Source organism: Gemmiger formicilis, assembly GCF_016900095.1.
Taxonomy (GTDB): domain Bacteria; phylum Bacillota; class Clostridia; order Oscillospirales; family Ruminococcaceae; genus Gemmiger; species Gemmiger formicilis_A.
In genome coordinates this window covers 114,426-170,894 of sequence record NZ_JACJJP010000003.1, presented here as the reverse complement: position 1 = coordinate 170,894, position 56,469 = coordinate 114,426, and the positions used below count along the sequence as shown (strand labels likewise).

General features: G+C 61.4%; 55 protein-coding genes, 1 tRNA gene, 1 other RNA gene and 1 riboswitch (2 of these 58 running past the window's edge). Of the genes, 50 read left to right on the top strand and 7 right to left on the bottom strand.

What is annotated here, in order from left to right; genetic code table 11:
- The 17 genes from H6B15_RS02690 to H6B15_RS02610 form a co-directional block, all read left to right on the top strand.
- Positions 1-1,122, top strand: partial view of an oxaloacetate decarboxylase subunit alpha gene (locus H6B15_RS02690; protein WP_204645787.1) — the 3' portion only. It extends 282 nt beyond the left edge of the window; only the last 1,122 of its 1,404 coding nucleotides appear in the window; its start codon lies off the left edge, out of view; the stop codon is at positions 1,120-1,122.
- 167 nt (positions 1,123-1,289) lie between these two features.
- The gene (locus tag H6B15_RS02685; protein ID WP_204645786.1) at positions 1,290-2,168 is read left to right on the top strand and encodes a YicC/YloC family endoribonuclease; all 879 of its coding nucleotides are present in this window, start codon (positions 1,290-1,292) and stop codon (positions 2,166-2,168) included.
- A gap of 9 nt (positions 2,169-2,177) precedes the next feature.
- The gene (locus H6B15_RS02680; protein ID WP_204645785.1) at positions 2,178-2,423 is read left to right on the top strand and encodes a DUF370 domain-containing protein; all 246 of its coding nucleotides are present in this window, start codon (positions 2,178-2,180) and stop codon (positions 2,421-2,423) included.
- Positions 2,424-2,483: 60 nt separating this feature from the next.
- Positions 2,484-3,056, top strand: a complete 573-nt coding sequence (gene gmk / locus H6B15_RS02675; RefSeq protein WP_204645783.1) for a guanylate kinase — start codon at positions 2,484-2,486, stop codon at positions 3,054-3,056.
- A gap of 27 nt (positions 3,057-3,083) precedes the next feature.
- Positions 3,084-5,342, top strand: coding sequence for a replication restart helicase PriA (priA, locus tag H6B15_RS02670; protein WP_204645781.1), 2,259 nt, complete (start codon positions 3,084-3,086; stop codon positions 5,340-5,342).
- 51 nt (positions 5,343-5,393) lie between these two features.
- A complete protein-coding gene (gene def, locus H6B15_RS02665; RefSeq protein ID WP_204645779.1) occupies positions 5,394-5,912 on the top strand; it encodes a peptide deformylase in 519 nt (172 codons plus the stop codon).
- Entirely contained in the window at positions 5,912-6,832 is a 921-nt protein-coding gene (gene fmt, locus H6B15_RS02660) for a methionyl-tRNA formyltransferase (RefSeq protein ID WP_204645778.1), read from the top strand. The genes def and fmt overlap by 1 nt, the downstream gene beginning before the upstream one ends.
- Positions 6,829-8,145 carry a 16S rRNA (cytosine(967)-C(5))-methyltransferase RsmB gene (gene rsmB, locus H6B15_RS02655; RefSeq protein WP_204645777.1) on the top strand — a complete coding sequence of 439 codons (1,317 nt, stop codon included), beginning with the start codon at positions 6,829-6,831 and terminating at the stop codon, positions 8,143-8,145. Before fmt ends, rsmB begins: the two co-directional genes overlap by 4 nt.
- Positions 8,146-8,221: 76 nt before the next feature.
- The gene (gene rlmN / locus H6B15_RS02650) at positions 8,222-9,283 is read left to right on the top strand and encodes a 23S rRNA (adenine(2503)-C(2))-methyltransferase RlmN (protein ID WP_275950953.1); all 1,062 of its coding nucleotides are present in this window, start codon (positions 8,222-8,224) and stop codon (positions 9,281-9,283) included.
- 29 nt (positions 9,284-9,312) lie between these two features.
- Complete coding sequence (locus H6B15_RS02645) at positions 9,313-10,074, top strand: Stp1/IreP family PP2C-type Ser/Thr phosphatase (RefSeq protein ID WP_204645776.1); 762 nt, start codon at positions 9,313-9,315, stop codon at positions 10,072-10,074.
- The gene (gene pknB / locus H6B15_RS02640; RefSeq protein WP_204645775.1) at positions 10,067-11,974 is read left to right on the top strand and encodes a Stk1 family PASTA domain-containing Ser/Thr kinase; all 1,908 of its coding nucleotides are present in this window, start codon (positions 10,067-10,069) and stop codon (positions 11,972-11,974) included. The genes H6B15_RS02645 and pknB overlap by 8 nt, the downstream gene beginning before the upstream one ends.
- Complete coding sequence (gene rsgA / locus H6B15_RS02635) at positions 11,975-12,835, top strand: ribosome small subunit-dependent GTPase A (protein WP_204645774.1); 861 nt, start codon at positions 11,975-11,977, stop codon at positions 12,833-12,835.
- Positions 12,832-13,515, top strand: coding sequence for a thiamine diphosphokinase (locus H6B15_RS02630; RefSeq protein ID WP_345941912.1), 684 nt, complete (start codon positions 12,832-12,834; stop codon positions 13,513-13,515). Before rsgA ends, H6B15_RS02630 begins: the two co-directional genes overlap by 4 nt.
- 304 nt (positions 13,516-13,819) lie before the next feature.
- Positions 13,820-15,373 (top strand): DUF3794 and LysM peptidoglycan-binding domain-containing protein, encoded by a 1,554-nt coding sequence (locus tag H6B15_RS02625; protein WP_204645768.1) that lies wholly within the window; start codon positions 13,820-13,822, stop codon positions 15,371-15,373.
- A 21-nt stretch (positions 15,374-15,394) separates the two neighbouring features.
- A complete protein-coding gene (gene spoIVA / locus H6B15_RS02620) occupies positions 15,395-16,870 on the top strand; it encodes a stage IV sporulation protein A (protein WP_204645765.1) in 1,476 nt (491 codons plus the stop codon).
- A 19-nt stretch (positions 16,871-16,889) separates the two neighbouring features.
- Entirely contained in the window at positions 16,890-17,126 is a 237-nt protein-coding gene (locus tag H6B15_RS02615; RefSeq protein WP_204645763.1) for a hypothetical protein, read from the top strand.
- Positions 17,114-17,362, top strand: a complete 249-nt coding sequence (locus H6B15_RS02610) for a pro-sigmaK processing inhibitor BofA family protein (RefSeq protein ID WP_204645762.1) — start codon at positions 17,114-17,116, stop codon at positions 17,360-17,362. The genes H6B15_RS02615 and H6B15_RS02610 overlap by 13 nt, the downstream gene beginning before the upstream one ends.
- Before the next feature lie 55 nt (positions 17,363-17,417).
- Here the strand turns inward: H6B15_RS02610 and rnpB are convergent.
- An RNA gene (gene rnpB / locus H6B15_RS02605) (RNase P RNA component class A) lies at positions 17,418-17,794 on the bottom strand.
- A 111-nt stretch (positions 17,795-17,905) separates the two neighbouring features.
- Here rnpB and H6B15_RS02600 point away from each other — a divergent pair.
- The 5 genes from H6B15_RS02600 to H6B15_RS02580 all read left to right on the top strand — a co-directional run bounded on the left by H6B15_RS02600 (position 17,906) and on the right by H6B15_RS02580 (position 23,561).
- Positions 17,906-18,850, top strand: coding sequence for an RluA family pseudouridine synthase (locus tag H6B15_RS02600; protein WP_243424237.1), 945 nt, complete (start codon positions 17,906-17,908; stop codon positions 18,848-18,850).
- A gap of 57 nt (positions 18,851-18,907) precedes the next feature.
- Positions 18,908-20,785, top strand: a complete 1,878-nt coding sequence (locus tag H6B15_RS02595; protein ID WP_204645759.1) for a M23 family metallopeptidase — start codon at positions 18,908-18,910, stop codon at positions 20,783-20,785.
- Positions 20,786-20,979: 194 nt separating this feature from the next.
- Positions 20,980-22,263: a UDP-N-acetylglucosamine 1-carboxyvinyltransferase gene (locus H6B15_RS02590; protein WP_204645757.1), complete on the top strand. Its 1,284-nt coding sequence runs from the start codon at positions 20,980-20,982 to the stop codon at positions 22,261-22,263.
- Between the two features lie 14 nt (positions 22,264-22,277).
- Positions 22,278-23,066 (top strand): MBL fold metallo-hydrolase, encoded by a 789-nt coding sequence (locus H6B15_RS02585; RefSeq protein WP_204645751.1) that lies wholly within the window; start codon positions 22,278-22,280, stop codon positions 23,064-23,066.
- Between the two features lie 9 nt (positions 23,067-23,075).
- Positions 23,076-23,561: a 23S rRNA (pseudouridine(1915)-N(3))-methyltransferase RlmH gene (locus H6B15_RS02580; protein WP_204645750.1), complete on the top strand. Its 486-nt coding sequence runs from the start codon at positions 23,076-23,078 to the stop codon at positions 23,559-23,561.
- Positions 23,562-23,623: 62 nt separating this feature from the next.
- Here H6B15_RS02580 and H6B15_RS02575 read toward each other — a convergent pair whose 3' ends face one another.
- Positions 23,624-25,147, bottom strand: coding sequence for a 4Fe-4S dicluster domain-containing protein (locus H6B15_RS02575; protein WP_204645749.1), 1,524 nt, complete (start codon positions 25,145-25,147; stop codon positions 23,624-23,626).
- A 246-nt stretch (positions 25,148-25,393) separates the two neighbouring features.
- Entirely contained in the window at positions 25,394-26,704 is a 1,311-nt protein-coding gene (gene mtaB / locus H6B15_RS02570) for a tRNA (N(6)-L-threonylcarbamoyladenosine(37)-C(2))-methylthiotransferase MtaB (RefSeq protein WP_204645748.1), read from the bottom strand.
- A 140-nt stretch (positions 26,705-26,844) separates the two neighbouring features.
- On the opposite strand from mtaB, the gene H6B15_RS02565 reads away from it, so the two are divergent.
- From H6B15_RS02565 to plsY, 8 genes are all read left to right on the top strand, one after another.
- Complete coding sequence (locus H6B15_RS02565) at positions 26,845-28,032, top strand: D-alanyl-D-alanine carboxypeptidase family protein (protein WP_204645741.1); 1,188 nt, start codon at positions 26,845-26,847, stop codon at positions 28,030-28,032.
- Between the two features lie 80 nt (positions 28,033-28,112).
- Positions 28,113-29,447 (top strand): glucose-6-phosphate isomerase, encoded by a 1,335-nt coding sequence (locus H6B15_RS02560; RefSeq protein ID WP_204645739.1) that lies wholly within the window; start codon positions 28,113-28,115, stop codon positions 29,445-29,447.
- A gap of 39 nt (positions 29,448-29,486) precedes the next feature.
- Complete coding sequence (locus tag H6B15_RS02555) at positions 29,487-29,891, top strand: hypothetical protein (RefSeq protein WP_204645737.1); 405 nt, start codon at positions 29,487-29,489, stop codon at positions 29,889-29,891.
- Between the two features lie 155 nt (positions 29,892-30,046).
- The gene (locus H6B15_RS02550) at positions 30,047-30,547 is read left to right on the top strand and encodes a YceD family protein (protein WP_204645735.1); all 501 of its coding nucleotides are present in this window, start codon (positions 30,047-30,049) and stop codon (positions 30,545-30,547) included.
- A 24-nt stretch (positions 30,548-30,571) separates the two neighbouring features.
- Entirely contained in the window at positions 30,572-30,760 is a 189-nt protein-coding gene (rpmF, locus tag H6B15_RS02545) for a 50S ribosomal protein L32 (RefSeq protein WP_204645733.1), read from the top strand.
- A 104-nt stretch (positions 30,761-30,864) separates the two neighbouring features.
- Positions 30,865-32,205, top strand: coding sequence for a DUF512 domain-containing protein (locus H6B15_RS02540; RefSeq protein ID WP_204645731.1), 1,341 nt, complete (start codon positions 30,865-30,867; stop codon positions 32,203-32,205).
- A 4-nt stretch (positions 32,206-32,209) separates the two neighbouring features.
- Positions 32,210-33,541, top strand: coding sequence for a ribosome biogenesis GTPase Der (der, locus tag H6B15_RS02535; RefSeq protein WP_204645729.1), 1,332 nt, complete (start codon positions 32,210-32,212; stop codon positions 33,539-33,541).
- An 18-nt stretch (positions 33,542-33,559) separates the two neighbouring features.
- Positions 33,560-34,231, top strand: a complete 672-nt coding sequence (plsY, locus tag H6B15_RS02530; protein ID WP_204645728.1) for a glycerol-3-phosphate 1-O-acyltransferase PlsY — start codon at positions 33,560-33,562, stop codon at positions 34,229-34,231.
- 108 nt (positions 34,232-34,339) lie between these two features.
- On the opposite strand, the gene H6B15_RS02525 is transcribed toward plsY, so the two are convergent.
- Entirely contained in the window at positions 34,340-35,353 is a 1,014-nt protein-coding gene (locus tag H6B15_RS02525; RefSeq protein WP_204645725.1) for an alpha-hydroxy-acid oxidizing protein, read from the bottom strand.
- 150 nt (positions 35,354-35,503) lie between these two features.
- Between H6B15_RS02525 and H6B15_RS02520 the strand changes: the two genes are divergently transcribed.
- Positions 35,504-37,192 (top strand): M3 family oligoendopeptidase, encoded by a 1,689-nt coding sequence (locus H6B15_RS02520; RefSeq protein WP_204645723.1) that lies wholly within the window; start codon positions 35,504-35,506, stop codon positions 37,190-37,192.
- Between the two features lie 49 nt (positions 37,193-37,241).
- Here the strand turns inward: H6B15_RS02520 and H6B15_RS02515 are convergent, their stop codons facing one another.
- Positions 37,242-38,360, bottom strand: coding sequence for a GGDEF domain-containing protein (locus H6B15_RS02515; protein ID WP_204645721.1), 1,119 nt, complete (start codon positions 38,358-38,360; stop codon positions 37,242-37,244).
- A 302-nt stretch (positions 38,361-38,662) separates the two neighbouring features.
- Here H6B15_RS02515 and H6B15_RS02510 point away from each other — a divergent pair, with 302 nt between their 5' ends.
- Positions 38,663-39,229, top strand: a complete 567-nt coding sequence (locus H6B15_RS02510) for a DUF3793 family protein (protein ID WP_204645713.1) — start codon at positions 38,663-38,665, stop codon at positions 39,227-39,229.
- A 134-nt stretch (positions 39,230-39,363) separates the two neighbouring features.
- On the opposite strand, the gene H6B15_RS02505 is transcribed toward H6B15_RS02510, so the two are convergent.
- Positions 39,364-39,741 (bottom strand): metal-dependent transcriptional regulator, encoded by a 378-nt coding sequence (locus tag H6B15_RS02505; RefSeq protein WP_204645711.1) that lies wholly within the window; start codon positions 39,739-39,741, stop codon positions 39,364-39,366.
- Between the two features lie 185 nt (positions 39,742-39,926).
- Here H6B15_RS02505 and H6B15_RS02500 point away from each other — a divergent pair, with 185 nt between their 5' ends.
- From H6B15_RS02500 to H6B15_RS02475, 6 genes are all read left to right on the top strand, one after another.
- Positions 39,927-40,142 (top strand): FeoA family protein, encoded by a 216-nt coding sequence (locus H6B15_RS02500; RefSeq protein ID WP_204645709.1) that lies wholly within the window; start codon positions 39,927-39,929, stop codon positions 40,140-40,142.
- 46 nt (positions 40,143-40,188) lie between these two features.
- The gene (locus H6B15_RS02495; protein WP_204645708.1) at positions 40,189-40,410 is read left to right on the top strand and encodes a FeoA family protein; all 222 of its coding nucleotides are present in this window, start codon (positions 40,189-40,191) and stop codon (positions 40,408-40,410) included.
- Between the two features lie 90 nt (positions 40,411-40,500).
- Entirely contained in the window at positions 40,501-42,711 is a 2,211-nt protein-coding gene (gene feoB / locus H6B15_RS02490; protein ID WP_204645706.1) for a ferrous iron transport protein B, read from the top strand.
- Positions 42,712-42,744: 33 nt separating this feature from the next.
- Complete coding sequence (locus H6B15_RS02485; protein WP_204645704.1) at positions 42,745-42,936, top strand: FeoB-associated Cys-rich membrane protein; 192 nt, start codon at positions 42,745-42,747, stop codon at positions 42,934-42,936.
- A 150-nt stretch (positions 42,937-43,086) separates the two neighbouring features.
- Positions 43,087-43,857 (top strand): tRNA threonylcarbamoyladenosine dehydratase, encoded by a 771-nt coding sequence (locus H6B15_RS02480; RefSeq protein WP_204645702.1) that lies wholly within the window; start codon positions 43,087-43,089, stop codon positions 43,855-43,857.
- Positions 43,847-44,695, top strand: coding sequence for a tRNA lysidine(34) synthetase (locus H6B15_RS02475; protein ID WP_204645700.1), 849 nt, complete (start codon positions 43,847-43,849; stop codon positions 44,693-44,695). The genes H6B15_RS02480 and H6B15_RS02475 overlap by 11 nt, the downstream gene beginning before the upstream one ends.
- Before the next feature lie 46 nt (positions 44,696-44,741).
- Here the strand turns inward: H6B15_RS02475 and H6B15_RS02470 are convergent, their stop codons facing one another.
- Positions 44,742-46,352, bottom strand: coding sequence for a MutS-related protein (locus H6B15_RS02470; RefSeq protein WP_204645698.1), 1,611 nt, complete (start codon positions 46,350-46,352; stop codon positions 44,742-44,744).
- 188 nt (positions 46,353-46,540) lie between these two features.
- Here H6B15_RS02470 and glmM point away from each other — a divergent pair, with 188 nt between their 5' ends.
- The 12 genes from glmM to cobI all read left to right on the top strand — a co-directional run.
- Positions 46,541-47,947, top strand: a complete 1,407-nt coding sequence (gene glmM / locus H6B15_RS02465) for a phosphoglucosamine mutase (protein ID WP_204645696.1) — start codon at positions 46,541-46,543, stop codon at positions 47,945-47,947.
- 105 nt (positions 47,948-48,052) lie between these two features.
- A tRNA-Pro gene (locus H6B15_RS02460) sits at positions 48,053-48,129 on the top strand.
- Positions 48,130-48,400: 271 nt separating this feature from the next.
- Complete coding sequence (locus H6B15_RS02455) at positions 48,401-49,021, top strand: DUF308 domain-containing protein (protein WP_204645694.1); 621 nt, start codon at positions 48,401-48,403, stop codon at positions 49,019-49,021.
- Between the two features lie 20 nt (positions 49,022-49,041).
- Positions 49,042-49,647, top strand: a complete 606-nt coding sequence (locus H6B15_RS02450) for an SOS response-associated peptidase (RefSeq protein WP_204645692.1) — start codon at positions 49,042-49,044, stop codon at positions 49,645-49,647.
- Positions 49,648-49,868: 221 nt separating this feature from the next.
- The gene (bcp, locus tag H6B15_RS02445; protein WP_204645690.1) at positions 49,869-50,333 is read left to right on the top strand and encodes a thioredoxin-dependent thiol peroxidase; all 465 of its coding nucleotides are present in this window, start codon (positions 49,869-49,871) and stop codon (positions 50,331-50,333) included.
- A 10-nt stretch (positions 50,334-50,343) separates the two neighbouring features.
- Positions 50,344-51,105: a peroxide stress protein YaaA gene (yaaA, locus tag H6B15_RS02440; protein ID WP_204645682.1), complete on the top strand. Its 762-nt coding sequence runs from the start codon at positions 50,344-50,346 to the stop codon at positions 51,103-51,105.
- A 16-nt stretch (positions 51,106-51,121) separates the two neighbouring features.
- Positions 51,122-51,317, top strand: a riboswitch (cobalamin riboswitch).
- Between the two features lie 202 nt (positions 51,318-51,519).
- Positions 51,520-52,557: an ABC transporter substrate-binding protein gene (locus H6B15_RS02435; RefSeq protein ID WP_204645680.1), complete on the top strand. Its 1,038-nt coding sequence runs from the start codon at positions 51,520-51,522 to the stop codon at positions 52,555-52,557.
- A 28-nt stretch (positions 52,558-52,585) separates the two neighbouring features.
- A complete protein-coding gene (locus tag H6B15_RS02430) occupies positions 52,586-53,671 on the top strand; it encodes a FecCD family ABC transporter permease (RefSeq protein ID WP_243424236.1) in 1,086 nt (361 codons plus the stop codon).
- Positions 53,668-54,447 carry a heme ABC transporter ATP-binding protein gene (locus H6B15_RS02425; protein ID WP_204645676.1) on the top strand — a complete coding sequence of 260 codons (780 nt, stop codon included), beginning with the start codon at positions 53,668-53,670 and terminating at the stop codon, positions 54,445-54,447. Before H6B15_RS02430 ends, H6B15_RS02425 begins: the two co-directional genes overlap by 4 nt.
- A 43-nt stretch (positions 54,448-54,490) precedes the next feature.
- On the top strand, positions 54,491-55,258 hold the full coding sequence (locus tag H6B15_RS02420; RefSeq protein ID WP_204645674.1) for a sirohydrochlorin cobaltochelatase: 768 nt from the start codon (positions 54,491-54,493) through the stop codon (positions 55,256-55,258).
- On the top strand, positions 55,255-56,388 hold the full coding sequence (gene cbiD, locus H6B15_RS02415) for a cobalt-precorrin-5B (C(1))-methyltransferase CbiD (protein WP_204645672.1): 1,134 nt from the start codon (positions 55,255-55,257) through the stop codon (positions 56,386-56,388). Before H6B15_RS02420 ends, cbiD begins: the two co-directional genes overlap by 4 nt.
- Positions 56,376-56,469, top strand: partial view of a precorrin-2 C(20)-methyltransferase gene (cobI, locus tag H6B15_RS02410; RefSeq protein WP_204645670.1) — the start only. The gene runs 608 nt beyond the window's last position; the window shows 94 of its 702 coding nt (coding positions 1-94); it begins with the start codon at positions 56,376-56,378; its stop codon lies beyond the right edge, outside the window. The genes cbiD and cobI overlap by 13 nt, the downstream gene beginning before the upstream one ends.

The following is a 56,469-nucleotide window of genomic DNA, read 5'->3' as shown; positions in this document are numbered from 1 at the left end:
TATGCCGACGACGCCGTGGAATACTTCGTGCAGAAGTCCGTGGCCAACGGCATCGACATCCTGCGCATCTTTGACGCCCTGAACGACCCGCGCAACCTGCAGACCGCCATCAAGGCAGCCCGCAAGGAAAAGGCCCACGTCCAGGCCTGCATCAGCTACACCCTGAGCCCGGTGCACACCAACGAATATTTCGTGGAGTACGCCAAGCAGCTGGAAGAGATGGGCGCCGACTCCATCTGCATCAAGGATATGGCCGGCCTGCTCAAGCCCTACACCTGCTATGATCTGGTCAAGGCGCTGAAGGAAGCCGTCAGCATTCCCATCGACATTCACAGCCACTACACCGCCGGTCTGGCTTCCATGTCCATCCTGAAGGGCATTGAGGCGGGCGCCGACATCATTGACACCGCCATGAGCCCGCTGGCTCTGGGCACCTCCCATATGCCCACCGAAAGCCTGGTCGCCGCCCTGCAGGGCACCGACTACGACACCGGCCTGGATCTTGCCAAGCTGAACATCGTGCGTGAGCACTTTGCCAAGCTGCGCGAGAAGTACATCGCCAACGGTCAGATCAGCCCGAAGGTGCTGGGCGTGGACGCCAACACCCTGCTGTATCAGGTCCCGGGCGGCATGCTGTCCAACATGATCAAGCAGCTGAAGGACGCTGGCAAGGAAGACCAGCTGGATGAAGTGCTCAAGGAAATCCCGCGTGTGCGTGAGGACGCCGGCTATCCGCCGCTGGTCACCCCCACCAGCCAGATCGTGGGCACCCAGGCCGTGTTCAACGTGATCATGGGCGAACGCTACAAGATGGTCACCAAGGAATTCAAGGGCCTGGTCCACGGCGATTACGGCAAGACCCCCGCGCCCATCAAGCCGGAATTCACCAAGATGATCCTCAAGGGCGAAGAACCCATCACCTGCCGTCCGGCAGACCTGCTGGAGCCCGAAATGGAAAAGATGAAGGCCGAGGCCGCCAAGTACGTCATCCAGGAAGAGGACGTGCTGACCTACGCCATGTTCCCGCAGGTGGCGCCCAAGTTCTTCGAAAAGCGCAACGCCCGCCTGCACGGCGTGGACGCCCAGCATGCGGATTACGCCAACAAGGCGCATCCGGTCTGATCCCGGCAATATTGTTTCACCCAAAGCCCCTGTGCCGAAAGGCACGGGGGCTTTCTGGCGTCTGGGGAGAGGGCACCTGCCGTCTTGCCAAACAGCGGTGTGGGTAGTATAATAAATCGAATACCTATCAGGAAAAATTTGCTGTGTGAGATGTGAGGAGTTCAGGTATGGTTCTCAGCATGACTGGCTATGGCCGGGCCGAGCAGACGCTCAACGGCCGCAATATTACGGTGGAGATCCGCAGCGTCAATGCGCGTTTTTTTGAGTATTCTTCCCGCATGCCGCGCACCTGCGCTTTTTTGGACGATAAGCTCAAGGCACTGGTGGGGGAGCGGGTACACCGTGGCAAGGTGGAACTGAACCTGACCATCCAGAGCGTGGCCGCCGCCGATACGGTGGTGCAGGTCAACTGGCCTCTGGCCGAAAGCTATCGCCAGGCCCTGAGCGCCATGGCCGAACGCCTGGACATCAAAAACGATGTGACCGTCATGGGCCTGGCCCGGTTCCCGGACGTGCTGTCCCAGACCGCGGCCCCCGCCGACCCGGATGCCTTGTGGGCGGACGTGGCCGGGGTGGCTGCCCAGGCAGTGGAGGCCTTCCTGGCCATGCGTGCCACCGAAGGCGCCAAGCTGAAGGACGATGTGGAAAACCGCCTGCAGGTGGTGGAAGACCTGGTGGGCCAGATCGAGCAGGGCAGTGCCGGTCGCGTGCAGGCGTATACCGAGCGCCTGTATGCCCGGCTGCAGGAACTGCTGGCCGACCGCAACATCGACGAAAGCCGCATCCTTACCGAAGCCGCCCTCTTTGCAGACAAGACCGCTATTGACGAGGAGACCGTGCGCCTGCACAGCCATGTGGCCCAGTACCGGGAAATTCTGACTCTGAACGAGCCCATCGGCCGCAAACTGGATTTCCTGACCCAGGAGCTGAACCGGGAAGCCAACACCATCGGTTCCAAGTGCCAGGACGCCGCCCTGACCCGGCTGGTGGTGGCTCTCAAGTCGGAGATCGAGAAAATCCGCGAACAGATCCAGAATATTGAATAAGAGGCCCGCATGAAACTGATCAATATCGGGTTCGGCAACCTGGTCAACGCCGACCGGCTCATCGCCGCGGTCAGTCCGGAATCCGCACCCATCAAGCGTATCGTACAGGACGCCCGGGACAAGGGTGCGGTCATCGATGCCACCTACGGCCGCCGCACCCAGTCGGTGCTGATCATGGATTCCGACCACGTGGTTCTTTCGGCCTTTCCGCCGGAAACCATCCTGGGCCGAGCACAGGAAGAAACCGCGCCCTGACCCGGTGCGTTTCGATACAATAGGGTATAGGATTGTGAACATATGGGGGATGCTAAAAGTATGAAAGGTGAAAAATATCTGTTTGTGGTGTCCGGGCCTTCCGGCACCGGCAAAGACACCGTGGTGTCCAAACTGCTCAGCGAACACCCGGACGTGAAAAAGACGGTGTCCGCCACCACCCGACCCATGCGGGAAGGGGAAGTGGACGGCGTCAGCTACCATTTCCTGAGCAAGGAACATTTCAAAGAAGCCCTGGACTCCGACGGCATTGTGGAGTATACCTGCTACTGCGACAACTATTACGGCACCCTGCGTTCGGAGATCGAGCGCCACATGAAAGCCGAAGAACCAGTTATCCTGGTCATTGAGGTGGAAGGCGCCGGCAACATCAAGCGCTTGTATCCCGGTGCCACCACCATCTTTGTGCTGCCGCCCAACATGCAGGAGCTGGAACATCGCCTGCGTTTCCGCGGCACCGAGAGCGAGGAAGTCATCCAGAAGCGGCTCAAGCGCGCCGAAACCGAGATTGCCCGCTCCGCCGACTACGACGAACATGTGATCAACGATGTGGTGCAGGACTGTGCCGACCGCATCTACGGCATCATCCGCAACCGGTTGTCCCAGCAGGACTGATTTACCCGAAAAGAGGGGAGGGCGCGTTTGCCAACGATTGCCAAGGTGGCGGTGAACGACGCCACCATTCATTTTGACAAGCTGTATTCCTACCTGGTTCCGGCGGAACTGTGCGGGCGGCTGTGGCCCGGTGGTATTGTGCTGGTGCCCTTCGGCCGGTCGGACAAGCCCCGCATGGCGGTGGTGCTGCAGCTGGCTGAGGAATCCGACCCGGACCCCAGGCTGAAAACCTTGCTGGCCGCCGCGCCGGAGGATGCCCGCCTGACCCCGGACCTGCTGGAACTGGTCCGGTTCCTAAAAGACCGGTATTTCTGCACCTGGTACGAGGCCGTCAAGGCCATCATTCCCTACGGGGCCCAGTATTGCCCCGGGGTGGAAGACGGCAAACCGGTGGTACGCGGCCGCCTGACCCGCCCGCTGGAAACGGTGTACACCCTGGTGGGGGAACTGCCCGCCAAACCCAAGCCCGGCCCGCGGCAGCAGGCTGCGGTGGAACTGCTGCAAAACGGTCCCATGACCCGCCGTGCGCTGGAGGACCAGGGGGTCGGCCGCACCACCCTGGATGCCCTGTGTAAAAAAGGTGTTCTGCGGGCGGAGGAACGGCTCAAGTCTCTGGATTTGTTTGCCGATATTCCCTTTGACCCGCAGCCCATCGAGCTTTCCCCCGAACAGCAGACGGCCTTTGCCCAGCTCAGCGAGGACCTGGATGCCCATCAGCCCCGGGCGGCCCTTTTGTACGGCGTCACCGGCAGCGGCAAGACGGCGGTGTTCCTCAAACTCATTGAGCGTACCCTGGCCCAGGGACGGCGGGCGCTGGTGCTGGTGCCGGAAATCGGCCTGACCCCCCAGATGATCCGCCGCCTCAAAGCCACCTTCGGCAGTCGGCTGGCAGTGCAGCACAGCGCACTGAACAACACCGAGCGCCTGCTGCAATGGCGGATGATTCAGCAGGGCAACGCCGATATTGTGGTGGGCACCCGCAGTGCCATCTTTGCCCCGCTGAAGGATATCGGCCTGATCATTCTGGATGAGGAGCAGGAACACACCTACCAGAGCGAATCCTCGCCCCGTTACTCCGCCCATGAGGTGGCCAAAAAGCGGGCGGCTGCGGAGAACGCCCTGCTGGTCTTTGCTTCCGCCACCCCCCGCATCGAGACCACCTATGCCGCCCGGGCCGGGCGGATGCGGCTGGTCACCCTGCGGGAACGGTACGGCGGCCGGCCGCTGCCCACGGTGGAATTTGCCGATATGCGGGCGGAGATGACCGCCGGCAACCCCCGGGAGGTCAGTGCCCGCCTGGCCGGGGAACTGGCCGAAAACCTGCGCCGGGGGGAACAGAGCATTCTTCTGCTCAACCGCCGCGGCTACAACACGGTGGCCATGTGCGCCGACTGCGGCCAGGTGGTCAAGTGCCCCAACTGCAGCGTGCCGCTGGTCTACCACAAGAACCGGCAGGCGCTGATGTGCCACCACTGCGGGCATATGGTGCACCCGGCTCCCACCCGCTGTCCGGAATGCGGCGGCAAGCTGCTGTACAGCGGATTCGGCACCCAGCGGGTGGAGGAGGAACTTCACCAGCTGCTACCCACCGCCCGCATCCTGCGCATGGATCAGGATTCCACCGGCCAGAAGAACGCTCACGAAACCATGCTGACCAAGTTCGGCCGGCAGGAATACGATATCCTGCTGGGCACCCAGATGGTGGCCAAGGGCCTGGATTTCGAGAAGGTCACCCTGGTGGGGGTGCTGGGCATCGACTCGCTGCTCTTCGGTCAAGGCTTCCGCGCCTACGAAAGCGTGTTCAGCCTGATCACCCAGGTGGTAGGCCGGGGCGGCCGCGCCGAACTGCCTGGTCGCGCCCTGATCCAGACGGCGGTGCCGGAACACCCGGTGCTGCAGCTGGCGGCCCGGCAGGATTACCCCGCCTTCTATCAGGAGGAAATCTCCTTCCGCCGTCTGAGCCTGTACCCGCCCTTCTGTGCCCTGTGCGTTGTGGGCTTTACCGGCGCACAGGAGGGGGCCGTGTTCACCGCGGCCAGCCGGTTCGGCCGGATACTGGCCGATCTGGCATCCCGACACCCGGACCTGCCGCTGCGGATGCTGGGCCCTGTGCCCATGAACATCCTCATGCTGGGGGGCCGCTACCGCTACAAACTCACCCTCAAATGCCGCAACGATGCGCAATTCCGTGCCTTGCTGCGGGCAGCGCTGGACGCCTACGCCGCGGAAAAACTGCCCGGCAAGGCAAGCGTTGTGATCGATTTCAATTCGGACGGCGACCTGTAAAACGGCGCTGTCACACTCATACAAACCCTTTGATTTTTGGAGGTATATACCATGGCACTTCGCACCATTGTCCAGGACGGCGACCCGATCCTGAAGAAAGTCTGCCGCCCCGTTACCAAGTTTGACGACCGTCTGGCCACCTTGCTGGACGATATGAAGGATACCCTGTACGACGCCGACGGCTGGGGCCTGGCCGGCCCGCAGGTGGGGGTCATGCGCCGGATTTTCATCTCGCTGGATGACCGCAACGCCCCCGAAAACCTGCCCGAAGGGGAGCATCTGCCCATCATGGAGTTCATCAACCCTGAAATCCTGGAACTCAGCGATGAGCAGGTGGAACTGTATGAGGGCTGCCTGTCCTTCCCGGGACATAACGGCGCCATCAAGCGGGCCAAGCACGTGAAGGTGCGGGCCCAGGACCGCCACGGCGAGTGGTTCGAGCTGGAAGCCGACGATATGTTTGCCCGCTGCATCCAGCACGAGAACAACCACCTGGACGGCATCACCATCATGGATCTGGCCACCCATTTCTATGAGGATGACTACCCCGAAGACGAGGGCGAAGAATAATGCGTATCCTGTTCATGGGCACCCCGGACATTGCCGCCGAAAGCCTGGCCGCCCTGATTGCGGCGGGGCATGAGATCGTGGGTGTGTTCACCCGGGCGGATAAGCCGGTGGGCCGCAAACAGATTCTGACGGCGCCGCCTGTCAAGCAGCTGGCGGTGCAGCACAACATTCCGGTGTGGCAGCCCGCCACCCTGCGGGACGGCAAGGCGGAACCGATTTTCCGGGACCTGGCCCCCGATCTGGTGGTGGTGGTGGCCTACGGCCGCATTCTGCCGCCGGAACTGCTGCACATTGCCCCTCTGGGGTGCATCAACCTGCATGTGTCCCTGCTGCCCAAATACCGGGGTTCTGCTCCCATCCAGTGGTCGGTGCTCAACGGCGATCCCGAGACCGGCGTCACCATCATGCAGCTGGACGAAGGCTGCGATACCGGCGATATCCTCATGGTGGAGCGGGTGCCCATCGGTCCCGAAACCACCAGCGGGGAACTGTTTGATCAGGTTTCCGCCATCGGCGCCAGGACGCTGGTCACGGCGGTGGAAAAGCTGGCTGCCGGGGAACTGACCCCGCAGCCCCAGGACGATTCCCAGGCCACCCAGGCCCCGCCGCTGAAAAAGGAGATGGCCCAATTCCACTTTACCCAGTCCGCCGCCCACATCCACAACTGGGTGCGGGGCATGAACCCCTGGCCCGCCGCCTTCTTTGAACTGGACGGCAAGAAGGTCAAGGTGCTGGAAAGCCGCCTGGCTTCCAACGAGAACGCCGCCCCGGCGGGCACGGTACTGGCCCTCAAGCCCCTGACCATCGCCTGTGGGGAAGGCGCCTTGCAGCTGCTCACCGTCACGCCGGAAGGCGGTCGGCCCATGGCCGGCACCGCCTGGGCAGCGGGCCGCCGTCTCAAGGCGGGGAACAGCCTGTGACCGCCCGGTATCTGGCCGTCAAGGCCCTGGTGCGCCAGGAACAGGACGGCTACGCCAACCTGGTTCTGGACGCCGAGCTCAGCCGCTGCCGTCCGCCTCTGGAAAGCCGGGATGCCGCCTTTGCGGCCCGCATCTTTTACACGGTGCTGGAACGGCGCAACCTGCTGGACTGGACGCTGGACCGCTTTCTGAAAAAGCCAGTGCGCAAGCTGGATGCCCCTGTGCGGGCCATTCTGCGGGCCGGGTTGGCCCAGGCTTCCTACATGGAAGTGCCCCTGCCCGCCGCTGTCAATGAATCGGTCAAGCTGGCCCGGGCCTTCGGCAAGACCAGCGCGGCGGGCATGGTCAATGCGGTACTGCGCCGGGCCGCTGCCTGCCATCCCAGGCCGGAAGACTTTCCGGACCTTTCTCAGCGGCTCCAGACCTATTATAGCCTGTCCGCCCCGGTGGCCAAACTGCTGCAAACCCAGTACGGCGCCGAAGCCGAGGCCATGGTCGCGGCTTTTTACCTGCCTGTGCCCACCTGGGTGCGGGTGAACACTTTGAAAACCGATGCCGCCGCCCTCACCGATGCCCTGACAAGGGAAGGCTGTACCGTGGAACCCGGCCCCTGGGCCAACTGCCTGCGGGTACAGTTCCCCGGCAGCCCCGCCGCCACCCAAGCATTCCGCCGGGGGCTTTTCCATGTGCAGGGGCTGGCCAGCCAGTTCGCGGCGGACAGCGTGCAGGCGGCGCCCGGTATGCGGGTGCTGGATCTGTGCGCCGCCCCGGGGGGCAAAAGCCTGACCATGGCCCAGGCCATGGAAAACAAGGGAGAGCTGTACAGCGGTGAGGCGGTGGAATCCCGCGTGCCCCTGCTGCAAAAGGCCTTTGTCCGGTGCGGGGTGAGTTGTGCGCACCCCTTTCATGGGGATGCCTCCCGACCCGACGCCGCGCTGGCCAGGGCGCCTTTTGACCGGGTGCTGTGCGACGTGCCCTGTTCGGGATTGGGGGTCATCGGCAAGAAGCCGGACATCCGCTACAAGGACCTGGACGGGCTGGATGAGCTGTGCGCCCTGCAAAAAAAGATATTACAAAATGGTTCCAAATACCTTGCCGAAACCGGCCGTTTGGTGTATTCTACCTGTACGGTGAACCAAAACGAGAACCAGGAAGTGGTGGCGCAGTTTTTGCGGGATAACCCGGATTTTGCCGTTGTCCCGCCCGAAAATCTGCCCGACCAGGCAAGACAAACGCCTTATGGAACCCTGTTTTTGCCCGGAACCGCCGGGTTCGATGGGTTCTTTGTGGCCGTTCTGGAACGCCGGACATGAAAGTTTTCGTAAATTTTACATCCTTTCGTGACCCAAAGATGACCGGAACATGGTATGATAGAAAGAGGTGGAGAAATTGTCCGACCAGCGCCCCGTGTGCCTGACCGATTTGACCCTGTCCCGCTTGACCGACTATGTCAAGGGGATGGGGCAGCCTGCGTTTCGGGCCAAACAGATCTTCAAGTGGGTGCACCAGAAGCTTGTCACCGATTTTTCCGCCATGACCGACCAGCCCAAATCCCTGATCCAGACCCTGGAACAGAACTGCACCCTGGCCGCCCCCACCATCCGGCGGCGCCAACAGTCCAAGGACGGGACGGTCAAATATCTGCTGCAGCTGGCCGACGGCAACTGCATCGAGACGGTGCTCATGCGGTATCATTACGGCAACACCGTCTGTGTGTCCACCCAGGTGGGCTGTGCCATGGGCTGCCGGTTCTGCGCCTCCACCCAGGCGGGCCGGGTGCGGGACCTGACCCCCGGCGAGATCGCCTCGGAGATCTACACCGCCCAGAAGGACACCGGCGAGCGGGTCTCCCACATCGTGCTCATGGGCATCGGCGAGCCACTGCACAACTTTGACAATGTGATGGACTTCCTGGAGCTCATTTCCTGCCCGGAAGGTCTGAACATTGGCATGCGCAACATCAGCCTGTCCACCTGCGGCCTGGTGCCCAAGATCGATGAGCTGGCCCAGCGAAAGCTGCAGCTGACCTTGTCGGTGTCCCTGCACGCCCCGGACAACGCGGTGCGCAGCAGCATGATGCCGGTGAACGATGCCTATCCGCTGGAAGAGCTGATCCCGGCCTGCCGCCGGTACCAGAAGACCACCGGCCGGCGCATCAGCTTTGAATATTCCATGGTACGGGGTGTCAACGATTCCCCGGCCATGGCCCGCAAACTGGCCGATCTCATCCGGGGGATGGGGGCACACGTGAACCTGATTCCCATCAACCCGGTGGACGGCAGTCCCTATTCCGCCACCGACGAGGAAAACGTCCGCCGTTTCCGCCAGATGCTGGAAAATTTGGGCGTCAATGCCACGGTGCGCCGCCGCCTGGGGGCCGATATCTCGGCCGCCTGCGGGCAGCTGCGCCGGGAGGACGCCAAGCAGGCCGCCCAGAACGGGCAGGCCTGATTACACTGTGAAAGGAAGGACCTGACTGCATGAAGATCGCAGGGCTCACCGATATCGGCAGCTGCCGCCAGGAAAACCAGGACAGTTTCTGTGCCCGGCAGCTGACGGACGGCTCCGGCTGGGGCGTGGTGTGCGACGGCATGGGCGGTGTCAAGGGTGGCCGGGTGGCTTCGTCCATCGCCACGGCCAGCATGCTGCAATACTTTGACCGCCAGCTGCGCTGCCTGCGTCATGGCGAAGAAAAGCAGTTCATCCTGCATGGATTTGATCTGACCAACCGCGCCGTGTACGATAAAGCCACCTCCGACCCCGAGATGCTGGGCATGGGCACCACCGGTGTCTGCGCCTATGTGTTCGGCAACATGGCCCATGTGGTCCACGCGGGGGACTCCCGGGCGTACCTGTGGCATGCCGGGCAGATCCGGCAGATCACCCGGGACCATTCCATGGTGCAGCAGCTGGTGGACAGCGGCCAGATCACCCGGGAACAGGCGGCGCTGCATCCCCAAAAGAACCTGATCACCCGGGCGCTGGGGGTTTCGGCCAGCATTGTGCCGGAATACAACCGCTGTGAAGTGGCAACCGGGGACATTCTGCTTCTGTGCACCGACGGGCTGACCAACATGGTGCCGGATGAGGAGATCGCCCTGATCTTGCAGGAATCTGCATTTTTTGATACGCCCCGGCTGCTCATCGATCGTGCGCTGCGCGGCGGCGGGCAGGACAACATCACCGTTCTGCTGATGGGTGTGGAAAGTACGGATCAATCAAGGGAGGATACAAATGGATAACCTGATTGGTAGAAAGCTGGATGGCCGTTACCTGATCGAAAGCCTGATCGGCGTGGGCGGCATGGCCAACGTGTATAAGGGCCGGGATATCCGCACCGGCAACGAAATTGCGGTCAAGGTGCTGAAGGAGGAATTCCTGGGCAACGAAGAGCTGGTCCGCCGCTTCAAGAACGAAAGCAAGGCCATCTCCATCCTGGATCATCCCAACATCGTCAAGGTATACGATGTGTCGGTCACCGACCAGCTGCAGTATATCGTGATGGAGTATATCGACGGCATCACCCTCAAAGAATATCTCAAGCAGCGCGGCGGGGCCCTGACCTGGAAAGAAGTCGTGCACTTTGCCACCCAGGTGCTGTCGGCGCTGGAACACGCCCACTCCAAGGGTATTGTGCACCGGGACGTCAAGCCCCAGAACATCATGCTCCAGGCGGACGGCTCCATCAAGATGATGGACTTCGGCATTGCCCGGTTCTCCCGTGCCCAGAGCCAGACCATCAGCGACAAGGCCATCGGTTCGGTGCACTATATCAGCCCCGAACAGGCCAAGGGCGACCACACCGACGCCCGCACCGACATCTATTCGGTGGGTGTCATGCTGTACGAGATGCTCTCCGGCAAGCTGCCCTTTGACGGCACCGGCACCGTGTCCATCGCCATCATGCAGATCTCCGAAAAGCCGAAGCCTCTGGCCGAGGTGGCCCCCAATGTGCCCGAAGGTCTGCGTCAGATCACCGAGAAGGCCATGGAAAAGGACCCCTCCGCCCGCTATCAGAGCGCGGCCGAAATGCTGGCCGCCATCAAGGCCTTCAAGCAGAACCCCAGCATTCGCTTTGAATACGAATACAATACGCAGGATTCGCCCAGCAAGACCATCAACAAGGTGGTTTCGGGCACCAAGTCCGGCATCAGCACCCAGCAGGCACGGCGCGCCGGCGCTCCCACTGCGGGCGGAAAGGGAAAAGGAAAAGGCGTGCGCAACACAAAATCCCGGGCGGCTGTCAAAGAAAAGAGCTTCTCCGTTCTGCCGATCTTCTTCGGCATGGCGGTGGCCTTCGTCATCGGCGCGGCCATTCTGGTGTACCTGATCTTCACCAACTCCACCAACCCCCTGTTCTCCAACCGGGCCAACGTCCAGCTCATCGATTTTGTGGGCATGACGGAGGATGAATTTCGCAACTCCGAATACTTCACCCTGCTGGACCCCGACATCGTGCAGGAATATAACTCCACCTATCCCGCCGGAACCATCTTTCAGCAGTCTCCTGCCGCCGGACGCACAGTGAAGGAACAGCAGAAGATCACCCTGAAGGTCAGCCTGGGCACTGAGTATATCACCCTGCCGGACGTGGCCGGCAACGACAAGGATACCGCCAAGCAGACTTTGACTGATCTGGGTGTGTCGGTGGTGACCAAGCGGGAAACCAATGACAGCGTGGGCGAAGGTACGGTCATCCGCACCGACCCTGCCGCTGGCAATCAGGTGGAGGGCGGCTCCACCGTCATTTTGTACGTGGCAAAACCCTCGGTGGACACCAGTGTCATCGTGCCGGCTGTGGAAGGTCTGACCGAAGGGGAAGCCCGCAGTGAGCTGCGTGCCCTGAACCTGGTCACCAAGGCGGTGGAACAGGCCAGTGACCAACCCCAGGGCACCGTCCTGTCCCAGAATCCCAGCGCCGGCACCGAAACCAGCATCAACGGCGTGGTGGTCCTGTATGTGTCCACCGGCGTTCCCGAAACCCCCGTTGTCACCCCGGCGCCCGCGGTGAACGGCGACCCGAACACCATCATCCAGGAATGGGACGAAGATCTGGGCGACGGCAACTGGGATCACCGCTACAAGACCGGCGACGGCAGCGTCTACAGTTCCAACAGCGGCTTCCTGTATAAAGAAGGTTAAATGGACTATATCACAAAAGGAATCGGCGGCTTTTATTATGTGCGTACCGACGACGGCATTGTGGAATGCCGCGCCCGGGGCGTGTTCCGCAAACGGGGCATCACGCCGGTGGCGGGGGACAATGTGACCCTCAGCGCCGACAAGGCCGCCATTGAAGAGATCCTGCCCCGCAAAAATGTTTTCATCCGCCCGCCGGTGGCCAATCTGGATGTGCTGTTCATTGTGGCCAGCACCACCCAGCCGGTCCCCAGCACCCGCATTCTGGACGAGCTCACCGCCGCGGCGGTGTACCAGGATGTGCGCCCGGTGCTGGTCATCACCAAGGCGGACCTGGCGGCCGCCGATAAGCTGGTGGCTGCCTACGAAAAGAGCACCATCCCGGTGGTGCAGCTGCACTACGAAACTGGGGAGGGCCTGGACGAACTGCGCGGGTACATCAAGGGGAACCTCTGTGCCTTCTGCGGCAACTCCGGCGTGGGCAAGTCCACCTTGCTCAACGCGCTGGATCCCAACCTGCGCCGGGCCACCGGGGATATCAGCCAGAAACTGGGCCGCGGCCGGCATACCACCCGGGAGGTGGAAATCTTCGAGAGCTGCGGCGGCCGCATTGCGGACACCCCCGGTTTTGCCAGCCTGGAAGCCCAGAAGCTCTGCCGCATCCCCAAGGAAGAATTGCAGCACGCCTTCCCGGAGTTTGAACCCTACTTCGGCCAATGTCAGTTCACCGGGTGTTCCCACCGCAGTGAGAAAGGCTGTGCCGTGCGTGCTGCCCTGGAAGAGGGAAACATTTCCCCCAGCCGGTACGAAAGCTATCTGGCTATGTATGAGGAAGCCAGCCAACGAAAGGAGTGGGAACGGTGAATCACACCGACCCGCAATCCCATCAGGAAACCACGCCCGCCGCGCCCTGCACCCGCGCGGCGGTGCTTTCTGCCGTGCCGGTCACGGCAGCCATGGGCCGCTACCTGACCCCCGATACCTTCATCATCGCCTGCGATGCAGGCTACCGCAATGCGCAACGCCTTGGTGTGCAGCCGGACCTGTTGCTGGGGGACTTTGATTCCGCCCCCCGGCCGGACCCGGTGCCCCCCGGCACCATCATCCTGCCCCATGTGAAGGACGACACCGACACCCACTACGCCGCCCGCTGGCTGGTGGAACACGGCTGCAAAGAGGTGGTCTTTCTGGGCGCGCTGGGCGGGGCCCGGCTGGAACACACCCTGGCCAACCTGAACACCGCCCTGTTCATGGCCAAGGCCGGGGTCCGGGTCACCCTGGCCAACGAGCGCAGCGAACTGCATATCCTGTGCCCCGGTACCCCTCTGGAACTGGACAAGGGGGACTGGATGTACCTGTCCCTGTTTCCGCTGGACGGCCCCCTGCAGGGGGTGGCGGAAGAAGGGGTCTTCTATCCGCTGGAAAATGCCACCCTCACCCCCGATTATCCCCTGGGGGTCAGCAACGAGTTCACCGCCCCCAGGGCCCGGCTTTCCTGCCGCAGCGGGTACGGCGTGGTGGTGCTTTCCCGCGCCGACGGGTAACATCCGGCCCGCCGCCTGCATAGTATGGCTCACCCCAGGCAAAAAACAAGGTTGGAGGTGCGCCATGCAAATCGTCATCGTCAAGTGTCCGCCCGCTTTCCGCTGGATTCTGCGCGCGTTGTTCAAGGTCTGAACCCGCGCCGTCCGGCCCATATCCATGAAATTGGCTCCGCCTTCGGGCGGGGCTTTTTGTTTTGCCTGTATTTTGTTGCCCAAAAAACTTGTCCGTGTTGTATGCCTATTTCCTTTCCCCGGCGCATATAGATGCACAAGAAAGCCCAAAGCAACACAAGGGAGGACATACATGATGGAACTGAAGGTGTTCAACAATACCATCACCGCCTATGGCGGCCGATGGGAAACACGGCTGGAACTGCCGGTGGAAACCGAGATCCTCATCCCGGACTACCTGCCCGCCGTGTTCAAGATCGTCAAGTGCCTGATCGAACCGGTGGTCATGCACAACGATCTGGCGGGGGCCCGCTGGCAAGGGGACGGCTACCTGCGGTGTACGGTGTATTACCAGTCGGACGAAAACGGCGCCCGGCTGTGGCGCACCGAACAGAAGTTTTCCTTTGAAAAGTCGGTGGAACTGCCCGCCGGCCGGTATGCGCCCGGTCCGGCCCGGTTGTGGGGCGAGGTGGAATACTGCAACTGCCGGGCGGTGAGCGAGCACCGCATCGATCTGCGGGGCGCCTATACCCTGTGCGTGGCGGCCCTGCAGCTGGAGGAGCGGGACCTGCTGACCTCCCTGGCGGACTGCGGTATCGAACAGCGCGCCCAGACCCTGTGCGGGGTCACGCCGGTGGCCGCCGTGGAAAAATCCTGCACCGCCGAAACCACCTTCCCGCTGCCCGGCACGGGGGAGGCCATTCTGGACATCGGCGGGTGTTACCTTTCCCAGAGCTGCACGGTGCAGACCGGTCAGGTCAGCTGCCAGGGAATCCTGCGCATGGAAGCGGTCTACCGTCCCGAAGGGGCGGAGGAGCTGGCCGTGCGGCAGAAGGAACTGCCGGTGCGCCAGACGGTGGAGATGGACGGCGCGACGGAAGGGGACATGTGCTGCTGCTGGGGCGAGGTGCTGGGGGCCACCCTGGCCGCCGCCGACAACCCCAACGATGAACCCATGCTCACCGTGACCTGGAAACTCCACGCCGAGACCTGGCGGGCGGTGGAATACACCGCTGTGGCGGATGCCTATTCCACCCTCTGCGACACCCAGGTCACCGTGGAACCCTGCCGTTTGCTGCAAAAAGCCGCCGATCTGGACACCACCATTCCGGTGAGCGTGGAGGATGCCCTGCCGGACCCCGAAGGAACGGTGCGGGGCTGCTTTGTCACCCTGGGCGGGGTCCAGACAGTGCAGGGGGAGGAGAACCCTGTTGCGGTGCGGCTCACCGGACGTGGCGTGGCCCATGTGCTGTTTGCCGACGCCCGGGGAGAGATGACCTGCTACGACAAACCCTTCACCTGGCAGCTGCCGGATGCCTGGTCCGGCCAGGCCGCCGATTTTGTGGTGCATGCGGGGGTCAGTGTCCTGCGGGTGTCCAGCAGCCGCAGCGGCGACCGTATGCGGGTGGAGGCCGAGCTGGCCATCCACGGGCAGCTGCTGTATGTGCAGAGCCGGGAGGTGGTCCAGACCGTGGAGCTGGGAGAGGAATTCCCCGACAAGGGGGACGGCCCTGCCCTCTACCTGTACTACGCCCAGCCCGGGGAACGGATTTTCGATATTGCCAAGCGCTACCACGCCCGGGCCAGGGACCTGGCCGCCGCCAACAACCTGACCGCCTCCGGTGACGCCGCCGGACAGGAAACCACCACTCAGGCCGCCTGCCTTCTGATTCCGGCGGCTCTGTAACAACGAAAGGGGGACCATCCTGTGACCCAGGAACAGATCTACCAGAACATGGCCCGGCGCACCGGCGGCGATATCTACATCGGCGTCGTGGGGCCGGTGCGCAGCGGTAAAAGCAGTTTTATCAAGCGGTTTGCGGAACTCATGCTGCTGCCCCACATCCAGCAGGACGCCCAGCGCGCCCGCGCCACCGACGAACTGCCCCAGTCCGCCGCCGGGCGCACCATCATGACCACCGAACCCAAGTTCATTCCCGAACAGGCGGTGGAAATCGAACTGTCCGGGGGCGGCAGCTTCCGGGCCCGGCTCATCGACTGTGTGGGATATATGGTCGATGGTGCCCTGGGCCATGAGGAAAACGGGGAACCCCGTCTGGTCAAAAGCCCCTGGTTCGACACCGCCGTGCCCTTTGATCTGGCCGCCGAAACCGGCACCCGGCGGGTTATCCGGGAACATGCCACCATCGGCCTGGCCGTCACCACCGACGGGTCCATCGCCGACCTGCCCCGGCAGGCCTATGTGGATGCCGAGCGCCGCATCATGGAGGAGTTGGAGGCCAGCGGCCGCCCGTACCTGATTCTTCTCAACTGTACCGACCCGGACAGCGAAGCCAGCCGTGCCCTGGCCGAAGAGCTGCAGGAGCAGTACGGCCGCCCGGTGGTGCCCATCAACTGCCTGGAGGTCTCCGCCGAAAAGCTGGACGAAGTGCTCCAGAAGCTGCTGTACGAGTTTCCCATCAGGGAGATCGCCGTCACCATGCCGCCCTGGGTCACCATGCTGGAACCCGGCCACTGGCTGCAGAGTGCGGTGTATGGGGCGCTGCTGGAGATGGCATCCAACGCCCGCAAGATGGGAGACATGAGCCGGCGTAACCTGCAGCTTTCCTGCGAATATGTCACCGAGGCGGTGCTCACCGGCATGGACCTGTCCACCGGCACGGTGCGTCTGCGCCTGGGGATTGCCCAGGATATCTTCTACAAGATTCTGGGGGAGCAGACCGGGCTGGACATTGTGGACGAAGCCAGCCTTCTGCCCTGCATCGTGGAGCTGGCCCGGGCCAAGCGGGCGTACGAAAAGCTCAAGGGTGCCCTGGCCCAGGTGGAGGCCACCGGCTACGGCATCGTCATGCCGGGGCTGGATGAACTCAAGCTGGAAGAGCCGGAAATCGTGCGCCAGGGCGGGCAGTACGGGGTACGACTGTCGGCCAGCGCGCCCTCGCTGCACATCATGCGGGCAGTGATTCACACCGAGCTTTCGCCCACCGTGGGCAGTGAGGAGCAGGGGGAGGAACTCATCCGCAACCTGCTCAAGGATTTCGAGAGCGACCCCGGCAAGCTGTGGAGCACCAACATCTTTGGCAAGAGTCTGAACGAGCTGGTCAACGAAGGCCTGCAGGCCAAGCTGCTGCACATGCCCCAGGCGGCCCGGTCCCGCCTGCAGACCACCCTGGAACGCATCATCAACGAAGGGTGCGACGGGCTGATCTGTATTCTGTTGTGAGCTGGGAAGGAGGGATGGTATGGGCACCCTACTGTCCGGAAAACGCCGGGAACGGTCGGCTCGCCGGGCCCGGGCGGCCGCCGTGGCCGAACTGCGGCGCACCTACCGGGACCTGCGGGCCAACGATGCGGCTTTCCAGCAGGCCCAGGACCGCTTTGCCATCGAACAGCTGATCTATGAGCACGCGGCGCTGGAATGCCGCTGCCGGGCCCTGTTGCGGGAGCTGCGGGGAGGTGAGCATCCTTGCCGCCGCTGATGCTGGTGCTGGGGGGCATCTGCCTGGTGGCGGTGGCCCGGGCGGCCGGAGTGGGGGCCCATCCGGTGCGCAGTGTGCTGGCAGGGGCGGTGTGCGGTGTGGCAGGGCTGGCAGCGGTGGCACTGCTGGCTCCCTACACCGGCGTAACCCTGCCCCTGAACCCGTTCACCGGGTTTGTGGCCGCCGTGCTGGGCCTGCCCGGGGTGATCCTGCTGCTGGTTCTGCCGCTGATCTGAAACAAAAAAGACCGCGCCCGCCGGAAGGTTTCCCTTCCTGGCGGGCGCGGTTTTTGCAACGACTGGACCGTAAGCCGGGTTCTGTATCAAACGACGATCTATCTTGACCTTGCGTCACCGCAAGGCTCCGCGCCTGTGGCACGTGGTCGCAGGCGTCATGCCATCTCCGGGACGTGCGAGGCTTCCACATATGTCCCATACGGATGTTGCTTCTGACAGGGTTTACATAGCCGCAAAGTCGCCAGTGCGCTGGTGAGCTCTTACCTCGCCTTTCCATCCTTACCGCCCAGAGGGCGGCGGTTTCTTTCTGTTGCACTTTCCCTGGGGTCACCCCCGGCTGCCGTTAGCAGTTGTCATGCCTCTGAGAAGCCCGGACTTTCCTCAGAACGGTCGCTGTTGCCAACGCCGTCCCGCCGTCGTATGTTCCACTCGTTCCGTTAAAATATACCACATCGCTGAAATTTTGGCAAGCGGTTTGCAACAGCCGTCGCTTTATGCTATAATGGCAACCGTATAAGTATGGGGAAGGGGGCAGTCTGCGCCTTGCAGTCACTGGTATTTACGGTGCCGCCGCAGGCGGACGGACTGCGCCTGGGAGTGTTTTTGCGCCGGGCAGGGGTCAGTGCCTCCTGCATCAAGGCGGTCAAGCACCAGGGCGACGGCTTTTTTGCCGATGACGCCCCCCTGCATACCGACCAGCCGGTGCACGCGGGGCAGACCATCCGGTTCACCCTGCCGCCCGAACCGCCCACCTCGGTCACGCCCCAGCCGGTGCCCTTCACCCTGGTGTACGAAAGTGATTTCGCCGCTGTGGTGGACAAGCCCGCCGGCCTGGCCGTGCACCCCACCCTGAATTATACCGACGGCACGCTGGCCAACGGCTGGCTGTACCATCTGCAGGCAAGCGGCCGCACCGGGGTGTTCCGCCCCACCAACCGCCTGGACAAAAACACCAGCGGCCTGGTGCTGCTGGCCCAGAATGCCTATGCGGCGCCGCTGCTGGCGGCCTCTGCCCGCAAATGCTATCTGGCGCTGGCGGAAGGGGAGATGCCCCCGGGGCCGGGCTGTGTGGAGGCTCCTCTGGGCCGCCGGGGAGATTCCATCATCGGAAGGTGTGTGCGTGCCGACGGCAAGCCCAGCCGTACCGATTATCTGGTGCTGGCGGCAGGGGGCGGCCACAGCCTGGTGGCCTGCCTGCCCCGCACCGGACGCACCCATCAGATCCGGGTGCATATGGCCCATATCGGCCACCCGCTGGCGGGGGATACCCTGTACGGCGGCAGTGATGCGCTTCTGCAACGTCATGCCCTGCACTGTGCGGTGCTGGCTTTTGCGGAACCGCCCGCCGCCACCCCCCGTCGCTTTGAAAGCCTGCCTCCGGCGGATTTTGCCGGGGCCTGCCTGGCCTGCGGTCTGCCGCAGGGGCAAGCCTTGCAGGCTGTTCTTACCGATTTACCGCTGGCCGAACCCGAAACGGCCGGGGAGTGAACGTATCACCTGTGTTTCCCTGTGTACGCGCTTACCGGCGCGGAAAGGAGTCCTGTTTTGAAGCCTTCGCAACTTGAGGAAAAGCCCAAGACCAGCGGAAAGGACCGCCGCAAAAAGCATCGCGGTCCCGGTCCGGTGGCCTTGTGGCTGGACCGTGTCCGCTGCAAGCTGACGGTGCGTTCCTGGCACCGTACCACCAAAAAGAAAGCCCGCCGCGCCCGTGCGGCCGATATGCTGCAGAAACTGCCCCACGCCCATATTATCGGGGATGTTTTGTATCTCATCGGGTTCTGGGCCGAATACGCCGTCATCTGCGCCGTGCGCGGGGTGGAAAAGACGGTTCGGGTGGTGGCATCCCACGCCGGGCAGCTGCTGCTGACCATTGTGCGTCCCTTCCTGCTGGGGTTCATCACCCTGCTGGAAGACCTCACCGAACCTTTCCGCCGGATGCATTCCGGCCTGAAGCATATCGGGGAACTGGAAGAAGCCCTGCCCGATGAGAGCGCCCGCCAGATCCGCAAGGAGAAGATGCGGTATTTCCGGCGGGGTGCCAGGCTGTACTTCCCGGTGGTGCTCAATGCCCTGTCCTACCTGCTGCCGGTGGCCGCCGCCGTGGGGCTTTTCTACGTGGTGCGCACCGGCCTGGGATACGATTACGTGCTGAACGTCATCGTGGACGGCGAATCGGTGGGGTACGTGGCCAATGAGCAGGTGTTTGAGAACGCCCGGGACGACGTGCAGGGCCGTATCGACACGGCCAAGAGCGTCATGCAGTCCACCGGCGAAACGGTGGGGGACGAGCAGTGGAACATCTCGCCCACCTACACCCTGGCCGTGAACAACGCCACCATGAACGAAAGCGAGGTGGCCAACGCCATCCTGGGCGCATCCAGCGATGAGATCGGCGAAGGCACCGCCGTGTATGTGGACGGGGAACTGCGGTTCGTCGTCAACGAAGGCGACCACCTGCGTTCTTATCTGGAAAGCATCAAGCAGCCCTATGAGGACACTTCCGACCCCAACCGTCGGGTGGCCTTTGTACATGATATCACCCTGGTGGACGGGATCTATCTGCTGGATTCCGTCATGTCCTACAGCGATGTGCTTGCCGCCATGAACGAAGGCGGCGGTCCCATGACCTACACCGCCGGTGCCGACGACACAGTGCAGACGGTGGTGGATTCCACAGGCACCTCCTGGGATTCCCTGGCGGCCCTCAACCCGGACCTGACTTCTGTGGACCAGACTCTGACGGAAGGGGAACAGGTGGTGTACGGCGTGTCTTCTCCGGAACTGCTCAAGGTGAAGGTCATCGAACGCCAGACCTACACCGTTGAGGTTCCCTATGACACTGTCACTAATGAAAGCGATGAATATGACTTCGGCGAGACGGTGGTAACCAGCCCCGGCGAAAACGGAATCCAGGAACTGACCCAGGATCTGGTATACGTGGACGGCGTCATGACCGAAGCCAACATCGTCAAGGTGGAGACCCTCAAGGAACCCGTGACCGAATACGTCACCAAGGGCACCCACCTGAAGAGCGGCATGACTGCCTCCTACGGCTCCGGCGAATGGATGTGGCCGGTGCCCGGCTACACCTATGTCAGCCGCTGGATGAGCTCCTACCACAAGGGTGCCGACATCTGTGCGCCGTACGGTACGCCCATCTATGCGTCCGATTCCGGCGTGGTGGTCACGGCCGGCTCCCACTACAGCTACGGCAACTATGTCATCATCGACCATGGCAACGGCTGGCGCACCCTGTACGCCCACATGTCCTCCCTGGGATGTTCCGCGGGGCAGGCGGTGCAGCGCGGCCAGGTCATCGGGTATGTGGGCTCCACCGGCAACTCCACCGGCAACCACTGCCACTTCGAGATGTACCAGAACGGTACACTGGTCAGCGCAAGAAACTTCTTTGGTAATATGTAACGCCGTTACCTTGCCTAAAGAAATTTGTGCGCGCCCTGTGTTTTTACCAAATCCCTGCAAATAATAAGGCCGACACTTTTCAAACCGTGCGGCAAGGTGTATAATAAAAAGTAACAATGCAGTCCTGTCATTGAGCGCCCGCGCGATGGTTGTGCGCTCCGGGCTGCAGGCGGAAACTCAAAGGAGAGTACCACTTGGAAAAGTTTGTGATTCGCGGGGGCAAAGCCCTTTCGGGAGATGTGGTCATCGGCGGTGCCAAAAACGCGGCTGTGGCCATTCTGCCTGCCACCATTCTGGCGGCGGACAAATGCCTGATCGAAAACCTGCCCTGCATCAGCGATGTAATGGCCTCCCTGCAGATTCTGAGCGAGCTGGGCGCCGGCATCCGTATGATCAGCAAGAATACCTACGAGATCGACACCACCCATATCAACTGCACCGAGGTTTCCAACGAACTATCGCGCCAGATGCGCGCAAGCTATTATTTCCTGGGGGCGCTGCTCGGCCGTTTCGGTGCCGGGCAGGTGGCCATGCCGGGCGGGTGCAATCTGGGCCCTCGCCCCATTGACCAGCACCTGAAGGCTTTCACCGCTCTGGGGGCGGAAGACTCGGTGGAATACGGTCAGATCCGGGTTCGTTCCGAACACCTGACCGGCGCCCATATTTTCTTTGATACCGTGTCGGTGGGGGCCACCATGAACGCCATGCTGGCGGCCGCCATGGCCGACGGCCAGACCATTCTGGAAAACGTGGCCCGGGAACCCCACATCGTGGACCTGGCCAACTGCCTGAACATGATGGGCGCTGATATTCACGGTGCCGGCACCGATGTGATCAAGATCCGCGGCGTCAAAAAGCTGCACGGCTGCAACTACTCCATCATTCCGGACCAGATTGAAGCGGGCAGCTATATGGTGGCCGCGGCCATCACCAAAGGGGACGTGCTGCTGCACAACGTGATTCCCAAGCATATGGAACCCATCACCGCCAAGCTGCGCGCCGCCGGCTGCGAAGTCACCGAGTACGACGACTCCATGCGCATCCGCCGCACCGGCGCACTGAAACCGCTGAAGATCAAGACCATGCCCCATCCCGGTTTCCCCACCGATATGCAGCCGCTGATGACGGTGCTGCTGACCCTGGCCGAAGGGACCTCCATCGTCACCGAGGGCATCTGGGAAAACCGTTTCCGCTATGTGGATGAGCTCATCCGCATGGGAGCCAACATCCAGGTGGACGGCCAGGTGGCGGTGATCGAGGGGGTCAAGAAGCTGAGCCCGGCCCCGCTGCGGGCGCTGGACCTGCGCGCCGGTGCCGCCATGGTCATGGCAGCCCTGGCTGCGGACGGCGTGAGCGAGATCGACGAGACTGCCCACATTGAACGGGGCTACGAAAACATCGTGGAAAAACTGCAGGCACTGGGGGCCGATATCCGCCGGGTGGAAACGCCGGTGAATGCGGTCACCCGGGCCATGTGATCGGAGTCGCGCCCATGGCTTTGTTCACAACTTTATATTCCGGTTCTTCCGGTAACTGCGCCCTGGTGCTTCACCGGGGCCGTTACCTTCTTATCGACATGGGGAAAAGCTGCCGCACCACCCTGAAGGCTTTGAGCAGCCTGGGGCTGGCCGTTTCCGACTGCGAAGGCATCCTCATCACCCATGAGCACGCCGACCATGTGGCCGGCCTGGAAACCTTCCTCAAGCACTACAATGTGCCGGTCTTCTCCAGCGCCGCCACTCTGGATATGCTGGAATCCCGGGGAACCCTGCCCCCGGCCATCGACGCGGTGGCCATCGACGGCCGCACCGAGGAGATCGGCGGCTTTACGGTCAAGTCTTTCCCCACCAGCCACGACGTGCCCTGCTGCGGGTATCGCATCCGCACCCCGGATAACCATGTCATGGCCCTGGCCACCGACCTGGGAGAACTGACCCCGGTGGTGGCCGAAAACCTGGCCGGCTGCAACCTGGTGGCCCTGGAAGCCAACTACGACGCTTTCAGCCTTCATGGCGGGCCCTATCCCTATTACCTCAAGGTCCGCATTGCCAGCGACCGCGGTCACCTGGACAACCGCGCCTGCGCCGCAGCGGTGCTGGACCTGATCCAGGACGGCTGCAAGAAGTTCGCCCTGTGTCATCTGAGCCAAACCAACAACACCCCCGAACTGGCCCTGACCACCGTGTACAACGTGCTGCTCAGTGCAGGGGTGCAGCCCGGGCGGGACGTGTTGATTCAGGCACAGAGCCGCAACGAAGTTTCCGCTTACATAGAATTCTGAGGTCCGCCCATGCAAAATATTGATCTGATCTGTGTGGGCAAGCTCAATGCCGCCTACTTTGCGGCGGGGGTGGCCGAATACCAGAAACGCCTGGGCGGTTTCTGCCATTTCCGTATCATCGAGCTGCCCGAAGCCCCGGTGTCCGACCGCAGCCCCAGCCCGGCCCTGATCGAAAAAGCCCTGGACAAGGAGGGTAAGGCTATGCTGGCGGCGGTGCGCAAAGGCGCCTACATAGTGGCCTTGTGCGTGGAAGGCCGCCAGATTTCCAGCGAGGAGCTGGCCGCCATGATCGCCGACCGCGCCAACAGCGGGGCAGGGAACATGGCCTTTCTCATCGGGTCTTCCCACGGCCTTTCGCCCCAGGTCAAGGCGGCGGCCCAGGCCCGGATTTCGTTGGGGCGCATCACCCTGCCCCATCAGCTGGCCCGTCTGGTGCTCACCGAACAGCTCTACCGCGCCTGCACCATCAACGCCGGCATGAAATACCATAAATAAACGAAACAGCCCCCGCACCTCTCGGTGCGGGGGCTGTCCTTGTCTGTTACATTAGGCGCAGATTAGTACTTCAGCGCGTCCAGATTCTCCCGGTAGGGGGTATCCAGCGGGTTGGCCATGGGAGCCTGAGTCTTGTACTTGGCCAGCATGGCAGCGCTGCGGGCGGGGTCGGCCAGGGTGCCGGCGCCGGCAATGCAGCCGCCGGGGCAGCCCATGCCTTCCAGCAGGTAGCCGTTGTACTTGCCGGCCTTGGCCATCATCATCATCTTGCGGCATTCCGCCAGACCCTGGGCCGAAGCCACCTTGACTTCCCGGTCGGGATCCAGCTTCTTGATGACGTTGACCACAGCCTGGGCCACGCCGCCGGAAACCGCGAACCCGCGGCCGTCGCCGCTGGCTTCGTCGAAGTTGTCGTTGGGGTCGTCGGGCAGAGAGCTGAAGTCGATTTCCTTGGCTTCAAACAGGCCCATCAGTTCTTCAAAGGTCAGCACGAAGTCCACTTCGCTGCGCACAGAACGGCGGCTGGCTTCCAGCTTCTTGGCGGCGCAGGGGCCGATGAAGCAGATGCGGGCGTTCTTGTCGTCCTTCTTGATCAGGCGGGCGGTCAGCACCATGGGAGTCATGGTCATGCTGATGCAGTCGGCATATTCGGGGAAGAGCTTCTTGGCCATCACGCTCCAGGCCGGGCAACAGGAGGTGCCCATGAAGGGATGCTTGGAGGGTACTTCTTCCATGAAGTCCTTAGCCTCGTCGATGGTGCACAGGTCGGCGCCGATGGCCACTTCGGAGATGCCGGCAAAGCCCAGCAGCTTCATGGCCTCACGCAGCTTGGCGGGGGTGACGCCGGGGAACTGGTTGACGAAGGCGGGGGCGACGATGGCAATGACCCGGTCGCCGCGCTTGATGGACTGAATCAGCTGGAAGATCTGGCCCTTGTCCACAATGGCGCCGAAGGGGCAGTTGACCAGGCACATGCCGCAGCTCACGCACTTGTTGTAGTCGATCTCGGCACGGCCGTACTGGTCGGAATGAATGGCGTCCATGCCGCAGGCCTTGGCGCAGGGGCGCTCCACACGCACGATGGCGTTGTAGGGGCAGGTGGCCACGCAGCGGCCGCACTTGACGCACAGGCTCTGGTCGATGTGGCTCTTGCCGTTGCGGAAGCTGATGGCCTTCTTGGGGCAGACTTCCTGGCAGGGATGAGCCAGGCAGCCCTGGCACAGGGAAGTGACCTTGATGAGTTTTTCGGGGCACTTGTTGCAGGCGTACTTGATCACGTTGATCAGGGGCGGCTCATAGTACTTGTCCGCCGTGATGATGCTGTCCAGACCTTCGCTGGCCGACACACTCTCATCCAGCGGGCGCAGGGACAGGCCCATGGCCAGACGGATGCGTTCGGACACGATGGCTCTCTCCAGGAAGATGCTGCTGCGCAGCGAGCGTTCCTCGCCGGGAATGATCTCATACGGAAGTTCCCGCATCAGGTAGTCGATGTCCTGTTTGTCGGAAACTTCGTAAGCCATCCGGGCAACTTCGGTAAAAACCTTGCGCCGAATGTCGGTAACCGGGGTATAAATGCCTCTCATTGCGCTTTACTCTCCTTAATACGCATTTTGGGAGCGCACGGAAAAACACACCTTTTCCCGCGCTTTTATCGAACATGTGGCTCCTGTTAAAAATATACCAAGAACCGCCGCGTTTGGCAAGGGGAAAACACAAAATTGGCAGGGAAAACACCAAAATGACAGGAAACATTCGCTGCATTCGTCGCCTGCACAGAAAAAGGGCAGGGCCGCAGACCACGGCCCTGCCCTGAAAGCAGGAAAAAACGATCAGGCGTCGGGTGTTTCGGCCACGGCCTTGCTGCGCTGACCGTCCCATTCGCCCAGGGTCACGGTCACGATGTCACCGCTCTTGTGCCCCGGGGCGGTGACCGCCACCGGCAGATACTGCTTGGTGTACCCGGTAAACAGGGTGGCGGACAAAGGCGTCTCCAGCAGAACCTCGGCTTTGCGGCCCTGCATGGCGGCGGCCTCCTCGGCCCGCACGGCTTCCACCGCCTCGCTCATGCGGCGGCTGCGGGCCTCCTTCTCGTGCTCGGGAATCTGATCGGGAAAATCATAGGCCGGGGTGCCCGAACGGCGGGAGTAGGGGAAAACATGGACCTTCAGGAACCGCTGCCCGGTCACAAATTCCATGCTCTTCTCAAAGTCCTCCTCGGTCTCCCCGGGAAATCCCACGATCACATCGGTGGTCAGGCTCAGCTCGTCAGCGCCGAAAGCCTCCCGCAATTTGCGCACCACTTCGGTGTACTGGGCGGTGGTGTAGGGGCGGCGCATGGCCCGCAGGGTCTTGTCGCAGCCGCTCTGCAGGCTCAGATGGAATTGGGGGCACAGCTGGGGCACGGCGGCCAGACGGCGGATATCCTCATCGGTGAGCATGTCCGGATCCAGACTGCCCAGCCGGATGCGGTCGATGCCCGGCACCGCCGCCGCATGCTCCACCAGTTCAGCCAGCCCGGTGCCGGTGTCGGTGCCGTAGCTGGGCAGGCTGATGGCGGTGAGAACCACCTCCCGGTAACCGGCCTGCACCAGACGGTGCAGCTCGTCCAGAATGCTGCTTTCCGCCCGGCTGCGCACCGGACCCCGGGCCCGGGGAATGACGCAGTAGGCACAGCGGCGGTTGCAGCCGTCCTCCACCTTCACAAAAGCCCGGGTGTGTTCCGCAAACCGGTCCATGGGCAGCTCCTCGAACTTTTCGCCCTTCTGGTGGGGACGGATGTCCACCACCCGTTCGGCGGTGCCGTCCAGCACCTGCTGCACCGCCTGCAAAATGGCGTGACGGTTGCCGGAACCGGTCACCACGTCCGCTTCGGCGATGGCGGCGGCCTCCTCCGGGAATGCCTGGGGATAACACCCGGTGAGCACGGTCACGGCGCCGGGATGCTCCCGCTTCTGGCGGCGCAGCCACTTGCGGCTTTTCTGGTCGCCGAAGTTGGTCACGGTGCAGCTGTTGACCACATACACGTCGGCGGCCTCGCCGGTTTCGACCACGGTATATCCGCTGGCCTCAAACAGTTGTGCCAGGGCACCGGTCTCGTTCTGGTTGACTTTGCAGCCAAGGGTATAAAAGCTGACGCGCATAGTTTGGTCCATCCTTTTTGCTCGAAAGTAATCTGATTCTACTATTATAAAGGCAAACGGCCGAAAGCACAAGCAGCCATATTCCGCCGTCGCACCGCATAGGATAGGGCAAGAGTTTTGCAAAAGGGGAGGCTTCCGCCATGAAAAAACGGCTTGTGTGCCTGATGCTGTGCCTGGTTCTGGTCCTGGCATCGGCCCCGGCGGCGCTGGCACAGGAGATCGTGCCCGCCACCGCGGCCGACTTTGATGTGCCCTGTCAGGCAGCCATCCTGATCGATGAGGACACCGGCACAGTCCTGTATGAGAAAAACGCCGACGAGCAGCGGCCCATTGCCTCCATCACCAAGGTGATGACCCTGCTGCTGACCTTTGAGGCCCTGGAAGCGGGCAAGATTTCCCTGGAGGATTATGTCCCTGTGTCCGAACATGCCTACAGCATGGGCGGCAGCCAGATCTGGCTGGAACCCGGGGAGCTGATGACCCTGAACGACATGCTCAAAGCCATCTGCATTTCCAGCGCCAACGACGCCGCCGTGGCGGTGGCCGAATACGTGGGCGGCAGTGAGCCCGCCTTTGTGGCCATGATGAACGAAAAGGCTGCCGAACTGGGTATGACCGGCACCCACTTTGAGAACGCCTGCGGTCTGGACACCGACGGGCATCTGTCCACCGCCCGGGACGTGGCCACCATGAGCCGGGAGATGCTGCTCCACCACACCGAAGTGGAGGATTACTGCATGATCTGGATGGATACCCTGCGGGACGGGGCCACCCAGCTCATCAACACCAACAAGCTGCTGAAAAGCTATAACGGCATCACCGGGCTGAAAACCGGAACCACCGGCAAAGCGGGGGTGTGCATCAGCGCCAGCGCCCAGCGGGACGGGCTGCGGCTGATTGCGGTGGTGCTGGGGTCCGCTTCGGGGCAGGACCGGTTTGACGCCGCCACCGCGCTGCTGGATTATGGCTTTGCCAACTACCAGAGCCTGACCGTGCCCATGCCGGAAGATACGGTGGAGACCCTGCCGGTGCAGCATGGTGTGGCCGAACAGGTATCCCTGGAATACACTGCGCCGGGCAACTATCTGATGCCCCGTGGCGAGATCGGGGAACTGCGGGCGCAAATCACCCTGCCCGCCGCCGTGGAAGCGCCGGTCACAGCCGGACAGCAGATCGGCACGATGGAAATTTTCAACAATGATGTTTTGCTCACCACCTGTCCCATTGTGGCAGCGGGTGACGTAGCGGCGCGCAGTTTTGGCTTCTGCCTTGGCAGGCTTGCCCAGTCGCTCATTCCGCAGGGTGAAAATTTTGTGCAAAAGCAATGAAAAGCCGCACCACCAAAGCTTGACAAGGTTGTTGCAAAACGGTATCATGGAATTACTAACAATCAAAGGAGGAGCTAACGATGAGTGTCAAATACAATGGCAAACATCTGGCAAAATTTATCCGTCCTGAAGAATATGACGCTATCTTTCCGCAGGTCGAGCTCGCCCATCGCCAGCTGGAGACGAAATCCGGCGCAGGCAATGATTTCTTGGGTTGGCTCGACCTGCCTGTCAATTATGACAAAGAGGAATTCGCCCGAATCAAGCAGGCGGCGGAGAAGATCCGTTCCGATTCCGATGTGCTGCTGGTCGCCGGTATCGGCGGTTCCTACCTGGGCGCCCGCGCCGTGGTGGAGGCCGTCAAGGGCCAGTTCCATAACGAGACCGAAGACGGTCTGAAGATTTATTTCTGCGGCAACACCATCTCTCCCACGGCCCTGAATGACATCATTCATATGACCAAGGGCAAGCGCTTCTCCATCAACGTGATTTCCAAGTCCGGCACCACCACCGAGACCGCCCTGGCTTTCCGTGTGCTGCGCAAGCTGCTGGAAGATTCCGTCGGTCCCGAGGAGGCCAACAAGCGCATCTACGCCACCACCGACCGTGCCCGCGGCACCTTGAAGCAGCTGGCCGACGCCCAGGGCTGGCCCACCTTCGTGGTCCCCGACGACGTGGGCGGCCGTTATTCGGTGCTCACCGCCGTGGGCCTGCTGCCCATCGCCTGCGCCGGCATCGACATTGACGCTCTGATGAAGGGCGCCGCCGACGCCCGGGAGCAGTTCGGCGTCTGCAGCATGGACAACGATGCCTATCGTTACGCCATGACCCGCAACATCCTGTACCGCAAGGGCAAGAAGGTGGAGACCCTGGCCGCTTTTGAGCCGGACTTCACCATGATGAATGAATGGTACAAGCAGCTGTTCGGCGAGAGCGAAGGCAAGGACCAGAAGGGCCTGATGCCCACTTCCTGCATCTTCTCCACCGACCTGCATTCCATGGGCCAGTTCCTGCAGGACGGCAGCCGGGTGATGTTTGAGACCTACGTGGACATCAAGAACACCCGCGAGGACTTCTACATTCCCGAACTGGAAGGCAACTTCGACGGCCTGAACTTCCTGGCCAACCAGAATATGTCGGTGGTCAACCGCAAGGCCATGGAAGGCACCATCCTGGCGCACACCGACGGCGGCGTGCCCCTGGGCGTCATCGAAGTGGACAGCCTGGATGCCTACAACGTGGGCGCCCTGATCTACTTCTTCTGGAAGGCCTGCGCCGTGTCCGGCTATCTGCTGTCGGTCAACCCCTTCGACCAGCCCGGCGTGGAAAGCTACAAGAAGAATATGTTCGCGCTGTTGGGCAAGCCCGGCTACGAAGCTCAGAAAGCTGAGCTGGAAGCCAAGCTCAACGGCTGAGGATAATTTCCCCGACTACTTTTAAGGAGGCACACTCTTATGATCAAACTCATCGTAGGCGCCAAAGGCTCCGGCAAGACCAAGACCCTCATCGACATGATCGACCAGGCCACCCGCACTTCGGCCGGCAACATTGTCGTTATCGAAAAGTCCATGAAGCTCACCACCGAGATCAATCACAAGGCCCGTCTTCTGGATGTGGACGAGTACGACATCAAGGGTGCCGAGATGTTCTACGGCTTCGTTGCAGGCGTTCTGGCCGGCAACTACGACATCACCGAGCTGTTCATCGACGGCATTCTGAAGGTTGTGGACCACGACATGGAGCAGGCCACCAAGGTCCTGGCCGAAATCGACAAGATCACCGCCAACAACGTGGAAGTGGTGGTTACCGTTTCCGCCAACGTGGAAGATCTGCCCGAAGGCATCAAAAAGTATCTGTAAACCGCAGTGCGGATGGGGCGGTCCTTTCGGGGCACCGCCCCTTTTCTTGTGGTAGGAAAGGGCGAAAAAACAATTTCTTGCGGTTTTTTGCAGATTTTGGTTGACAAGCCCCCCTTCCTTGTGTATACTAGATAAGCGACCTTTTGAGGTGAAGTATGCAATTCGATATTCGAAACTTTCTGCAAAGCGCGAAAACCCCCTATGCAACGCAGTTTTCCGCCGATCTGTCGGCGGCTGATTGGGACGGTTTCCGCGTGCCCGACCCGCTGGAATGTGCGTTTACCGCCCATCCCACCCAGGAAGGCGCGGTCATGACACTGCACGTCAAGGCCAACATTGAGGCCGAATGTGCGCGTTGTCTGGCGCCTGTGCATGAATCTTATGACTTCACCCGGGAATATCTGGTGCGCATGCGCGATCTCGATGATATCGACTTCGAGCTGCCGCTGGATGACCAGGGTCAACTGGATTTGCGGGAACTCGCCTATCAGGAACTGATCTTCGAGGTCCCGCGGGTGCTGCTGTGCAGCCCCGATTGCCAAGGTCTATGCCCCATCTGCGGCAAAAGAAAAGCGGAAGGCTGTGCCTGCCAAGTGGCGGCCGAAGCCGCCCCTGTGGATGCAAGGCTTAGCATATTAAAACAACTGCTTAGTTGAAATTCACCAAGGAGGTGCGATAAAATGGCAGTCCCTAAGAGAAAGCAGTCCAAAGCCCGCCGCGACAAGCGCCGTTCCAATGTCTGGAAGCTGGAAGCGCCTACGCTGGTGAAATGTCCTCAGTGCGGCGAGCTGACGGTGCCCCATCAGGTTTGTGGCAAGTGCGGCTACTACAAAGGCCGTGAAGTCGTTAAGGTCAACAAGGAAGCCTGAGCGGATTTTTTCAAAGCAGGGGAGGGGGCAACAGTGCCCCCTCTTTTTCTTTGCGTATTTTCGTGGTATACTACCAGTACCAAGGACCGAAAGGGGAATGAAAGATGCCGTTGGTCGTTCAAAGCGTGGACGAAAACTCGTTGGCCCAGCGCCTGGGCCTGGGCGCCGGATGCCTGCTCATGGCCATTGACGGCAACCCTCTGTGCGATGCCCTGGACTATCAGTTCTACACCGCCTCCGAGCGGTTCACCCTCACCGTCTGTGAGGGGGGCAAACAGCGGGATATCCCGGTAGAAAAGGACCAGTACGAGCCTTTTGGCTGCAACTTCAAGACCTATCTGGCGGATGAAAAGCACAGCTGTGACAACCACTGCATGTTCTGCTTCATCGACCAGCTTCCCCCGGGTATGCGGGCGCCGCTCTACTTCAAGGATGACGACGAGCGCCTGTCCTTTCTGTACGGCAACTATATCACCATGACCAACCTGTCCGAACGGGAAGTGGAGCGCATCATCAAGATGCACATCAGCCCCATCTTCATTTCGGTGCACACCACCAACCCGGCTTTGCGGGTGCGGATGATGGCCAACAAGAAAGCCGCCGATACCCTTAGGTATCTGGATATGTTCGCCAAGGGCGGCATCGAGATGAACTGTCAGCTGGTGCTCTGCCGGGGCATCAACGACGGGGACGAACTGCGCCGCACCCTGGATGACCTGCTGGCTTTGCGGCCCCATGTGGGCAGCATTGCAGCGGTGCCTGCGGGCATCACCGATTACCGGGACAAGCTGTTCAAGCTGACTGCCTACGACGCCAGGACGGCCGGGGAAACCCTGGACATCCTGGAAGAGTACAGCCGCCGCTGCCGCCAGCAGTACGGCCGCAGCATCGTCTATCCCAGCGACGAATGGTATCTGACCGCCGGACGGGAGATCCCGCCCACCGAGTTCTACGACGATTTCGCCCAGCTGGAGGACGGCGTGGGCATGTGGCGGCGGTACCACGATACCTTCCTGGAAGAGCTGGCCAAGCCCCGCCGTCTGGTGCTGCCCCGCCGGTTTGACGTGGTCACCGGCACCCTGGCGGCCCCGCTCATTGAGCAGATGGCCCAGGAGACCCACCGCCGGTATCCCGGGGTGCATATCACCGTCCATGCCATCGAAAACCGCTTTTTCGGCGGCAACGTGAGCGTGGCGGGCCTGGTCACCGCCACCGATATCATCGACCAATGCCGCGGCAAACTCAGCGGGCACATCCTGGCCGTGCCCGAAGTCATGCTGCAGGATGAGGAAGACCGCTTCCTCGACGACATCACCCCCGAACAGCTGGGCGAAGCCCTGGGCTGCCGGGTGGTGGTGATCCCCACCGACGGCGCGGGCAGCTGCCGCGCCTACCTGGGGGTACGGATGCTCAAATCCGCCCCCCACAAGCCAAAGGAGGAATGACCACATGGCAAAACCGATCGTGGCCATCGTGGGCCGCCCCAACGTGGGCAAGTCCACCATCTTCAACAAACTCACCGGCCAGCGCATCGCCATTGTGGAGGATACCCCCGGCGTTACCCGGGACCGTATCTTCTGCGACTGCGAATGGAACGGCCACAAGTTCCTGCTGGTGGATACCGGCGGTATCGAGCCCAGCATCGACGACGGCATTCTGGCCCACATGCGTCAGCAGGCCCAGATGGCCATTGATTCCGCCGACTGCATCGTCATGGTCACCGACCTGCGGGCCGGGGTGACTCCCCAGGACCACGAGGTGGCTTCCATGCTCATGCGCAGCGGCAAGCCGGTGGTGCTGGCCGTGAACAAGTGCGACAAGATCGGCGACCCGCCCATGGAGCTATACGACTTCTACGCCCTGGGTCTGGGAGAACTGGTGCCCGTTTCCGGCGTGCACGGCCATGGCACCGGCGACCTGCTGGATGCCGTCTGCGCCCACCTGGACTTCTCGGAGGAGGAGCAGGAGGACGAGGACCGCATTCCGGTGGCGGTCATCGGCCGCCCCAACGTGGGCAAATCCAGCCTGATCAACCACATTCTGGGCGAAGACCGCCTGATTGTGGCCAATGAGGCGGGCACCACCCGGGACGCCATCGACACCGAGGTGGAAAACCAGTACGGCAAGTTCATCTTCACCGACACCGCCGGCCTGCGCAAGAAGGGCAAGGTGGAAAGCGGCGTGGAGCGGTTCAGCGTGCTGCGCAGCCTGGCCGCGGTGGAGCGCAGCCGGGTCTGCGTTATCATGATCGACGCCACCGTGGGCTTCACCGAACAGGACTCCAAGGTGGCGGGTTACGCCCACGAACAGGGCAAGGGCTGCATCATTGCGGTGAACAAGTGGGATGCGGTGGAAAAAGACACCTACACCATGGACCGTATGCGCAAGGAGCTGGAAGAATCCTTCAGCTTCATGTCCTATGCCCCCATCATCTTCATCAGCGCCAAGACCGGCCAGCGCATCGACAAGCTGTTCGAGACCATCCACTACGTGGATGTGCAGAACGGCACCCGCATTCCCACCGGTGCCCTCAACGAAATGCTGGCCCGGGCCACGGCGCGGGTACAGCCGCCTTCAGACAAGGGCAAGCGCCTGAAGATCTTCTATATCACCCAGAGTTCCACCCGCCCGCCGACATTCGTCTGCTTTGTCAACCAGCGGGCCTTGTTCCACTTCTCGTATCAGCGGTATATCGAAAACCAGATCCGTGAAAACTTCGGCCTGACCGGTACGCCGGTGCGCATGCTTGTGCGTGAACACGGCGACGGGTCGGCCCGATAAGCGAAAGGGGAAGGAATCATGACTCTTCATCTTATAGCGGCTGTCGTGCTGGTGGCTTTGGAAGGCTACCTGTTGGGCAGCATCGTCTTCGGTATTCTGATCTCCCGCCTGCTCTGCCGTGATGATGTGCGGACCCACGGCAGCGGCAGTGCCGGCATGACCAACATGCTGCGCACCTACGGCAAACTGCCCGGCGCGGCCACCGCCATCGGCGATGTGGCCAAGGGCGCCGCGGCGGTGTTCATCGGCAAATGGTTGTTCACCGCCCTGGTGCCCAAGCTGGACCCCGCCTGCGGGGCCTATCTGGCGGCCATCTTTGCCTGCATCGGCCATATGAAGCCGGTGTGGTTCGGCTTCAAGGGCGGCAAAGGGGTGCTGGTGTGCGGCGGTGCCATCCTGGCGCTGCAGCCCCTGGTCTTCCTGATGCTGGTGGTCATCTTCCTCATCGAATTTGCCATCACCCGCATCGTCTCCCTGGGCAGCATCATCATTGCGGCGGTGTACCCCATCCTGACGCTCTGCTTCTGGGCCTGGCACGGTGCGGACGTGCCCAACCTGGTGTTTATCTTTGTCTGCAGCGTCATCATGGCGGCCATGGTCATTTACATGCATCGGTCCAACATCCAGCGCCTGCGCAACGGGACCGAATATCGCTTCGGCCAGAAAAAGAAAGAATCCGACGAAAAGTAATCCGGCGGCGGACTGTATTGCGGCGGTCTGCAACCCGCTGATACAAAGAGATAAAGCAAAAGCCCCGGGCTGCCAAAGCAGCCCGGGGCTTTTTATGTACGATACTCGTTACAGCCGGACCATATCCGGGGTGATGTCGGCCAGGGTCTTGGCGCCGCACATGGCCATGGTGTCGGCCAGTTCGGCGGCCAGCTGATCCACATAGGCCTTCACGCCCTCGGCACCGGCGCCGTACACGGCGGTGACAAAGGGGCGGGCAATCAGCACCGCGTCGGCACCCAGAGCCAGGGCACGGAAGATATCCAGTCCGGTGCGGATGCCGCCGTCCACCAGAATCAGCGCACGGCCCTTAACAGCCTTGGCAATCTCCGGCAGAACCTCGGCGGTGGCGGGGGTGCCGTCCAGCACACGGCCGCCGTGGTTGGAAACCACAATGCCGGTGGCGCCGGCCTGCACGGCCTTCTCGGCGCCCTTGACGGTCATGACGCCCTTGACGATGAAGGGCACGCCGGAATCCCGGATGATCTCGCTCAGCTGCTCCACCGTCTTGCTGCCGGCGGGCGGGTCCAGATTCTTCAGGAAAGGCAGACCGGCGGCGTCGATGTCCATGGCGGCCGCAAAGGCACCGGATTCCCGGACCAGGGCCATCTTCTTGGCCACGGTGGCGGCATCCCAGGGCTTGACGGTGGGCACGCCGAACCCGGCATTGGCCCCGATGACCCGGCAGGCCGCTTCCATCACGGCGGGGTTGGTGCCGTCGCCGGTGAAGGCCAGGATACCCGCATCCCGGCAGGCGGGTACCAGAATGTCATTGTACGCCAGGTCGTCGTACTTGGTGCCGTAATGCAGCTGCACGGCGCCCACAGGCCCCGCAAACACCGGCACCTTGAAGGTATGTCCCAGCATGGTGCAGCTGGTGTCCGGGGTGCCGGGCTCGCACAGGGTGTCCATGTTCACATGGATGGCCTGCCAGGCCGCGTAGTTGCGGATGGCGCAGTCGCCCACGCCCTTGGCGCCGGGGCCGGGAATGGTTCCCCGGCAGGCCCGTCCGTCACACACGGCGCAGGCCTTGCAGGGGCCCATCTGTCCCCGTGCCTGCTCCGCAATATCCTGATATGTCATTGCCAACATCTCCCTTTCAGGTATGGTTTTCACCTGGTTCTATACTACCTCTTTTCGATGGCAAACGCAAGCGGTGGCTTTCCTTTTTGCGGCAAGTGTGCTATCCTAAAAGACAAGCGCAAAAACCCTATGAAAGGAGACCCTTACCCCATGAAATTTTCCGAAATGCCCTATCAGCGCCCCGACCTGGAGGCGGTGCTCACCGGCTGCAAAAGCCTGGCTGTCCGCCTGGCTGCCGCCGAAAGCGGGGAAGAGCTGATTCACCTTTACCGGGAGGAAAACGACTTCCTGGCTCACTACCGCACCGCCCAGGTGCTGGCCAATATCCACTACACCCTGGACACCCGGGACAAGACCTGGGCCGCTGAGCAGGACTGGTTTGACACCAACGGCCCCGCTGTGGCCAACGCCGAAACCGACATTGCCCGGGCCATTCTGTCCAATCCCCACGCCGAAGCCCTGGAAAAGGCCTTCGGCTCCACCGTGCTGCCCACCCTGAAGAACCGGGTGCTGTCCATGGATGAGCGGGTCATCGAGCTGCAGAAGGAAGAAAACGCCCTGACCAGCGCTTACCAACGGCTGTACGGCGGGGCGCTGGTGGAACTGGACGGCAAGCAGCTGACCATTCCCCAGCTGACTCCCTACAAGCAAAGCCTGGACCCTGCCATGCGCCGGGCTGCCTACGAGGCCGAGGCCTCCTACTTTGACGCCCACCGGGCCGAGTTCGACGACCTGTACGACCGTCTGGTGAAGAACCGTACCCAGCAGGCGCATATCCTGGGCTACAAGGATTACAGCGAGCTGAGCTATGTGCGCATGAACCGCATCGGTTACGGCCAGAAAGAGGTTGCCGCCTTCCGCAAGGAAGTGGAAGAACAGGTGGTGCCGCTGCTGCGCCGCATGCTGGACCTGCGCGCCAAGCGCACCGGCATCGACCATCCCATGTTCTGGGACTCCGGCGTCTGCTTCGCGGACGGAAACCCCGCCCCCCACGGCACCTATGAGGAGCTCATGGCAGGTGCCCGCAAGATGTACCATGAACTGAGCCCCATCACCGGGGAGTTCATCGACTTCATGCAGGACAACGAGATGTTCGACGTCATGAGCCGTCCCGGCAAGATGACCGGCGGTTATGAGGAGATCATCCCCGACCACAAGGCCCCCTTCATCTTCGCCAACTGGAACGGCACGTCCGGGGATGTGGATGTGCTGACCCATGAGGCCGGCCATGCCCTGGAAGCCTACCTGGCCGCCCGTACCGACATTCCCCAGGAACTGCAGTGCCCCGGCATGGAAAGCGCCGAGATTCATTCCATGTCCATGGAGTTTCTCACCGCGCCCTGGCATCATCTCTTCTTCGGCCCGGACACCGACAAGTATGAGCTGTATCACGCCGAGGACAGCTTTGTCTTTCTGCCGTATGGCTGCATGGTGGACGAGTTCCAGCACATTGTCTACCAGAACCCGGACCTGACCCCGGAACAGCGCAACGCCGAATGGCTCAAGCTGGAGCATAAGTACCGTCCCTGGAACGAGTTCGGCGACCTGCCCTTCTACGGCCGGGGCGCCGGCTGGCAGCGCCAGCTGCACATCTACGAGTGTCCCTTCTACTACATTGACTACTGTCTGGCCACCGTCATTGCGCTGCAGTTCTTCATTGCGGCCCTGCATGACCACGACGATGCCTGGCAGCGTTACCTCAAACTGACCCGACTGGCCGGCACCGCCTCCTACGCGGAGCTGGCCGGGGCCGCCGGCATGAAGGTGCCCTTCACCCCCGGCAGTCTGACCGACCTGTCCCGGGAAGTGGAAACCTGGATCGAACAGCACCAGCTGTAATACAATGCAAAAAGCCTTCCATCCTATCCCAGGCGGAAGGCTTTTTTGCTTATTTTACTTTGGTCAGATTGCGTTTGGCCTTGTACAGTTCCCGGTCGGCGGCTTCGATCAGATCCGGGATGGTGTTCATGGTTTCGCTGTAGGCGGCATACCCGATGCACAGGGACAGATGCCATGGCTCGCCGCTGTCGGCGTTTTCCTGCGCCAAGGTCTGCACGATGCAATCCCGCAGCAGGCAGATGTCCAGTTCACTGTCGGCTTCCCCAGCCACAATGAACTCGTCCCCGCCGTACCGTGCAATCAGAAACCGGGGCGGAACCGCCTTTTTCAGCGCTGTGGCAATCTGCACCAGCGCGCGGTCACCGGCGTTGTGGCCGTAGGTGTCGTTGATGCTCTTGAACCGGTCGGCGTCCATGATCATCAGGTACAAAGTCTTGTCATGACTTTTGATATGTTCGGAAAGATATTGGATCAACTGGGACCGATTATTGAGTCCGGTCAGCGGATCCCGGGAGATCAACCGCGCCTGTCGGTTCTGGTACAGCAGGATGATGGAAAGGGTGATGCCAACGCAGAGCATGGGGGCATCGCCGCCCAAAAACAGCTGTAAAATCGAGAACAGCAGGGGAAACACCACAAAGGATGCCAGCATGCGATATTCCGACCGTTGGGCGTAGTAGCGCCGCTGGTTGGATTTGAGGAACGCCTTGATCGCCGGCCAGGCAATGTAGAAATAGGCGATGGTCACCTGGAACCAGTGCAAAGGGCCCCGCTGGTATCCTTCCGGGTTGATGTGAAAGACCAGCCCCGCCAAGGTGACAAGCTGCAGCAGCACCGCCGGCGCCAGGGACACAACAAACAGGCTCCGCTTTTTCAGCCAGGGCGATTCCAGGCAGGTTTCGGCATACAGCATCCAGAACACCGAAGTCAGGTTCAGCGCCAGAAAATACAGCTGGTTGACCACCCAGCTCAAAGGCTCCGGTGCGCCGGCCGCGTGCAGGAATGCCCAGGTCAGGTCAAATCCGAAACTGAGCAGAGCACAGCACATCAACCCCACAAACAGCCGCACACGAGGGGATTTGTCAATGTCCCGCACCAGCTGGATTATTTCCAGGGCCACGATCAGAATACAGATCAGGTTAATCTCAACATACAGAATATGATCCATGCCGCACCTCCTCCGTGTTGAAGATGAATCATTCTGTGCTGATGATTTGCATTCAGTATACCATAGCCTTTTGGCAATTGCCAGTTGCCGCCCGCATTTTTCTCCCTGTGTGGACAAAAACAGGACTTTCAAAAAAAGTTTGCTCCCATGCCTTGACAAGGCGGGAAAGGTGTGGTATAGTTTTCCCGTAGTTAGATAAAACTAACTTGTTGGCCGGAAATCCACCCTCCGAGGGCGGAGCAGCGGCTTATTTTTTGAAATGGAAGTTAGTAAGAGCTAACTTCCGGAAGGGAGGCTTTCTCATGCGCAGAGATTTCGGTGTTGCATTTATCACCCAGTGTGCTCCGGTCATGGCCGGGCTCAAACCCGCCAACCTGTTTCGCTGGGTGGAGCCGGACGCCCGGGCTATGTATGCCACCATCGAATCCTGGCGGGCCCAACTGGGGCCGCGAGGCGTGCGCATCACCGTGCTGAAAGCCTGTGCCCGGACCTCGGCGTTCCTGATTTATGTCTACCGCGCGGCCCCGCTGGAAAAAATCCTTCGCCGTGGGGAAGTGCGAACCTATCTGGAGCAATCCGGCTATCCCGGCGGTACATTGGAACAGCATCTGGCCCATCTGTCGGCCCGGCTGTGTACCGAAGCGGAGTTCCCCCACGAAATCGGCATTTTCCTCGGCTATCCTCTGGAGGATGTCATCGGGTTCGTGCGCCACAAAGGCAAAAACTATACCTGCAAGGGCTACTGGAAAGCCTACGGCGATCCGGAAGCTGCCCGTGCCCGCTTTGCCAGCTACCGCAAGTGCACCGACGTGTACCTGCGCTGTTACCGCAACGGATTTTCTCCCGCGCGGCTGACGGTAGCGGCGTAAAAGCGGCTGCTTCTTTGATTTTTATCCTGCCTGAAAAGAACGTACACAGCCATTTGCGGTCTTTTGGAAAAGGCATTCCGAATCAGCAAAACCGGCGCCCGTGTACTCTCCGTGCGGGCGCCGGTTTTGTTTGTTTATTCTTCGGGAAAATGTTTCTCAGCGTATTCGGCCAGCCGGTCGAAGGTTTCGGGGCTCAGGTCGTGTTCGATCTTGCAGGCATCTTCGGCGGCGGTGGCCTCATCCACCCCCAGCGCGGTCAGGATGCGGGTCAGCAGCTTGTGCCGCTGATAAATGCGGGTGGCAATCTCGTAACCGGGGGCTTCCAGGGTGATGCACCCGGCCCCGTCCATGGAGATATACCCCGCCATGCGCAGGTTTTTCATGGCCACGCTCACACTGGGCTTGGAAAATCCCAGCTCGTTGGCGATGTCGATGGAATGGACCTCGCCTTTGCGCTCCTGAATCATGAGAATTTTTTCCAGATAATCCTCTGCGGACTGGTGTATCTTCATAGGAAAAAGCCTCTCTTTATTGAAATATACCTAAACATTAGCACATGCTAACCGGAAATGCAAGAAAAATGATTGACAAATCCGGTTAGTGGTGATAAACTGCATCTGAAGTGATAGTTAGCAAGAGCTAACCTTTATCGTTTATCGCATCTTTGCCATCGCAAGGCAGAAAGAAGGAATCGTCAATGATGCCGATTACCATAGGCAAGCCCGGGGAACGTTACCTGATCCGCAAGATCACCGGGCGGGATGAAGTGCGCCAGCACCTGGCCGAACTGGGCTTTGTGCTGGACACCGAGATTGTCATTGTCAGCGAGCTGTCCGGCAATCTGATTCTGCAGGTCCGGGACAGCCGGATTGCCCTGGACAAGACGATGGCAAACCGGATACTGGTCAGCTGAACGGGACAACCCGTTGGCTATAGATTTGTATGGAGGAGGCAATGCAATGAAGACATTGAAGGACGCCAGGGTGGGGGAAACCGTCACCGTGGCCAGGGTGCACGGGGAAGGCCCGGTGCGCCGCCGCATCATGGATATGGGCCTGACCAAAGGTGTTCAGGTTCTGGTGCGCAAGGTGGCGCCCCTGGGCGACCCCATGGAGCTGAACATCCGGGGGTACGAACTCAGCATCCGCAAGGCGGATGCCCAGATGGTGGAACTGGTATAAACAGGCGGTTGTGAACAAACCGCCTTCTTTCAGCACCGAATGTTAGCTAAGACTAACTATCAAAAGCCATACAAAAAGGGGAGGATACGCATGGGTATCAAGATCGCACTGGCCGGTAACCCGAACTGTGGCAAGACCACGCTGTTCAATGACCTGACCGGCTCCAACCAGTATGTGGGCAACTGGCCCGGTGTCACGGTGGAAAAGAAGGAAGGCCGCCTGAAAGGCCACAAGGACGTGGTCATTCAGGATCTGCCGGGCATTTATTCTCTTTCCCCCTACACACTGGAAGAGGTGGTGGCCCGGGGCTATCTGGTCACCGAAAAGCCGGACGCCATTCTCAACATTATCGACGGCACCAACATTGAGCGCAACCTTTATCTGACCACCCAGCTCATCGAACTGGGCATTCCGGTGGTCATGGCGGTGAACATGATCGACCTGGTGCGCAAGAACGGCGACCGCATCGACCTGGCAAAGCTCAGCCGGGAGCTGGGATGCGAAGTCATCGAGATCAGCGCCCTGAAAGGGGAGGGCAGCGCCAAAGCCGCGCAGATGGCGGTGGACGCCGCCCGGGATGGTCAGGCGGGGGAACTGCCCCACGTCTTCACCGGCAGTGTGGAGCACGCCCTGGCTCATATTGAGGAAAGCATCCAGGGCAAGGTGGATGCCCGCTTCCTGCGGTGGTACGCCGTCAAGCTGTTTGAGCGGGACGAGCGCATCCAGCAGGAGCTGGGCCTGGATAAAGCCACCCTGGACCACCTGGACGCTCACATCCGGGACTGCGAAGCCGAGATGGACGACGATGCCGAGAGCATCATCACCAACCAGCGGTACGCCTACATCGGCCGGGTGGTGGAAAAGGCGGTGCACAAGCAGGCCCGCACCGGCAATATGACCGTCTCCGACCGCATCGACCGCATTGTCACCAACCGCATCCTGGCCCTGCCCATCTTTGTGGTGATCATGGGGGTCATCTACTCCATCGCCATGGGGCAGCTGCCTATCTCCATCGGCACCAAGGGCACCGACTGGGCCAACGACGTGCTGTTCGGGGAGATTGTCCCCGGCCTGTTCGACAAGCTGCTGCTCAACGCCCAGGGCGAACCGGTGGTGGCACACTGGCTGTACGGCCTGATTCAGGACGGCATTGTGGCCGGCGTGGGGGCGGTGCTGGGCTTTGTGCCCCAGATTCTGGTGCTCTGCTTCCTGCTGGCCATTCTGGAAGACGTGGGCTATATGGCCCGGGTGGCCTTTGTCATGGACCGGATTTTCCGTCGTTTCGGTCTGTCCGGCAAGAGCTTCATTCCGCTGCTGGTGGCCACCGGTTGCGGCGTGCCGGGCATCATGTCTACCCGCACCATCGAGTCCGACCGGGACCGCAAAATGACCATCATGACCACCGGATTCATCCCCTGCAGCGCCAAACTGCCCATCATCGGGCTGTTTGCCGGCGCCGTCTTCGGAGAAAATCCCCTGGTGGCCACCTCGGCCTTCTTCATCGGTATCGCGGCGGTGGTGATCTCCGGCGTCATGCTCAAAAAGTTCAAGGCTTTTGCCGGGGACCCCGCCCCCTTTGTCATGGAACTGCCCGCCTACCATGTGCCTGCCTGGGGCAACGTGATCCGGGCCACTGCAGAGCGTGGCTGGTCCTTCATCAAGCGGGCCGGCACCATCATTCTTGTGTCTTCGGTGGTGCTTTGGTTCCTGCAGGGCTACGGTTTTGTGGACGGTGTCTTTGCGGAGGTGGAGGACAATAACCATTCTCTGCTGGCGGCCATCGGCAATGCTGTCGCCTGGATCTTCTACCCTCTGGGCTGGATGGGCGATATGGCCTGGAAGGCTACCGTGGCCACCGTCACCGGCCTGATTGCCAAGGAGGAGGTTGTCAATACCTTCGGTGTGTTGTATAATTACGCCGGTGACACCGATCTGATGCAGGACTCCAGCCCCATCTGGGGCGCCGTGGCAGCGGATTTCGGTGCCGTGCGTGCCTACAGCTTTATGATCTTCAACCTGCTGTGTGCGCCCTGCTTCGCGGCTATGGGCGCCATCAAGCGGGAGATGAACAATCCCCGCTGGACATTGGGCGCCATCGGCTATATGTGCGCTTTTGCCTATGTCATTGCCATGATCGTCTATCAGCTGGGCGGTCTGATCACCGGCGAAGCTTCCTTCGGCCCCTTCACCGTGGCAGCCCTTGTTGCGCTGGCGGTGCTGGTGTACCTGGTGGTGCGGCCCAATCCGTATAAGGAAGAAAAGCTCCGCCTGGATGTGCGCAAGGTGGTCACTGCCAAATAAAACCGATTCATATTGTATAAAGGAGGGTTTGCCATGTTGGCATTTCTGGGAAGCAATCTGGCCACGATCATCGTGGCGGTGCTGGTGTTCGGCGCCGTGGGTCTGGCCGTGTATAAAATGATCCGTGACAAGCGGGAGGGCAAACACTCCTGCTCCTGTGGTGGCAGCTGCGGCGGATGTTCCGGCTGCTCGGGCTGCTGCACCCACGCCGACCTCCACCAATAATATAGAATCCCTTTTCCAAATGCCGGGTACAGCCATCCGCTGTGCCCGGCATTTTTTGGCAATGCCGGTCGAGCGGCTTGCCTTGACAGTGTCCGGCCCGCATGCTACAATGACCAACAGAATTTGTAGGAATTGGGAGGATAGTATCCTATGATCGACCAGTTTTCCCGTACCCGCACCATGCTGGGGGAAGCAGGCATGCAGCGCCTGCAGCACGCCCGGGTGGCGGTGTTCGGCGTGGGCGGTGTGGGCGGCTACGCCGTGGAAGCCCTGGCCCGCAGCGGGGTGGGCACCCTGGACCTGATCGACGACGACGAGGTCTGCCTGACCAACCTGAACCGCCAGATCATCGCCACCCACGAAACCCTCGGCCAGCCCAAGGTGGAGGTTTTTGCCCGGCGGATTCATTCCATCAATCCGGATGCGGTGGTCAACATCCATCGGGTCTTTTTCGGCCCGGACACCGCCGGTCAGTTTGACTTTTCCGCCTTCGACTATGTGGTGGATGCCATCGACACGGTCAGCGCCAAGGTGGAGCTGGCCTGGCTGGCCCAGCAGGCGGGGGTATTGGTGATCAGCTCCATGGGGGCAGCCGGCAAGATGGACCCCACCGCTTTTGAGGTGGCGGACCTGTATGCCACCTCGGTCTGCCCGCTGGCCCGGGCCATGCGCACCCAGTGCCGCAAGCGGGGTATCCGGTCCCTCAAGGTGGTCTATTCCAAGGAGACGCCCCACGCCGTGCCGGCCCAGAGCGGCGGCAGCCTGGACACCGCCCGCAGCGGTTCCGGCAAACGGTTTACCCCCGGTTCCAACGCCTTTGTGCCCCCGGTGGCGGGGCTGATTCTGGCCGGGGAGGTCATCAAGGACCTGGCCGGCTGGCCTGACCTGGCGGATAAGGAGGTGGCGGCTCATGCCCCGTGAACTGCAGCCCTATGAAGTCATCGAGCGCAGCCTGATCAAGAAATACCGCAAACAGCTGTGGAACCCCTTTGTGGCCGCCATCAAGCGGTACGAACTGGTGCAGGAAGGGGACCGGGTGGCGGTGTGCATTTCCGGCGGCAAGGATTCCATGCTGCTGGCCAAGCTCATGCAGGAGCTTCACCGCCACACCGAAGTGCCCTTCGAGCTGAAGTTTCTGGTCATGGACCCGGGGTATGCGCCCGAGAACCGCCGCCAGATCGAGGACAACGCCAGACTGCTGAATATTCCCATCACGGTGTTTGAGACTGATATCTTTGATACCGCCTATCACACCGACCGCAACCCCTGCTATCTCTGCGCCCGTATGCGCCGGGGACATCTGTACAAGCAGGCCCAGTTCATGGGCTGCAACAAGATCGCTCTGGGCCACCATCTCAACGATGTCATCGAAACCGCCGTCATGAGCATGTTTTACGGGGCGCAGCTGCAGGGCATGCCGCCCAAGCTGCACAGCAAGAACTTTCCCGGCATGGAACTCATCCGCCCGCTCTACTGCGTCAAGGAACAGGATATCATTGCCTGGGCGCGGTACCATGACCTGCATTTCCTGCAATGTGCCTGCCGCATGACCGCCCGCAGCGATGAGCCCGGAGCCTCCAAGCGGCAGGAGGTCAAAACCCTGCTGCGGGAACTGAAAAAAACCAATCCCAACATCGAAAACAATATTTTCAGCGCGCTGCATTCGGTCTGCCTGGACACCGTTCCCGGCTACAAATCCCACGGGGTGGCCCATACCTTTCTGGAAGGCTACGACGACGCCCCGCCCGAATCCGAATAAAACCAAACGGCACCCGCCATCCAAAAGGGATGACAGGTGCCGCTTTTTATGCTTCGCCCCGGGCCCGGCGGCGTTCCAGAATTTCCTCCCGGCTTAGCCCGTATTTGCGGGCAATGTCCCGGGCGTAGCTCAGCCCGTCGGGGGTAGTGCGCAGAATCCGGTAGCTGCGGGTGCCGTTGCCCACATCTTGCATCTGGGCCACCAGATTATCCAGCTTGCCGGGGCCGATGCTTAGCTCTGCCACCCGCTGGCTCAGTTCGTGGATGTGGGTCACATACAGCCCGCCGCAGCCGATCTGGCTGATGGCGGCCAGCACCTCGGCGGCAATATATTCGCCTTCCAGCAAACTGGTGGAGCTGAAACTCTCGTCCATCAGCAGCAGGTCGGTATCGCGCAGGCGGGGCAGAATGGCGCTGATGCGGGCGCATTCGCTCTCCAGCCGTCCCTTGCCGTAGTTGTCCTCGTCGGAAGTGGGAAAGTGGGTGTAGATACCGGTCACCGGGCTCATTTCCGCCTCTTCGGCGGGCACAGGCAGTCCCAGCTGGAACAGGGCCTGGGCCATGCCCACCGCGTAACAGAAGATGGATTTGCCGCCGTGGTTGGGGCCGGTCACCAGGTAAAAACGTCCTTTCTCATCCAGGCAAAAATCGTTGCATACAATGGGATTGTGGAGATTTTTCAAAGCCAGCATGGGATTATAAAGGTTATGCAGCCGCATGGCTTTATCCCGCACCGGGCGGATCACCGGCCGGCATACGGGGCATCCGGCCCGGCGCAGCTGGCACACAAAGGGCACCGCCGCGGCCAGAAACCGCAGATCATCCATCAGCTCGATGAAGAACCGGGTCTCGTCATGGAAAAACTGATTGATTACCGGTTCCCAGCTGCGGATGGTTTTGGCAAACACTGTGTCCAGCGCCCGGCACACCGCCCCGTTCAGTGCCTGGCGTTCCTCACTTCGCCCTGCCTTGCTCACACTGGCAAAGCCGGACATACACACCATGGGGTCTTGCTTGTGGCCCAGCAGCTTGTCCAGCACGCTGCCCTGGCGGAAGGGCCGGGTGTGCAGCCCCAGCAGTCCGGCCTCGGTTACATGCAGGCTGCCGTCCAGATTCAGCCCCAGAGAGACGCTTTTTATCTGGCCGATCTGCATGTCCAGTTCCTCCAGATGGGCGCGCAGAGCGCGGTAATCCGGGCTCTCACAGCGTGTCTGGATTTCCTCTTTCAAACGCCGCAGGCCGGCGCCGGTCACAGCCAGGGGGGCCAGCCGGGACCGGAACAGCTCCACCAGTTCCAGATACTGTTCAATGTACCGGGTGCTGGCCAGGCCGCTTTCCAGGCTGCCATCGCCCCGGTTCAGCACCTTGCTCATCTCGTAGGCATCCCGGATCAGGGGCAGTGCGTCCTGGATCAGGGCTTGCAGAGCCTCGCTGTCCGCTATTTCCAGAATCAGCTCCGCCCGGTACGCCAGCACGGCGGGCTCGCAGCTGAAAAACTGCTCAAGCTGCAGATCCGCAATGCCGCGATAGCTTTCCCGCCGGATGCCGATCATCTGGTCCAGCTGCAAAGTATGAATGAATTCCGTGTCCGGCAGAGCACAGCGTTCCGGCGGGAGATACCCGGCGGGATACAGAAGACGGAAGGAATCGTTGGACATAAGGCCGGTCCTTTCTTGTATGGTTTCCTGTTGTTCATATTACGCCCAAATGGCGGGTACGTCAATTCGTATGATCCCGGCTTTGCTGGACATTTGAGCATGGATGCGATACAATAGAAAGGAACTGGCGGGGGTTCCTGTGTGCCCGCCGTTTGAATTTGTTTTATATCACCTGAAAGGGGAAAACAATGGGTAAATATTTTGGTACCGACGGCTTCCGCGGGGAAGCCAACATCACCCTGACCGCCGATCACGCCTACAAGGTGGGACGGTTCCTGGGCTGGTACTATAATGAAAAACGCCGCCGCGCCGCCGCCGAAGGCCTGGCACCCCAGCAAGGCCCGGCCCGCATCGTCATCGGTAAGGACACCCGCCGTTCCAGCTATATGTTTGAGTACAGCCTGGTGGGCGGGCTGGTGGCATCCGGCGCCGACGCTTACCTGCTGCATGTGACCACCACCCCGTCCGTGGCCTACATCGCCCGGGTGGACAATTTCGACTGCGGCATCATGATTTCCGCCTCCCATAACCCATATTACGACAACGGCATCAAGCTGATCAACGGGCAGGGCGAAAAGATGGATGAAGAGACCATCTCTCTGGTGGAAGCGTATCTGGACGGCAACCTGGAAGCCTTCGGCCAGAAGTGGGAGGAACTGCCCTTTGCCCACCGCGATAAGATCGGCTGCACCGTGGACTACATCTCCGGCCGTAACCGGTATATCGGTTACCTGATCAGCCTGGGCATGTACTCCTTCCGCGGTGTGAAGGTCGGCCTGGACTGTGCCAACGGGTCCAGCTGGAACATTGCCAAGGCGGTGTTCGACGCTCTGGGCGCCACCACCTATGTGATCAATGCCGAACCCAACGGCCTGAACATCAACCTGAACGCCGGTTCCACCCATATCGAGGGCTTGCAGAAGTTCGTGGTGGAGAAGGGCCTGGACGTGGGCTTTGCCTATGACGGCGACGCCGACCGCTGCCTGTGCGTGGACGAGAAGGGCAATGTGGTCACCGGCGACCATATCCTGTACATCTACGGCCGCTATATGAAGGAGCGGGGCAAGCTGGTCACCAACACGGTGGTCACCACCGTCATGTCCAACTTCGGTCTGTACAAGGCTTTTGATGAGCTGGACATCGACTACGCCAAGACCGCTGTGGGCGACAAGTATGTGTATGAGTATATGCAGCAGCACGGCAGCCGTATCGGCGGCGAGCAGAGCGGCCATATCATCTTCAGCAAGTACGCTTCTACCGGCGACGGCATCCTGACCAGCCTGAAGCTGATGGAAGTGATGATGGCCCGCAAGAAGCCCATGAGCGAACTGGCCGCGCCTCTGGCCATCTATCCCCAGGTGCTGGAAAACGTCAAGGTCACCGATAAGGCTGCCGCACAGAATGACCCGGACGTGCAGGCCGCTGTGCAGGCTGTTGCCGCCGAGCTGGGGGACACCGGCCGCATCCTGGTGCGAGAATCCGGCACCGAACCCCTGGTTCGTGTGATGGTGGAAGCTCCCAGCAAAGAGACCTGCCAGAAGTATGTGGACCAGGTTGTGGATGTGATCCGCAAAAAAGGCTACGAACAGGCGTGAAAAAATCGGATTTCAAAAATTTTGTAAAAAATATGCGGAAAACCCTTGACAAATCCAAGTAAACCCGGTATAATCATACATGCTGATTGACCGGTTCGGTCGTGACCGGGTGTAGCGCAGTTTGGTAGCGCGCTTGAATGGGGTTCAAGAGGCCGTGAGTTCGACTCTCGCCACTCGGACCAAACAAGGGCCGTCAGTCAGCCCGTCAAAAGGACCGTGAAACGCAAGTTTCACGGTCCTTTTGCTATGTTTGGTATCTCATTTTAGAAAACGTACACCATTTTTCGGTGTGGCCCCTTCCGGAAGGGGCCCCGTCGTGTCCGTGTAAAAAGTGGTGTTCAGTCCGGAGATATCTTGCGGGAAAATCGCTTTCTGGATATAATCAGTACAGAAGTGCCGGCTGCTCATACACAGAGTGTCTGGCCGACAATCGGGAAGGGAGGCGACGTGTCCATGGCGTCCGCCGATTTTATTTTTCATCTCACCCCTTACGATACCCAAAAACTGCTGCCCCAGGTCAGCAAGGCGCTGGAAAAGCGCACCGAACTGCTTTCCCGCCAGCGGTATCCGGGCTTGTGGAAGCAGACCGACCGGCTGAACGCCCGGGCCAAGGGAAAGTCCCGCAGCCGCCTGCGCACCAGGGTCATGAGCGTGCTCTGCCTGGTTCTTGGGATAATCTTGTTTGTGCCCGGCATGATGGAGCCGCAGGCATTGTTTGCGCCCCTTGTGGTAGGCGCATTTGCTGTTGCCGCAGGCGTTGGGGGCTTGTGGCGCAGTTTCCGCCAGCCCCGCAATCCCTTTGACAAATCGGCGGCTACGCTGTTGTCGGGCCTCGAGGCCCTGCCGGCGGACCAGCTGCCCACAGTCTCCTTCTCCGCCCAGGAAATGACGGTGGACGGCACCCAAACAACACCCTGGACCGAGTTTACCTTCGCCGTGGAAAGCCCGGATGCGTGGCTTCTGGTCTATGAAGAGCGGGTAATCCTGCTGCAGAAGAAGGACCTGGTGCAGGGCAATGCACAGGACCTGGGCGCATTTCTGGCACAGCGGATTCCGTCCTTTGCCACTGTATAATCGGAAGGGGAGAGAGGACCATGTGTGGCCGTTATCGGTTCTCAACGGATCAATACCGGGAACTGCAGCAGATCGTTCGTGCTGCCCTGCGGGGAGAAAGTCGGGAAAAGGAAGAGTTCAGCGCCCCTGTGGCGGGGGATGTCGCCCCGGCAGCCCGGGCGCCGGTCCTGATCGCCCGGGGGCAAAAGGTGACGGCACGGTTCCAGCAGTGGGGGATTCCCGGAAAAAACGGGGGTCTGGTGATCAATGCCAGGGCCGAGACGGTGTGCGAAAAGCCGATGTTCCGCAGCAGCATGGCGGGGCGTCGGTGCGTCATCCCGGCCAGCGGCTATTATGAGTGGGATGCCGCCCGGCACAAGTATTTCTTTCAGCTGCCGGACAACCCTCTTTATATGGCCGGCATATATGACAATGTGGAAGGACAGGACCGCTTTGTGGTGCTGACCACAGCTCCCAACAAGACGGTGCAGGACATTCATGACCGCATGCCGCTGATCCTCACCCATGACCAGGTACGACCCTGGCTGACCGATACACAGGCCGCACTGGCTCTGCTGGACCGGGTTCCGCCCAATCTGCGGCGGGAGTGTGAGGACGGCCAGATGAGCCTGGGAGACTTTCTGTAAGCAGATACATCCTACAAGACATGGTTTCCATATTTTTGGCGTTTATCGCATAAATTCAACCCATTCGGTCAGAAAATGTCGAAAACTGACCTTTGCAACACCTGCTTTGGGGCACAAAGGTGTGGCCGTGGCCATTGACGGCACCGCACCGGCTCTTCTATACTGAACAGGACCGGTGATCCCCCTCCTTTGGGGCAACCGGCAGAAAGGATGAGAATACCATGCTGGAAACAGGAACCAAGGCTCCGGATTTTACTTTACCCGATCAGAACGGCAACCCGGTCAGTCTGTCCGACTTTGCGGGCAAGCGGGTGGTCGTGTACTTTTACCCCCGGGACAACACCCCCGGCTGCACCCGTCAGGCCTGCGCCTTTGCACAGAACTATGAGGGCTTCCGCGCCAAGGACGTGGTGGTCATCGGCATCAGCAAGGATTCGGTGGCATCCCACCTGAAGTTTGCCCAGAAGTATGAGCTGCCCTTCATTCTGTTGTCTGACCCGGAGCTGCAGGCCATCCAGGCGTACGGCGTCTGGCAGGAAAAGAAACTTTATGGCAAAGTGAGCATGGGCGTGGTACGCACCACCTTCCTCATCGACGCCCAGGGCAACATTGAAAAGGTGATGCCTAAGGTCAAGCCCGACACCAACGCCGCCGATATTCTGGCCGCGCTGGAAGGGGAGGCCTGAGGAAAAGACCATGCGGATCATCATATCGCCGGCCAAGAAAATGAAGGATGACCCCGATAGCCTGGACTGGAAGGCGCTGCCGGCATTTCTGGACCGCACCGAAGAACTGAAAACCAGACTGCAAAGCATGTCCTTCGGCGAGCTGAAAAGGCTGTGGAAGTGCAACGACCAGCTGGCGGAACTCAATGTACAGCGGCTGCAGACCATGGATCTGCGCCGCCATCTGACGCCGGCCATCCTCAGTTACGAGGGCATCCAGTACCAGTATATGGCGCCGGGGGTCTTCACTACCTGGGAGTTTGCCTACATCCAGGAGCACCTGCGCATCCTGTCCGGATTTTATGGGTTGCTGCGTCCTTTTGACGGGGTGACACCCTACCGGCTGGAAATGCAGGCCCGTCTTGCCACCGAGTATGGCAAGGATGTGTATGCCTTCTGGGGAGACAGCCTGGCCAAGGCGCTGTTTGCCGAGACCGACTGCATCATCAACCTGGCCTCCAAGGAGTACAGCGTCTGTATCTCCCGGTATCTGCCGGAATCCATGCGGTTTGTCAGCTGCATTTTCGGGGAGGAAAAGGAAGGCAAGGTGGTGGAAAAGGCCACCATGTGCAAGATGGCTCGGGGGGAGATGGTCCGCTATATGGCGGAGCATGGTGTTACCCGGCCGGAGGAGTTGCAAGACTTTGTGGGTCGGCAGTTCCGGTTTGCCCCGGAACACTCGGACAAGGACCGCTATGTGTTTCTGCGGGATCCTCGCTTGTCAAAGCGCTGAGTTTATGTTACCTTTATACTACAAAGCGACACAAGGTGCCCGGGGCGCATGCCGGCCGGGAGAATAGGGAAGCAGGTGCAAGACCTGCGCGGGACCGCCGCCGTAATGGCCGAGTTCCGGTTTGCACAATGTCACTGTGCTTTTGGCATGGGAAGGCTGAACCGGAACGAGGACGCCAGAGCCGGAAGACCTGCCTTGCTGTTTGAATACCGCCTGTACGGCCGGGCAGAACCGTCGGCCGTGGGAGGCGGGACCCGCGCAGCGGACGGACGAAACGTTTGTGCGGTAAAACCATGGTACACCGTGTTTTGGCGTGCTTTGTTTTTGTGCGGGTCTTTTTTGCTGTCTGGCAGAAAAGGCCCGCTGTTTTTTTGCGGTGCCTGTTCGGTTCTCCCACAAAAAGAGAGGTATCTTATGAAACGGCAACACCACCTTCGCACCGGTGTCCTGGCTCTGACGCTGGCCCTCCTGACCGCCGGATGCGCCCCGGCAACCGGTACGTCTGCACCGTCGCCCGCACCCGCCACGGCCGAAACCGCCGCCGACGGGCACTATCCCGTCACCGTCACCAACTACAACTACCTGGGGGACGAAGTCAGCTATACCTATGAGGAAGCCCCGCAGCGGGTGGTGGCGGTCTATCAGGGCTCCATCGAAACCATGATCGCCCTGGGGCTGGAAGATCACGTCATTGCCAGCTACGGCCTGGACAATGAGGTCAAGCCGGAATGGCAGGAGGGCTTTGCGGCCATGAACTACCGGGAAGACGTTTTTGCCCCGGACAAGGAAACTGTGACCCTGCTGGAACCGGACATGATTCTTTCCTGGGGATCTCTGTTCAGCGAGAAAAATCTGGGGGATGTGACGGGCTGGAACAACAAGGGCGTGGCCACCTACATCAACACCAACACCCGGGGCGGCGGCCGCCCTCGTACCCTGGAAAACGAGTACACCGACATTCTGAACCTGGGGCGCATCTTTGATGTGGAAGGCCGGGCCGAAGCTTTGGTGGAGGAGATGCGCACCGCCATCACCACCACCCTGACGGCGGTGGAAGGACAGGATTCCCCCCGGGTGGCGGTGGTGGAACCCATCGGGGGTGGCATGACCAACTACGGCGCCGATTCCCTGGCCGGGGACATGGTGGTGCAGCTGGGCGGTACCCTGGTCAAGCCGGAAGGCGGCGAGATGAGCAAGGAAGAGCTGGTGCAGGCGAATCCGGATGTGATTTTTGTGATTTACATGGCCTATTCCGGGGATGATCCCGAAACCGTGGTGGCCGAGCAGCTGGGGGCCATCACCGGGGACCCGGCCCTGGCAAGCCTGACCGCCGTGGCCGCCGACCGGGTCAAGCCGGTGATGCTGGGGGACGTGTACGCCGCCGGTCCCCGCACCGTGGACGGGATCCGCACCATTGCCGCGGGCATGTACCCGGATCTGTCCGTGTCCTGAGAAAAGGCGGAATCCGATGAAACAAGGTATGATACCAAGAAAACGCCGTCCCGCCGACGGGCTGGTGGCGGCGACCGTGGTGCTGCTGGCCGCAGGGCTGGGGGTGTCTCTGGTGGTGGCGGTCTCTTTCGGCACCACCAGGCTGCCGGTGGGGCAGGTGTACACCGTTCTGCGGTATGAACTGGCCCACCGGCTGCTGGGGCAACCCATCCCGGAAGCCTGGGCCCCCGGAACCGCGGTCCACGATGTGGTCTGGCTCATCCGTTTGCCCCGCCTGGTCCTGGCCGCCGCGGTGGGCAGCAGCCTTTCCCTGTGCGGGGTGGCCATGCAGGCCATTGTCAAAAATCCGCTGGCTGATCCGTACATCCTGGGCGTCTCCTCCGGCGCCGGCCTGGGGGTCACCCTGGCGGTGCTGCTGGGGGTGGGCACGGCCCTGGGCGGCAACTATGTGGGGCTGATGGCCTTTGCCGGGGCACTGGCCATCTCCTTCGCGGTGGTGGTGCTGGCCAACGTGGGCGGCCGGGCCAATTCGGTCAAGCTGCTTCTGGCCGGCAGCGCCTTGTCCGCCGTGTGTGGGGCTGGCTCCCAGTTCCTTTTATACATACACAGCGCCGACCGTGCCGCTACCGAAATCCTGCGCTGGACCATGGGCAGCCTGGCCGCCGCCGACTGGCCGGTCAACGGGGTAATGCTGACGGTGGCCGCAGGAGGCACGGCGTTTTTCCTGACCCAGAGCCGCACGCTGAATCTCATGCTGCTGGGGGACGAAACCGCCGTGACCCTGGGCACCGACCTGTACCGCTACCGCCTGGTATACCTGACCGTCAGCGCCCTGCTGGTAGGATTTTCGGTGTATGCGGCGGGGGCCATCGGCTTTGTGGGGCTGGTGGTGCCCCATGTGGTGCGCCTGCTCTTCGGCACCGATCATCGTCGCCTGGTTCCGCTGTGTGCGCTGTCCGGGGCGCTGTTTCTGCTCTGGGCGGATGTGCTCTGCCGCACCATTCTGCCCGGCAACGAAATCCCGGTGGGCATTCTGACCGCCATGCTGGGGGCGCCGGTGTTTTTGTACCTGATGGTACGCCGCCGGTACGGATTCGGGGGTGGTGAGGCATGAAAATCACGGTACAGCATCTGCAAAAAGCCTTGGGTGGACGCCCGGTGCTGCGGGATGTGACCCTGGACATTCCCGAAAACAAAGTCCTGGGCATCATCGGGCCCAACGGCAGCGGAAAATCCACCTTGCTGCGCTGCATCGGCCGGGTTCTGCGTCCGGAAGGCGGTGCCGTGCTGCTGGACGGCCGTCTTTTGCAGGACTATACGCCCCGCCAATCGGCCCAAAGCATGGCCATGGTGGCCCAGCACAATACCTACAACTTTGATTTCACGGTGCGGGAGGTGGTGCTCATGGGCCGCAGTCCCCACAAGCGTGCCCTCCAGCGGGACACCCCCGAGGATTTCCGCCTGGTGGGGGAGAGCCTGGCGGCGGTGGGACTGGCCGGGTTTGAGGACCGCAGCTTTTCCCGCCTGTCCGGCGGGGAACAGCAGCGGGTGGTACTGGCCCGGGCCCTGGCCCAGCAGACGCCCTGCCTGCTGCTGGACGAACCCACCAACCACCTGGATATCCGCTACCAGCTGCAGCTCATGGATCTGGTGCGGGGGCTGGGCAAGACGGTCGTTGCGGCCGTGCATGACCTGAATATCGCCGCTTTGTACTGTGATCGTCTGGTGGTGCTGCAGGAAGGTGCCATTGTGGCCGAAGGCACCCCGGCGGAAGTTCTGACCCCCACCCTCCTTCAGAAGGTGTACGGGGTTCACGCCCGGGTGCTGCCGGATGAAAATGGTGTACCCTATATCCTTTTCCGCCCCGAATGTGGTACAATAACAAGATGATCCCGCCCAACCCCGGCGGAACATCCAAGGAGAACAACGAACTATGCCAAAAACCTTGCTTTGTGTCAGCTTCGGCACCAGTGTGCCCGCCGCCCGGGAAAGTATCTCGGCGGTGGAAACCGCATTGCAGCAATCGGCCCCGGATCTGGCCTTCGTGCGGGCCTTCACCAGCCCCACCATCCGCCGTATCCTGCAAAGCCGGGGCGAAAGGGTGCAAAGCCTGCCCGAAGCACTGGAAGCCCTGGCCGGAAAAGAGGTGCTCGTGCAGCCCACCCATTTTCTGTATGGGCAGGAGTACGACTGCATCCGCCGGGAGGTGGAATCCCGGCAGGATCGTTTTTCCTCCATCGCCCTGGGCAAGCCGCTGCTGGCAGGGGTGGAAGACCTGCGCGTCCTGGCTGCGGCCATAGCCGAAGCCTGCCCGCCGGTTTCCGGCGAGGCGCTGCTGCTCATGGGCCACGGCACCGAACACTTTTCGGGGGTGGTGTACCCGGCCTTGCAGACGGTCTTTCATATGATGGGCCGCACCGATGTGTACGTGGCCACTGTGGAAGGCTGGCCCACTTTGGACCAGGTCCTTCCCCAGCTGGAGCGGGCGGGCATCCGTGCCGCCCACCTGATGCCCCTCATGCTGGTGGCGGGGGACCACGCCTGCAACGATATGGCCGGGGACGACCCGGACAGCTGGAAGTCCCGGCTGAGCGCGGCGGGCGTTTCCGTCCGCTGTACCCTGCGGGGACTGGGAACTCTGCCGGCGGTGCAAACCCTGTACACCGCTCATCTGCGGGAATTGCGGGAGCAAAATTCATGAGTTTTGAACACTATGTGCGCAGCGGCCAGCGGCTGCTGCGCTGCGGTTACACCACCGGTACCTGTGCGGCGCTGGCGGCCCGGGGAGCGGCGGAACTGCTGCTTACCGGCTGTGCGCCGCGCACCGTCTGCCTGACCACCCCCAAGGGCTGGCCGGTGGAGGTACTGCCCCGGTACTGCCGCATGGAATATGCGGCGGCCCTGTGCGGGGTGGAAAAGGATGCAGGCGACGACTGCGACATCACCGACGGCATGGTGGTGGAAGCGCTCGTTGTCCGCACCGACGCCCCCGGCATTGCAGTGGACGGCGGCGAGGGGGTGGGCCGGGTGACCAAACCTGGTCTGGACCAGCCGGTGGGGGCGGCGGCCATCAACACGGTGCCCCGCCGTATGATCACCGAGGCCGTCGCCGAAATCTGCCGCCGTCTGGGGTATGCCGGTGGTCTGGGGGTGGAAATCCGCATTCCCGGCGGGGCCGAAGCCGCCCGCAAAACCTTCAACCCCAAACTGGGGGTGGAAGGCGGCCTCTCGGTGCTGGGCACCTCCGGGGTGGTAGAACCTATGAGTGAGCAGGCTCTGGTGGATACCATCGTCCTGGAAATCCGCCAGGCGGCCGCCGCCGGGCACGACCTGATCCTGACCCCCGGCAACTACGGTGCCGATTTCCTGCGGGACCAGAAGCTGGACCTGCTGGGGGTGCCGGTGGTCAAGTGTTCCAACTTCATCGGAGACGCCCTGGACATCGCCGCCGCCGAGGGGATGGAACGCCTTTTGCTGGTGGGGCATATCGGCAAGCTGGTCAAGCTGGCGGGGGGCATCATGAACACCCATTCCCGCTATGCCGACTGCCGCACCGAGCTGTTCTGCGCCCACGCCGCCGTCTGCGGGGCGGGGCAGGAACTCTGTGCCGCTCTGCTGCAGGCCCCCACCACCGATGCCTGCCTGGAACTGCTGGATAAAGCCGGCTTGCGGCTGGCGGTTTTGCAGCGGCTGCTGGACGCCGCCGCCGGGCATCTGCAGCGCCGCGCAGGGGAAGCCTGCCGGACGGGACTGATTCTCTTTTCCAACCAATACGGCCTTCTGGGCCTGAGTGATACCGCAAAGGAGATACTTGCACAGTGGAAACGTTAAAAGGCACCCTGTACGGGGTCAGCGTAGGGCCGGGTGACCCGGAGCTTCTCACCCTCAAGGCCATGCGCATCATCCGGCGCT

What these genes read in the sequence shown, in the direction of transcription:
- H6B15_RS02685 (WP_204645786.1), top strand. Translation starts at nt 1,290, where the DNA reads ATGGTTCTCAGCATGACTGGCTATGGCCGGGCCGAGCAGACGCTCAAC.
- H6B15_RS02680 (WP_204645785.1), top strand. Translation starts at nt 2,178, where the DNA reads ATGAAACTGATCAATATCGGGTTCGGCAACCTGGTCAACGCCGACCGG.
- gmk (WP_204645783.1), top strand. Translation starts at nt 2,484, where the DNA reads ATGAAAGGTGAAAAATATCTGTTTGTGGTGTCCGGGCCTTCCGGCACC.
- def (WP_204645779.1), top strand. Translation starts at nt 5,394, where the DNA reads ATGGCACTTCGCACCATTGTCCAGGACGGCGACCCGATCCTGAAGAAA.
- fmt (WP_204645778.1), top strand. Translation starts at nt 5,912, where the DNA reads ATGCGTATCCTGTTCATGGGCACCCCGGACATTGCCGCCGAAAGCCTG.
- H6B15_RS02645 (WP_204645776.1), top strand. Translation starts at nt 9,313, where the DNA reads ATGAAGATCGCAGGGCTCACCGATATCGGCAGCTGCCGCCAGGAAAAC.
- pknB (WP_204645775.1), top strand. Translation starts at nt 10,067, where the DNA reads ATGGATAACCTGATTGGTAGAAAGCTGGATGGCCGTTACCTGATCGAA.
- rsgA (WP_204645774.1), top strand. Translation starts at nt 11,975, where the DNA reads ATGGACTATATCACAAAAGGAATCGGCGGCTTTTATTATGTGCGTACC.
- H6B15_RS02625 (WP_204645768.1), top strand. Translation starts at nt 13,820, where the DNA reads ATGATGGAACTGAAGGTGTTCAACAATACCATCACCGCCTATGGCGGC.
- H6B15_RS02615 (WP_204645763.1), top strand. Translation starts at nt 16,890, where the DNA reads ATGGGCACCCTACTGTCCGGAAAACGCCGGGAACGGTCGGCTCGCCGG.
- H6B15_RS02585 (WP_204645751.1), top strand. Translation starts at nt 22,278, where the DNA reads ATGGCTTTGTTCACAACTTTATATTCCGGTTCTTCCGGTAACTGCGCC.
- H6B15_RS02580 (WP_204645750.1), top strand. Translation starts at nt 23,076, where the DNA reads ATGCAAAATATTGATCTGATCTGTGTGGGCAAGCTCAATGCCGCCTAC.
- H6B15_RS02575 (WP_204645749.1), bottom strand. Translation starts at nt 25,147, where the DNA reads ATGAGAGGCATTTATACCCCGGTTACCGACATTCGGCGCAAGGTTTTT.
- mtaB (WP_204645748.1), bottom strand. Translation starts at nt 26,704, where the DNA reads ATGCGCGTCAGCTTTTATACCCTTGGCTGCAAAGTCAACCAGAACGAG.
- H6B15_RS02565 (WP_204645741.1), top strand. Translation starts at nt 26,845, where the DNA reads ATGAAAAAACGGCTTGTGTGCCTGATGCTGTGCCTGGTTCTGGTCCTG.
- H6B15_RS02560 (WP_204645739.1), top strand. Translation starts at nt 28,113, where the DNA reads ATGAGTGTCAAATACAATGGCAAACATCTGGCAAAATTTATCCGTCCT.
- H6B15_RS02555 (WP_204645737.1), top strand. Translation starts at nt 29,487, where the DNA reads ATGATCAAACTCATCGTAGGCGCCAAAGGCTCCGGCAAGACCAAGACC.
- H6B15_RS02550 (WP_204645735.1), top strand. Translation starts at nt 30,047, where the DNA reads ATGCAATTCGATATTCGAAACTTTCTGCAAAGCGCGAAAACCCCCTAT.
- rpmF (WP_204645733.1), top strand. Translation starts at nt 30,572, where the DNA reads ATGGCAGTCCCTAAGAGAAAGCAGTCCAAAGCCCGCCGCGACAAGCGC.
- H6B15_RS02540 (WP_204645731.1), top strand. Translation starts at nt 30,865, where the DNA reads ATGCCGTTGGTCGTTCAAAGCGTGGACGAAAACTCGTTGGCCCAGCGC.
- der (WP_204645729.1), top strand. Translation starts at nt 32,210, where the DNA reads ATGGCAAAACCGATCGTGGCCATCGTGGGCCGCCCCAACGTGGGCAAG.
- plsY (WP_204645728.1), top strand. Translation starts at nt 33,560, where the DNA reads ATGACTCTTCATCTTATAGCGGCTGTCGTGCTGGTGGCTTTGGAAGGC.
- H6B15_RS02525 (WP_204645725.1), bottom strand. Translation starts at nt 35,353, where the DNA reads ATGACATATCAGGATATTGCGGAGCAGGCACGGGGACAGATGGGCCCC.
- H6B15_RS02520 (WP_204645723.1), top strand. Translation starts at nt 35,504, where the DNA reads ATGAAATTTTCCGAAATGCCCTATCAGCGCCCCGACCTGGAGGCGGTG.
- H6B15_RS02515 (WP_204645721.1), bottom strand. Translation starts at nt 38,360, where the DNA reads ATGGATCATATTCTGTATGTTGAGATTAACCTGATCTGTATTCTGATC.
- H6B15_RS02510 (WP_204645713.1), top strand. Translation starts at nt 38,663, where the DNA reads ATGCGCAGAGATTTCGGTGTTGCATTTATCACCCAGTGTGCTCCGGTC.
- H6B15_RS02505 (WP_204645711.1), bottom strand. Translation starts at nt 39,741, where the DNA reads ATGAAGATACACCAGTCCGCAGAGGATTATCTGGAAAAAATTCTCATG.
- H6B15_RS02500 (WP_204645709.1), top strand. Translation starts at nt 39,927, where the DNA reads ATGATGCCGATTACCATAGGCAAGCCCGGGGAACGTTACCTGATCCGC.
- H6B15_RS02495 (WP_204645708.1), top strand. Translation starts at nt 40,189, where the DNA reads ATGAAGACATTGAAGGACGCCAGGGTGGGGGAAACCGTCACCGTGGCC.
- feoB (WP_204645706.1), top strand. Translation starts at nt 40,501, where the DNA reads ATGGGTATCAAGATCGCACTGGCCGGTAACCCGAACTGTGGCAAGACC.
- H6B15_RS02485 (WP_204645704.1), top strand. Translation starts at nt 42,745, where the DNA reads ATGTTGGCATTTCTGGGAAGCAATCTGGCCACGATCATCGTGGCGGTG.
- H6B15_RS02480 (WP_204645702.1), top strand. Translation starts at nt 43,087, where the DNA reads ATGATCGACCAGTTTTCCCGTACCCGCACCATGCTGGGGGAAGCAGGC.
- H6B15_RS02475 (WP_204645700.1), top strand. Translation starts at nt 43,847, where the DNA reads ATGCCCCGTGAACTGCAGCCCTATGAAGTCATCGAGCGCAGCCTGATC.
- H6B15_RS02470 (WP_204645698.1), bottom strand. Translation starts at nt 46,352, where the DNA reads ATGTCCAACGATTCCTTCCGTCTTCTGTATCCCGCCGGGTATCTCCCG.
- glmM (WP_204645696.1), top strand. Translation starts at nt 46,541, where the DNA reads ATGGGTAAATATTTTGGTACCGACGGCTTCCGCGGGGAAGCCAACATC.
- H6B15_RS02455 (WP_204645694.1), top strand. Translation starts at nt 48,401, where the DNA reads ATGGCGTCCGCCGATTTTATTTTTCATCTCACCCCTTACGATACCCAA.
- H6B15_RS02450 (WP_204645692.1), top strand. Translation starts at nt 49,042, where the DNA reads ATGTGTGGCCGTTATCGGTTCTCAACGGATCAATACCGGGAACTGCAG.
- bcp (WP_204645690.1), top strand. Translation starts at nt 49,869, where the DNA reads ATGCTGGAAACAGGAACCAAGGCTCCGGATTTTACTTTACCCGATCAG.
- yaaA (WP_204645682.1), top strand. Translation starts at nt 50,344, where the DNA reads ATGCGGATCATCATATCGCCGGCCAAGAAAATGAAGGATGACCCCGAT.
- H6B15_RS02435 (WP_204645680.1), top strand. Translation starts at nt 51,520, where the DNA reads ATGAAACGGCAACACCACCTTCGCACCGGTGTCCTGGCTCTGACGCTG.
- H6B15_RS02430 (WP_243424236.1), top strand. Translation starts at nt 52,586, where the DNA reads ATGATACCAAGAAAACGCCGTCCCGCCGACGGGCTGGTGGCGGCGACC.
- H6B15_RS02425 (WP_204645676.1), top strand. Translation starts at nt 53,668, where the DNA reads ATGAAAATCACGGTACAGCATCTGCAAAAAGCCTTGGGTGGACGCCCG.
- H6B15_RS02420 (WP_204645674.1), top strand. Translation starts at nt 54,491, where the DNA reads ATGCCAAAAACCTTGCTTTGTGTCAGCTTCGGCACCAGTGTGCCCGCC.
- cbiD (WP_204645672.1), top strand. Translation starts at nt 55,255, where the DNA reads ATGAGTTTTGAACACTATGTGCGCAGCGGCCAGCGGCTGCTGCGCTGC.